The 57671-nt window shown below is 64.2% G+C and carries 50 protein-coding genes and 2 pseudogenes (2 of these 52 cut by a window edge); 42 read left to right on the top strand and 10 right to left on the bottom strand.

The window, feature by feature from the left end; translation table 11 throughout:
* The 9 genes and pseudogenes from ABID59_RS08630 to ABID59_RS08590 all read left to right on the top strand — a co-directional run.
* Nucleotides 1-129: the 3' end of an ABC transporter permease gene (locus tag ABID59_RS08630; protein WP_148753646.1), read on the top strand. It extends 693 nt beyond the left edge of the window; the window shows 129 of its 822 coding nt (coding positions 694-822); the start codon falls outside the window, past its left edge; it ends in the stop codon at nt 127-129.
* Complete coding sequence (locus ABID59_RS08625; RefSeq protein WP_354083075.1) at nt 126-1106, top strand: ABC transporter ATP-binding protein; 981 nt, start codon at nt 126-128, stop codon at nt 1104-1106. Before ABID59_RS08630 ends, ABID59_RS08625 begins: the two co-directional genes overlap by 4 nt.
* The gene (locus ABID59_RS08620; RefSeq protein WP_354083074.1) at nt 1099-2151 is read left to right on the top strand and encodes an ABC transporter ATP-binding protein; all 1053 of its coding nucleotides are present in this window, start codon (nt 1099-1101) and stop codon (nt 2149-2151) included. The genes ABID59_RS08625 and ABID59_RS08620 overlap by 8 nt, the downstream gene beginning before the upstream one ends.
* A gap of 353 nt (nt 2152-2504) precedes the next feature.
* Complete coding sequence (locus ABID59_RS08615) at nt 2505-2714, top strand: hypothetical protein (RefSeq protein WP_148753650.1); 210 nt, start codon at nt 2505-2507, stop codon at nt 2712-2714.
* Between the two features lie 384 nt (nt 2715-3098).
* A pseudogene (locus ABID59_RS08610) lies at nt 3099-3299 on the top strand (rhodanese-like domain-containing protein); the annotation flags it as partial.
* A gap of 50 nt (nt 3300-3349) precedes the next feature.
* Nucleotides 3350-4093 carry a sulfite exporter TauE/SafE family protein gene (locus tag ABID59_RS08605; RefSeq protein WP_354032762.1) on the top strand — a complete coding sequence of 248 codons (744 nt, stop codon included), beginning with the start codon at nt 3350-3352 and terminating at the stop codon, nt 4091-4093.
* A 14-nt stretch (nt 4094-4107) separates the two neighbouring features.
* The gene (locus tag ABID59_RS08600; protein WP_354083073.1) at nt 4108-5004 is read left to right on the top strand and encodes a YncE family protein; all 897 of its coding nucleotides are present in this window, start codon (nt 4108-4110) and stop codon (nt 5002-5004) included.
* A 157-nt stretch (nt 5005-5161) separates the two neighbouring features.
* The gene (locus ABID59_RS08595) at nt 5162-5755 is read left to right on the top strand and encodes a hypothetical protein (protein WP_354083072.1); all 594 of its coding nucleotides are present in this window, start codon (nt 5162-5164) and stop codon (nt 5753-5755) included.
* Nucleotides 5756-5783: 28 nt separating this feature from the next.
* Nucleotides 5784-6284 (top strand): GlcG/HbpS family heme-binding protein, encoded by a 501-nt coding sequence (locus ABID59_RS08590; RefSeq protein ID WP_354083124.1) that lies wholly within the window; start codon nt 5784-5786, stop codon nt 6282-6284.
* Nucleotides 6285-6323: 39 nt separating this feature from the next.
* Here the strand turns inward: ABID59_RS08590 and ABID59_RS08585 are convergent, their stop codons facing one another.
* Entirely contained in the window at nt 6324-6950 is a 627-nt protein-coding gene (locus ABID59_RS08585) for a LysR family transcriptional regulator (protein WP_354083071.1), read from the bottom strand.
* Between the two features lie 128 nt (nt 6951-7078).
* On the opposite strand from ABID59_RS08585, the gene ABID59_RS08580 reads away from it, so the two are divergent.
* Nucleotides 7079-7471: a RidA family protein gene (locus ABID59_RS08580; protein ID WP_354032764.1), complete on the top strand. Its 393-nt coding sequence runs from the start codon at nt 7079-7081 to the stop codon at nt 7469-7471.
* A 47-nt stretch (nt 7472-7518) separates the two neighbouring features.
* Complete coding sequence (locus ABID59_RS08575) at nt 7519-8208, top strand: L-2-amino-thiazoline-4-carboxylic acid hydrolase (RefSeq protein WP_354083070.1); 690 nt, start codon at nt 7519-7521, stop codon at nt 8206-8208.
* Nucleotides 8209-8485: 277 nt separating this feature from the next.
* Here ABID59_RS08575 and ABID59_RS08570 read toward each other — a convergent pair whose 3' ends face one another.
* From ABID59_RS08570 to ABID59_RS08560, 3 genes are read right to left on the bottom strand one after another with little or no spacing between them, the layout of a single operon-like run.
* Nucleotides 8486-9514 carry an ABC transporter permease gene (locus ABID59_RS08570; protein ID WP_354032766.1) on the bottom strand — a complete coding sequence of 343 codons (1029 nt, stop codon included), beginning with the start codon at nt 9512-9514 and terminating at the stop codon, nt 8486-8488.
* 12 nt (nt 9515-9526) lie between these two features.
* Complete coding sequence (locus ABID59_RS08565) at nt 9527-11029, bottom strand: sugar ABC transporter ATP-binding protein (protein WP_354083069.1); 1503 nt, start codon at nt 11027-11029, stop codon at nt 9527-9529.
* A gap of 6 nt (nt 11030-11035) precedes the next feature.
* Entirely contained in the window at nt 11036-12058 is a 1023-nt protein-coding gene (locus ABID59_RS08560) for a sugar ABC transporter substrate-binding protein (protein WP_148753658.1), read from the bottom strand.
* Between the two features lie 704 nt (nt 12059-12762).
* On the opposite strand from ABID59_RS08560, the gene ABID59_RS08550 reads away from it, so the two are divergent.
* The 8 genes and pseudogenes from ABID59_RS08550 (at nt 12763) to ABID59_RS08515 (ending at nt 21880) form a co-directional block, all read left to right on the top strand.
* Nucleotides 12763-13134, top strand: a complete 372-nt coding sequence (locus ABID59_RS08550; protein WP_354083068.1) for a DUF2946 family protein — start codon at nt 12763-12765, stop codon at nt 13132-13134.
* Between the two features lie 87 nt (nt 13135-13221).
* Complete coding sequence (locus ABID59_RS08545; protein ID WP_354083067.1) at nt 13222-15675, top strand: TonB-dependent receptor; 2454 nt, start codon at nt 13222-13224, stop codon at nt 15673-15675.
* Nucleotides 15676-15716: 41 nt separating this feature from the next.
* Complete coding sequence (locus ABID59_RS08540) at nt 15717-16241, top strand: copper chaperone PCu(A)C (RefSeq protein ID WP_148753664.1); 525 nt, start codon at nt 15717-15719, stop codon at nt 16239-16241.
* Between the two features lie 31 nt (nt 16242-16272).
* Nucleotides 16273-16791, top strand: coding sequence for a YcnI family copper-binding membrane protein (locus ABID59_RS08535; RefSeq protein ID WP_354032770.1), 519 nt, complete (start codon nt 16273-16275; stop codon nt 16789-16791).
* Nucleotides 16791-18351: pseudogene (locus ABID59_RS08530) on the top strand (copper resistance CopC/CopD family protein). The gene ABID59_RS08535 and the pseudogene ABID59_RS08530 overlap by 1 nt, the downstream one beginning before the upstream one ends.
* Nucleotides 18352-18497: 146 nt before the next feature.
* Entirely contained in the window at nt 18498-19817 is a 1320-nt protein-coding gene (proS, locus tag ABID59_RS08525) for a proline--tRNA ligase (protein ID WP_354083066.1), read from the top strand.
* 73 nt (nt 19818-19890) lie between these two features.
* Nucleotides 19891-21171 (top strand): lipoprotein-releasing ABC transporter permease subunit, encoded by a 1281-nt coding sequence (locus ABID59_RS08520; protein ID WP_148753668.1) that lies wholly within the window; start codon nt 19891-19893, stop codon nt 21169-21171.
* Between the two features lie 7 nt (nt 21172-21178).
* Nucleotides 21179-21880 carry an ABC transporter ATP-binding protein gene (locus ABID59_RS08515; RefSeq protein WP_187435133.1) on the top strand — a complete coding sequence of 234 codons (702 nt, stop codon included), beginning with the start codon at nt 21179-21181 and terminating at the stop codon, nt 21878-21880.
* A 130-nt stretch (nt 21881-22010) separates the two neighbouring features.
* Here the strand turns inward: ABID59_RS08515 and ABID59_RS08510 are convergent, their stop codons facing one another.
* Nucleotides 22011-23090, bottom strand: a complete 1080-nt coding sequence (locus ABID59_RS08510; RefSeq protein ID WP_354083065.1) for a zinc-binding dehydrogenase — start codon at nt 23088-23090, stop codon at nt 22011-22013.
* Nucleotides 23091-23198: 108 nt separating this feature from the next.
* Here ABID59_RS08510 and ABID59_RS08505 point away from each other — a divergent pair, with 108 nt between their 5' ends.
* The 4 genes from ABID59_RS08505 to ABID59_RS08490 all read left to right on the top strand — a co-directional run bounded on the left by ABID59_RS08505 (nt 23199) and on the right by ABID59_RS08490 (nt 29886).
* Entirely contained in the window at nt 23199-23972 is a 774-nt protein-coding gene (locus ABID59_RS08505) for a helix-turn-helix transcriptional regulator (RefSeq protein ID WP_354083064.1), read from the top strand.
* Between the two features lie 166 nt (nt 23973-24138).
* Entirely contained in the window at nt 24139-25263 is a 1125-nt protein-coding gene (locus ABID59_RS08500) for a serine hydrolase domain-containing protein (protein WP_354032778.1), read from the top strand.
* A 58-nt stretch (nt 25264-25321) separates the two neighbouring features.
* Nucleotides 25322-26254, top strand: a complete 933-nt coding sequence (locus ABID59_RS08495; RefSeq protein WP_354032779.1) for a dihydrodipicolinate synthase family protein — start codon at nt 25322-25324, stop codon at nt 26252-26254.
* A 587-nt stretch (nt 26255-26841) separates the two neighbouring features.
* Nucleotides 26842-29886 carry an autotransporter family protein gene (locus ABID59_RS08490; RefSeq protein WP_354083063.1) on the top strand — a complete coding sequence of 1015 codons (3045 nt, stop codon included), beginning with the start codon at nt 26842-26844 and terminating at the stop codon, nt 29884-29886.
* Nucleotides 29887-30122: 236 nt separating this feature from the next.
* Here the strand turns inward: ABID59_RS08490 and ABID59_RS08485 are convergent, their stop codons facing one another.
* Entirely contained in the window at nt 30123-31358 is a 1236-nt protein-coding gene (locus ABID59_RS08485; protein ID WP_354032781.1) for a hypothetical protein, read from the bottom strand.
* A gap of 121 nt (nt 31359-31479) precedes the next feature.
* A complete protein-coding gene (locus ABID59_RS08480; protein WP_354032782.1) occupies nt 31480-31674 on the bottom strand; it encodes a DUF3551 domain-containing protein in 195 nt (64 codons plus the stop codon).
* Between the two features lie 35 nt (nt 31675-31709).
* Between ABID59_RS08480 and ABID59_RS08475 the strand changes: the two genes are divergently transcribed.
* The 19 genes from ABID59_RS08475 to lpxB all read left to right on the top strand — a co-directional run bounded on the left by ABID59_RS08475 (nt 31710) and on the right by lpxB (nt 55568).
* Nucleotides 31710-31940, top strand: a complete 231-nt coding sequence (locus ABID59_RS08475) for a hypothetical protein (protein ID WP_148753675.1) — start codon at nt 31710-31712, stop codon at nt 31938-31940.
* Between the two features lie 93 nt (nt 31941-32033).
* Nucleotides 32034-32753: an outer membrane protein gene (locus tag ABID59_RS08470; protein ID WP_148753676.1), complete on the top strand. Its 720-nt coding sequence runs from the start codon at nt 32034-32036 to the stop codon at nt 32751-32753.
* A 512-nt stretch (nt 32754-33265) separates the two neighbouring features.
* Nucleotides 33266-36769, top strand: a complete 3504-nt coding sequence (dnaE, locus tag ABID59_RS08465; protein WP_354083062.1) for a DNA polymerase III subunit alpha — start codon at nt 33266-33268, stop codon at nt 36767-36769.
* A 119-nt stretch (nt 36770-36888) separates the two neighbouring features.
* Nucleotides 36889-37629 carry a carbonic anhydrase gene (locus ABID59_RS08460; protein ID WP_354083061.1) on the top strand — a complete coding sequence of 247 codons (741 nt, stop codon included), beginning with the start codon at nt 36889-36891 and terminating at the stop codon, nt 37627-37629.
* Nucleotides 37630-37803: 174 nt separating this feature from the next.
* On the top strand, nt 37804-40371 hold the full coding sequence (locus tag ABID59_RS08455) for a caspase family protein (protein WP_354083060.1): 2568 nt from the start codon (nt 37804-37806) through the stop codon (nt 40369-40371).
* A 207-nt stretch (nt 40372-40578) separates the two neighbouring features.
* The gene (locus ABID59_RS08450; protein ID WP_354032786.1) at nt 40579-41568 is read left to right on the top strand and encodes a 30S ribosomal protein S2; all 990 of its coding nucleotides are present in this window, start codon (nt 40579-40581) and stop codon (nt 41566-41568) included.
* A gap of 136 nt (nt 41569-41704) precedes the next feature.
* Nucleotides 41705-42628 (top strand): translation elongation factor Ts, encoded by a 924-nt coding sequence (tsf, locus tag ABID59_RS08445; protein WP_148753681.1) that lies wholly within the window; start codon nt 41705-41707, stop codon nt 42626-42628.
* Nucleotides 42629-42688: 60 nt separating this feature from the next.
* A complete protein-coding gene (gene pyrH / locus ABID59_RS08440; protein ID WP_354032787.1) occupies nt 42689-43405 on the top strand; it encodes a UMP kinase in 717 nt (238 codons plus the stop codon).
* A gap of 61 nt (nt 43406-43466) precedes the next feature.
* Nucleotides 43467-44030, top strand: coding sequence for a ribosome recycling factor (gene frr, locus ABID59_RS08435; protein ID WP_148753683.1), 564 nt, complete (start codon nt 43467-43469; stop codon nt 44028-44030).
* 150 nt (nt 44031-44180) lie between these two features.
* Nucleotides 44181-44939: an isoprenyl transferase gene (locus ABID59_RS08430; RefSeq protein ID WP_148753684.1), complete on the top strand. Its 759-nt coding sequence runs from the start codon at nt 44181-44183 to the stop codon at nt 44937-44939.
* Between the two features lie 53 nt (nt 44940-44992).
* On the top strand, nt 44993-45778 hold the full coding sequence (locus ABID59_RS08425; RefSeq protein ID WP_502916779.1) for a phosphatidate cytidylyltransferase: 786 nt from the start codon (nt 44993-44995) through the stop codon (nt 45776-45778).
* A gap of 4 nt (nt 45779-45782) precedes the next feature.
* Nucleotides 45783-47006, top strand: a complete 1224-nt coding sequence (dxr, locus tag ABID59_RS08420; RefSeq protein ID WP_354032789.1) for a 1-deoxy-D-xylulose-5-phosphate reductoisomerase — start codon at nt 45783-45785, stop codon at nt 47004-47006.
* Between the two features lie 44 nt (nt 47007-47050).
* On the top strand, nt 47051-48202 hold the full coding sequence (gene rseP / locus ABID59_RS08415) for an RIP metalloprotease RseP (protein WP_148753687.1): 1152 nt from the start codon (nt 47051-47053) through the stop codon (nt 48200-48202).
* A gap of 176 nt (nt 48203-48378) precedes the next feature.
* The gene (gene bamA, locus ABID59_RS08410) at nt 48379-50916 is read left to right on the top strand and encodes an outer membrane protein assembly factor BamA (protein ID WP_354083058.1); all 2538 of its coding nucleotides are present in this window, start codon (nt 48379-48381) and stop codon (nt 50914-50916) included.
* 162 nt (nt 50917-51078) lie between these two features.
* A complete protein-coding gene (lpxD, locus tag ABID59_RS08405; protein WP_354083057.1) occupies nt 51079-52146 on the top strand; it encodes a UDP-3-O-(3-hydroxymyristoyl)glucosamine N-acyltransferase in 1068 nt (355 codons plus the stop codon).
* Nucleotides 52143-52604: a 3-hydroxyacyl-ACP dehydratase FabZ gene (gene fabZ, locus ABID59_RS08400; protein WP_148753690.1), complete on the top strand. Its 462-nt coding sequence runs from the start codon at nt 52143-52145 to the stop codon at nt 52602-52604. Before lpxD ends, fabZ begins: the two co-directional genes overlap by 4 nt.
* A gap of 117 nt (nt 52605-52721) precedes the next feature.
* Complete coding sequence (gene lpxA / locus ABID59_RS08395) at nt 52722-53513, top strand: acyl-ACP--UDP-N-acetylglucosamine O-acyltransferase (protein WP_354083056.1); 792 nt, start codon at nt 52722-52724, stop codon at nt 53511-53513.
* A 19-nt stretch (nt 53514-53532) separates the two neighbouring features.
* Nucleotides 53533-54390, top strand: a complete 858-nt coding sequence (locus ABID59_RS08390; protein ID WP_354083055.1) for an LpxI family protein — start codon at nt 53533-53535, stop codon at nt 54388-54390.
* A complete protein-coding gene (gene lpxB, locus ABID59_RS08385) occupies nt 54387-55568 on the top strand; it encodes a lipid-A-disaccharide synthase (RefSeq protein WP_354083054.1) in 1182 nt (393 codons plus the stop codon). Before ABID59_RS08390 ends, lpxB begins: the two co-directional genes overlap by 4 nt.
* On the opposite strand, the gene ABID59_RS08380 is transcribed toward lpxB, so the two are convergent.
* The 3 genes in view from ABID59_RS08380 to ABID59_RS08370 are tightly spaced (at most 10 nt apart) and all read right to left on the bottom strand, a layout consistent with a single transcriptional unit that may run on beyond the window.
* Nucleotides 55565-56332 (bottom strand): SDR family NAD(P)-dependent oxidoreductase, encoded by a 768-nt coding sequence (locus ABID59_RS08380; RefSeq protein WP_354083053.1) that lies wholly within the window; start codon nt 56330-56332, stop codon nt 55565-55567. The two genes, lpxB and ABID59_RS08380, sit on opposite strands and share 4 nt — an antisense overlap.
* A complete protein-coding gene (locus ABID59_RS08375) occupies nt 56329-57444 on the bottom strand; it encodes an ABC transporter ATP-binding protein (protein WP_354083052.1) in 1116 nt (371 codons plus the stop codon). Before ABID59_RS08375 ends, ABID59_RS08380 begins: the two co-directional genes overlap by 4 nt.
* Nucleotides 57445-57454: 10 nt before the next feature.
* Nucleotides 57455-57671, bottom strand: partial view of a carbohydrate ABC transporter permease gene (locus ABID59_RS08370; protein ID WP_354083051.1) — the 3' end only. It continues 641 nt past the right edge of the window; 217 of the gene's 858 nt are visible here — the last part of the coding sequence; the start codon falls outside the window, past its right edge; it ends in the stop codon at nt 57455-57457.

The following is a 57671-nucleotide window of genomic DNA, read 5'->3' as shown; positions in this document are numbered from 1 at the left end:
ATCACGACGGCGCCGTGGCTCTCGGTATTTCCGGGCCTCGCCATCTTCCTGACGGTGCTCGGGCTCAATCTGCTCGGCGACGGCCTGCGCGACATTCTCGATCCCCAATCGCGGAGCCGGCGGACATGACCGGCGCGCCGCTGATCGAGGTCCAGGATCTGCGCATCGATCTCGACAATGGATCGCGGCGCGTTGCGGCCGCCGAGGGCGTTTCATTCCGCATCGATCGTGGCGAGACGTTTGGTCTTGTCGGCGAATCCGGCTGCGGCAAGAGCATCACGGCGCTCGCCCTGATCGGCCTGCTGCGGCAGCCGCTGTCGATCGGCGGCGGCGTCATCCGGTTTGACGGACAGGAGATCCAGCACCTTTCAGCCGCCCGGCAACGGGATCTGCGCGGCAATCGCATCGCGATGATCTTCCAGGAGCCGATGACGGCGCTGAACCCGGTCTCGCCGGTGGGGCGGCAGATTGCCGAGATGTTCGTGCTGCACAAGGGCAAGAGCTGGCGCGAGGCCAATAAGCTTGCGGTCGAGGCGCTGGCGAGCGTCCGCGTTCCCGCGCCGGAGCGGCGCGTCAATGATTACCCGCGCCAGCTCTCCGGCGGCATGCGCCAGCGCGTCATGATCGCCATTGCGCTCGCCTGCAGTCCGGATCTCCTGATCGCCGACGAGCCGACAACCGCGCTCGACGTGACCGTGCAGGCCGAGATCATCGAGCTGATGCGCAATCTCTGCGCCGAACGCGGCACGGCGATCCTGATGATCAGCCACGACCTCGGCCTGGTCGCCAATGTCTGCCGCCGCGTCGCCGTCATGTATGCCGGCCGCATCGTCGAGGAGCGCGGCTCCGCCGACATCTTCCGCGCGCCCTCGCATCCCTATACGCAAGGCCTGGTCGCCTCGCTGCCGCGGCTCGGCAGCCGTGCTGCGCTCGGCCGCAGCAGGCTGAAGGAGATCGCGGGCGTCGTCCCGGCGATCACGAGTTTTCCGGAGGGCTGCCGGTTCAATCCGCGCTGCGCAAATGCGACGGACATTTGCAGGACCGTCGTGCCGATGGCGGATGCTCTTGAAGCCGGCGGCCTGGTGAGGTGTCATCACCATGCATGAGCCCAAAAACAGATCGGGTGAGGGGAGGCCGGACGACGATCTCATTCTCAGCGTCGAGGATCTCGCGGTTCATTTTCCGCTGGGCGGCGGCTTGTTCGGCCGCGGCCAGCGGTTACTTCGTGCCGTCGACGGTGTCGATCTCAAGCTGAAGCGCGGTGAATGCCTCGGCCTCGTCGGCGAGTCCGGTTCTGGCAAGTCGACGGTGGCGTTGTCGATCCTGGGTCTGCTGACGCCGACGCGCGGCCGCATCGTGCTGGACGGGCAGGTCGTGACCGGCCGGCCGTCCGGCGATCGCAAGGCGCTGGCCCGGACTGTCCAAATCGTCTTTCAGGATCCCTACGCCTCGCTCAATCCGCGCCAGACCGTGCGTCGCACGCTGGAGGATCCCCTTCGTGTGCATGGCGTGACCGCAAGGAGCGAGATCGAGGATCGCGTCGCGACCATGCTGCGGCATGTCGGCCTGCGGCCCGAACAGGCCGACCGCTACCCGCATGAATTCTCCGGCGGCCAGCGCCAGCGTATCGGCATTGCGCGTGCCCTGATCCTCAACCCCAAGATCGTCATCTGCGACGAGCCCGTCTCGGCGCTCGACGTCTCGATCCGCGCCCAGATCATCAACCTGCTGCTGGAATTGAAGGACACGCTCGGTCTGTCCTACATCATGATCAGCCACGACCTCGGCGTGGTCGAGCACATGAGCGATAGGGTTGCCGTGATGTATCTCGGCCGCACCGTCGAGAACGGCGACTGGCGCGAAATCTTCGAACGCCCGGCGCACCCCTATACCCAAGCCTTGATTGCCGCCATCCCCGATCCCTTGCGCCATGCCCCGCTGGCGACGACAGGGGGAGACCAGCCCAATCCGCTCAATCCGCCGAACGGATGCGCGTTCAGCCCGCGGTGTCGTTATGCGGAGGCGGTTTGTCGGAGGGAGCCGGGACCGGTGCTGGAGACGCGCGCGGATGGTCATGCGGTGCGCTGCTGGCGAGCGGATGAGATTGCGGGGCAGGTGGCGTTGGCTTCGAACGAAAGCGAGCACCTCTAGGATGGTGGGTCCGTCTTGGCGTGCTATCTCCCCATCGTCATTGCGAGCGCAGCGAAGCAATCCAGAATTCTTCCGCGGCGACAGCCTGGATTGCTTCGCTGCGCTCGCAATGACGAGCTCGGTTGAGCGAGCTTCGCTCTATCCCCGTCACCCTCTGAGGTGGCCGCTTCTTCAGCGGCCCGCGAAGGGCGACGGCCACGCTGGAACAGGATATTCGCCCTCGCTGTGGTAACCTCTAAGGGGTTGCACGAAACATAGTTGGAACGACGTCTCTCGTCGTCCGTTGACGCGGCGTCGCGCCGGACGCTTTTTCCGAGTCCGGCGGAGCCATATGAGCAGCGAGGAGACTGGTTATGGCAAGTGCGGCAGGCCGCGATCCGCGACACCATACTCAGAAGATGCAGAAGGCCCTCCGGGATATCCGGAACCATTTGCGCGAAGACATCCAGAAGGTCGACGAGCCACAGTTGAAGGCGATGTTCGAGACGTCCGCCGAGGTTTTGGGTGGTCTCGAGAAGGCCTTCAAGGACTATGAGCAGAAGAACGAACCGGCCTGGCGCTGACTGACAGGTCCCGGCGCCGCTACGGCCCCGCGCATCCACAGGAGCGCCGTGATGGAAGTCGTTGTGCCAAGCAAGCGCCGTCTCCTCTTGCTCGAGGCCGGGATCTCGGCCATGCGGTCCACCGGAGCGACAAGCCTATGCGCCGTGGTACCTCGCCGCCTTGGGCGCGACCCACGCCCCGATCGAACGGCTTGACGATGCGCCGGCGGGGCGGACGGCGGTGACGGGTTCCCCCCGCGTTCCCCCCGATGACTTCTTTGCAGCTTTCAACGCAGGCGGGTTGACAGTCCGGCCATCAGGGCATTTATTCGCGCCACGGGGAATTGCGATCTCCCCGCGAGGCGACATGCCCAAGAATCGCGTCCTGGTCACCAAGGGCGCAGCATGTCAACATCATACGCCTCTATCTCACCCGACAAATTATCCCGACTGATCGGCACGACCACTTCGCCGACGCTGATCGATGTGCGTATCGACGCGGACTTCGCGGCAGATCCGCGCTTGATACCTGGCGCGACAAGACGCTCTCACCTCGACGTTCGGGACTGGGGCTCGCGCTTGACGGGGCAGTCTGGCGTCGTCGTCCCAATAAGATGCATCCAAGTGCTCGCACCTCGCCAGGGGAGCACGACCTAATGGATGGACTTGTCTTTGTTGTTTTTGCTCTTGCCGCCCTTGTGGGCGGCTTCGTCAGCGGCTTTTCGGGCTTCGCGATGGGGCTGGTCGTGTCCGGTGTCTGGTTGCACATCATCTCGCCGATGCAGACTGCTTCTCTGATCGCCGGCTACGGCCTGCTCACACAGGGCTACGGCATCTTCAAGCTGCGCAAGTCGCTGGATTTGCGCAGGGCGTGGCCCCTCGCGCTCGGGACCGTTATCGGGATTCCGATCGGAGTTGGGATTCTCTCGTATCTCAACCCGGCCTACCTTCGGCTCGGCGTCGGTGTATTATTGATGGTCTACTCGATATACGGCCTCGCACGACCGGTGTTCGCTCCGATCAAGATCGGCACCCGAGCCGACATCGCCATCGGCATTTCGAATGGTCTGCTTGGCGGTTTGACGGGGCTGGGCGGCGTGATCTCCACGATCTCATGCCAATGGCGGGGCTGGCCCAAGGATGTGCAACGGGCCGTGTTCCAGCCGGTGTTGTTCGTGGCCTTCGTTGTGATTTCGCTCTCTCAAATCGCCGCCGGAACCATCACGGAAGACACGGCGAAGCTGTACGCCTTGGGCGTCCCTTTCATGGTCGTCGGCCTGTGGTCTGGCTTCCGGCTGTTCGGAAAGATTGACGACGAGACCTTCCGCAAGACGGTGCTTGCGCTGCTGCTGTTCGCGGGAGTGTCGCTGATCGCATCGACGCTTCCTTCCCTTCGCTGATTGATGAGGGCACCATGCCGCTGAAGACTGTTGGCACGATCGCCATCCCCAACGGACAGGACAGCGATTTCGATCACGCCGCCTTCGATCCGAAGACCCGTCGCGTTTTCATCGCGCATACGGCACGTGGCTGCATTGAGGTGATCGATCACGATGCGCAGAAGCATATCGCAACTCTCCCTGGTTTTCCGGCCGTAGCCGGCGCGGTCGCCGATGACGGGGAGATACTCACAACCAACCGTGGCGCGGCGACGATCACGTGGATGGACGCTGCAACATACGAGATCAAGGGCGTGTTCCCGTCGGGGCAGCGTCCGAACGGCGCGGTCATTGTCAAAAACAGGCAGATTGGCATTGCCGCCTGCATCGGCGACGCAAATCAAGGACCGACGCTTCAGCTCATTGATTTGAAGCAGATGACGCAGCGTTGCATTGAGCTCCCGGGCAGGCCGCGCTGGTGCGTTACTGACGCCAATGGCGAGCGCGTGTTTCTCTGCATCCGCGAACCGTCGATGATCCTGTCGGCGCGACTGCCTGATCTCTCGGAGATTGCTTATTGGCCGTTGCCGTCGGGCGGCGCGCACGGCCTCGATATCGATCACGCGCGCAATCGTCTCTACGCTGCCTGCGACGACGGTGATCTCGTGGAGATCGACAGCACATCCGGGAAGGTCACCAACGTCTGGCCGATTGCCGGGCCGCCTGACGTGACATTCTTCAATCCGGCGACCGGTCGCGTGCATGTGGCGATTGGGAACCCAGGCGTCATCGAGACGATCGATCCTCGGTCGGGCGATCGCATCACTACTGTGACGGGCGCCGGCGCGCATACGACCGCTCTGGTGGGACCGGATCGGCTCTACGTGATCTCGCCGAGCCACGGCGGCGTGCTGGTGCTCTCCGATGGGTGATAACTGGAGCGGCGGCATGTCGCAAACGACTTCGATGGCCCGAATCTCTATGGCAGGACGATTGATGATGTGCACCATTGCAGGCTTTCCGTCGCGATCTTCTTTACGCGCGAGGCTCGTGGCGACTGTGCTGATTTTTTCAGTGGGAGGAAACGCCGTGGCCGAGACCCTGAATTTTGACAATGCTCCTGTCGGAATGCCGCCCGAGGGATGGACCTTGACGATGACCGGCAAGGGAGAACCGAAATGGACCGTCGAGGCCGAACCCTCCGCGCCAAGCAAGCCGAACGTTCTCAAGCAATCCGGACGAGCGACATTTCCGGTGGCGATCAGACGCGACACTGCCATCCGCAACGGCTTCGTTGAGGTCAAATTCAAGGCCGTCTCCGGGTCGGAAGATCGCGCCGCGGGCATCATCTGGCGGGCGAGGGATGCCGACAATTACTACGTCGTCCGGGCCAACGCGCTGGAGGACAATGTCGTGCTCTACAAGACGATCAAGGGCATTCGGACATCGCTGGGGATCGTCGGCCGCAAGGGCGGATACGGCGTCAGCGCACCCGTGACATCAGGGCAATGGCACGTGCTGCGTTGCGATTTCGCTGGAGGTCGATTCAAGGTGAGCTATGACGGAAAGCCAATATTCGAAGTGGAGGACGCCACCATCGTGGATGCCGGCATGATCGGCCTCTGGACCAAGGCGGATAGCGTGACCCTGTTCGACGATCTGACATATGGCAAGATCAAATAGAGGTTCGTCCACCTTGCCGGAGACCACCATGAATGTCAGATGTTTATCGGTCGCGACGGCCCTGCTGATCGCGTCGATCTGCCCAATGCGGGCGGAAGATGCGTTGGTCGCCTATAAGTCACTCACTCCGGAGCTGGCGCTCGATCTCGCGACCGCTGCGTTGGGCAGCTGCCGTGATCATGGTTACCAGGTTGCCGTCGCCGTTGTCGATCGCTTCGGCGTGACGCAAGTGATGTTGCGTGATCGCTTTGCAGGCGCCCATACGCTGTCAACGGCATCCGGCAAGGCCTGGACAGCTGCGTCGTTCAAGACCAGCACGACAGAGCTGAATGCGGTCAGCCAGTCGGGCATGATGCAGTCGGGCATTCGGAGTCTTCCCGGGGTGGTCATCATAGGAGGAGGACTGATCGTCGAGGCAGGCGGCGCTCTGGTCGGAGCGGTCGGCGTGTCCGGAGCGCCGGGCGGCGATGCGGATGAAGCCTGCGCGAGAGCCGGGATCACGGCCATACGTGACAAGCTCGAGTTCTGAGGGCGTATGTGGCGATATCGGATCGAGGGTTCGTGCTTCTCAACTTCCAGCACCGCCGACAAGACGAGGGCGCCGGTTTGCGAGTGCGTTCCCGGCCGGGAGGGCGCGCAACCATTCGCGAAAACTGACGATCTCAGGGCAATCCGCGGTGCCTTCAGGCGCAACCAGCCAATCGCCCAAGCCCGACCTCTCATTGACCCGCTCGCAGCGATAGCCCGGATGGTGGCCGAGACCGCGGGCGATCAGCAGGTCGACCTTGCCCTCGACCAATTCGTGCAGGCCGGCCGGGTGCAGCACCCGCAAGCCGATCTCCGCATGCGCGCTGCGAAACCTCGCCAATTCGAGGCGGCGCAGGTCGACGCTGCCATGGACTCCCAATTGCAGCAGCGCCGCGCCTGCCGGCTTCAATTGCAAGGTCGCCTCCGCAATGTAGCGAAAGCCTTCGGAGACCCCGGGCAAGTAGGCCTGACCGGCCGCGGTGAGGATGAGCTGCTTATGCAGCCGATCGAACAGTTGCACGCCGAGACGGGCCTCCAGCGCTTTCACCTGCTGCCCCACGGCGGCGGGTGTCACGTGCAGCTCGTGCGCGGCAAGCTTGAAGCTGAGATGCCGGGCGGCGGCCTCAAAAGCGCGAAGCGCGTTGAGGGGTGGAAGGGTGTAGGTCATCGCGCACCAGTTTGACACCGACGGGCCGTGACCTTGCAATAGATTTTCTTGCGCCGAGCTGCAGGAATGATGCTTTGCGCGACGCCGATGCCGCCGGATACGGTCGGCCCGCAATCCGGAGAAAGCCCATGCCCCCAGCTCACATCGTCAGCCACAATCCCGCAACTGTCCATGCTCCCGCCGGCGGCTACAGCATGGGACTCGAATTGAAGCAGCATCGCCGCCTGCTGTTCATCAGCGGCCAGGTCCCCGAGAAATCCGACGGCACCGTGCCCGAGGGTTTCGAGGCGCAATGCGAGCAGGCCTGGCGCAACGTGATCGAGGTGCTCGCCGCGGCCGGCCTTGGCGTCGAGCACCTGGTCAAGGTCACCACGTTCCTGACCGATCGCGATCAGGTCGTGACCAACCGCACCATTCGCGGCAGGGTGCTCGGGGAACACCAGCCCGCGCTGACGGTCGTGATCGTCGAGACCGTCGACAGCAAATGGCTGCTGGAGATCGAGGCGATCGCCGCCGACTGAAGCCGAGTTTGCTGATCGTGCAATGAGCTAATCCTATCAGGTGTCCAATGGCTGAGAACATCCATCCCTTCTACGGGACGCATCGCGACGCCATGGAGGCCGCCATGCGCCATCGACTCGACCTTGCCGATGCGATGTTGCGCGAACGCGCGCATCTCACCGGGATCGACGGGATCAGACGAGAGGTGATGGACGAATTCGAGATCGTGCTCACCCAGATGCCCTATGTCGGCGGTGCGGCAAGCCGCATGAGCGATTTCTTCATGCGTCTGATGGGTTTTATGGCCATCAGTCGGGTCCTGCGACGGCATGGTGTGCCGGTGCCCGTGATCGGCGAGATCGAGCGGGAGACCTACGAGGCGCAATTGCTCGCCGTGTCAGAAGCGGAACGTCTCGCCTCGGGGCGTCAATTCATGTCGTCGGAGAACCAGGCTCTGCTGCGCGAGCAGGCGGCAACAAGCGCGACTGAGAGCCATCAAAAGGATTTTCCGGAAGATTTCGTCTACGACTTCGTCGAGCCGGGTCCGGAAGACACCTTTGAATTCGGTATCAACTACAAGGCTTGCGGCTTCTGCAAACTCGCGGCGCGCCATGGCGACAAGGAAATCCTGCCGAACATCTGCGGGCTCGATTTCGTCGCCTACGCAGCGCGAGGCATTCGCCTGGAAAGAGCACAAACGCTAGCGGGCGGCGCGAGCCATTGCAATTTCCGCTTCTCGCGGCTGTCGTCGGACTAAATGGCTCTCCTGTCTCCACATCGTCATTGCGAGCGCAGCGAAGCAATCCAGAATCTTTCCGCGGCGGCAGTCTGGATTGCTTCGCTCCGCTCGCAATGACGGTGGTCGGGGCACGGTCCTGAGCCCATCGGCACACACCGCGATGATGACATCGTGCTCCTGTTTTGCCCGACGTGTCAAACGCCGTCGCGGCGGGCATTCAAACCGCTCCGCGCCAAATTCCCTAGCAATTTCTACTGTGCATGGGGTTGTTTTTGCGGCTTTGTTTTGGGGCGGTCTAGTCCGCCGCTTTTTCTCGTAAGCGCTGCGCATAGACGTTGATGATCAGCGCCGCCAGCAGGATCACGCCCCGGATCAGGATCTTCAGGAAGCTGTCGATGTTGACGTGGTCGAGGCCGTTGTTGAGAACACCGAGGACGAAAAGCCCAACGATGGTGTTGCCGATGCCGCCGCGGCCGCCGAACAGGCTGGTGCCGCCGACCACGACGGCGGCGATGGAATCGAGCAGGTAGGTGTCGAACTCGTTCTGCTGCGCGCTGCCGAAATGGGCGACGCCGAGCATGCCGCCGATGCCGGAGCAGACCGCGGAGATCACCATGACCGCGCCGAGGATGAGCTTGACGTTGAGGCCGGAATATTCGGCCGCCTCGCGATTGCCCCCGACCATGTAGATGTAGCGGCCAAAGCGCGTGTAGGTCAGCACCAGATGGCCGCCGAGCAGCATGATGGCCGCGACGATCACGATCCAGGGGATGCCGCCGATCGCGCCTGACCCGAGCGTCGTGATCAGGTCCGGCACCTTGTAGGCGATCTGGCCGCGCACCAGCAGCGCCGAGATGCCGGCCGCGATTTGCATCATGGCGAGCGTCATGATGAAGGAGGGGATGCCGATCACGGTCAGCCCCAGCGCGTTGACGAGACCGAGCGCCGCGCAGAGCAGGATCGCGAGCAGGATCGCGGCGGCGCCGGGAAGGGGGATGTTTGGAATGTTGACGTAGGATTCCTGCAGCGTGAAGTAGGCGACTGCGATGCCGGTGACGTTGGCGATGCCGGCGATCGACAGATCGATCTCGGCGCAGAGGATCACGAAGGTGAGACCGACGGCGATGATGCCGGTGACCGACACCTGCGTCAGGATGTTGCCGAGATTGTCGATGGTCGCAAAGGAGGGGCTGGCAAGCGCGAAGAAGCCGGACAGGAAGATCAGCGTCAGGAACGGCGCGATGTTGCGCATCTGCGAGCGCAGGAAGGGCGCAAGGCCTCGTGCGCGCTGTCCCGTCGCTGGAGCCGTCTCACTGCTCACCATGGTGCTTCTCCGTCACGCCGCTTCCAGCAGGCGGTCCTTGCTGACCGGCTCGTTCCTGAATTCCCGCACCACGGCGCCGCGCTTGAGCACGAGGATGCGGTCGGCCAGCGACAGCACCGTCTCCGGCTCGGTCGACAGCACGATGATCGCGAGTCCCCTGGCGCGGAGGTCGCGGACGATGTTGATGACGTCGTTCTTGGCGCCGACATCCATGCCGCGGGTCGGCTCGCACAGCACCAGCAGCTTGGGCGGATAGGTCAGCCATTTTGCCAGCGCGACCTTCTGCTGGTTGCCGCCCGAGAGCATGCCGAGATCGAGGCCGACCACCGGCGGCCTGATCTGCAACTGATCAATCTGGTGCTTCGCGATGTCGCGCTCCTGCGCCGGCTTGAGCAGCAGCGACGAGATGCGGTCCAGAATGCTGATCGAGATGTTCTTGTAGACCGGCTCCTGGTGAAACAGCATGGCGCGCCGGCTTTCGGGCACCAGCGCCACGCCGGCGCGCCGCGCCGCCGCCGTGCTGGTAAATCGCTTTGGCGTGCCGTCGACGGCGAGGGTGCCGGCGTCCGGTTTCAGCTTGCCGAACAGGATGCGGGACAATTCCTGCTGCCCGCAGCCCATGAAGCCGTAGATGCCGAGCACTTCGCCGGCGCGCGCCTCGAACGAGACGTCCTGCAGGCTGCGCGCCAGCGACAGCTTGTCGACCTTCAGCACGACCGAGCTGTCGCTCGGCCGCGGCAGCATCAAATCGTCAGTATAGCTGTGCTCGAGCGCTTCGCCACCGCGGCCGATCATGGCCTCGATCAGCGCGCCCTTGGAGGTCGCGGCGCTCGCGGTCTCCGCGACCTTCCGCCCGTTGCGGAACACGGTCACTGTGTCGGACACGCGAAGAATGTCCTCGATGAAATGCGAGATGAAGACGATGGCCGTGCCTTCTTCCCGCAGCCGCTTGAGCGTTGCGAACAGTCGCTCGACTTCGGGTGGAGAGAGGGCGGAGGTCGGCTCGTCCAGGATGACGATGCGGGCACCGGAGAACAGCACGCGGGCGATCTCGATCAGCTGCTGCAGCCCGATCGGCAGGTCGCCGAGCCGCGACATCGGATCGACGTCGATGCCGAATCGAGCAAGCTGCTCGCCGGCCTCGCGCGCCATGCGCCGCCATTGCACCAGGCCAAGGCGGTTGGTCGGCTGGTTGCCGAGGAAGACGTTCTCCGCGACGGTGAGATCGGGCGCGACGGAGAGCTCCTGATGCACCATGGCGATGCCGGCCGCGTGCGCATCGCGCGCCGAGCGGAAGTGGGTCGCCTGGCCGTCGATCAGGACGCGGCCCGAGAATTCGGTGTGCACGCCGGCGATGATCTTCATCAGCGTGCTTTTTCCAGCGCCGTTCTCGCCGACGAGACCGTGAATCTCGCCGGGAAGAAGCGCGAAGTCGACACCACGAAGCGCTTCGACGCCGCCGAAGCTCTTCGTGATACCCTGGAGTTCCAGGATGGGCGAACGACCCTCAGGCATGGAAGTTCAGATCAGGAAGTGATCCTGCATCCACTGCATGCCGGCGGCATTGGCCTTGGTCACGACCGGGCCGTCGGTGACGACGTTCTTGGGGATGCCCTGGCCGCTCTTCTCGCCACCGGCGACTGCCGCGACACCGGCGATGATCGCGCCGCCATGGATGCGGCAGGACGGATTGCGGACGGTCGCGAACATGCGGCCCTCGCTCACCGCCTGGATCGCCGGCGGCATGGCGTCGACGCCGCCGATCAGGATGTTGGTGCGGTTGTGCGCCTTCATGATGTTGGCGGCAGCGAGCGCCATGTCGTCATTGTGGAAGAACGCCGCGTCTATCTGCGGGTATTTGGTCAGATAGGTTTCCCAGAGCCGCGCGGTCTTGGAGACGTCCCAGTCGGCCGGCTGGGTGTCGAGCACCTCGATGCCAGGGAATTGCTTGACGACGTTGTTGAACCCCTTGGCGCGGCCTTGTGCGCCTGTATGTCCGAGCGCGCCCTGGGTCATGATGATCTTGCCCTTGCCGCCCATCGCATTGCACAGCGCCTGCGTCACCGAGGCGCCCATGAACTCGTTGTCGGGAGCGAGGAAGGAATGGACGTTGATCTGGTCGAGCGGCGCAATCAGCGTGTCCATGTCGATCACCGGCGTGCCGGCGTCGATCATCTTCTGCACCGGCTGGGTGAGGGTGCCGATGCCGAAGGCCTGGATCGCAACAAAGTCCCATTTCTGCGAGGCCATGTTGTCGATCGCCGCGCGCTGTTTCACGGCGTCGAGCTGGCCATCGAACCAGGTGACCTCGACGTTGAACAGCTTGCCCCAGAATTCCGCGGCCTGCTTGCCCTGTGCGCACCACGTCGCCTGAAGGCCGGCGTTGGAGAATGCCGCCTTCAGCGGCTTCTCGGATCGTCCGACTTCGGCTGCCAATGCTGGATTTATGCCCATGCTGCCGAGGATGGCAGTTGCGGCGCCGGCGGTCGCAGCCGCCTGAAGAAGATCGCGCCTCGTCGTCGAGAAATCTTTCGTCCCGGACATCGCTCGCTCCCATATATTTTTGTCGGCGCGTCATTGATTGCGCGACCGATGTTGGAAAGTCTCTCACAATCGAAGAGCTCACGCCACCCAATCCGCTATCGCGCGGATTTCGCCCCAGTCTCGGGATGCTCGCGGAGCAGACGTTGATAGACCAGCGGCGTGAGATCCGGGCCGCGCGATGCCGCGATCTCAAAGCTCTGTTCGATTGGATGAGGCGTTCATCGGCGTGTCGGCCGCTCAAGGCAAAAAAAGAGCGGGGCCCTAGCCCCGCTCAAAAATTGTGTCGACCCTATTATCCCCGATTCTAAGATTTGATCTTGATTGGCGGGGCGACGCTGCATTTTGCGCGCCAGGGGCTCCTCCCGAGACTTGGACCACCAGACTTTGACCTCGCGGCTAGCCTGAGCAAGAGGGATGCTAGATCAACTTTTCTCACTTGTCATCATTTTCGGCAACGATTGTTCAAAATTCGAGCATTTGACGAAATGATCGGGTTATTTGACCCCATAAGTATATGACAAACATAAGAATTCTGTGGACGGACAGGCCGGCGCGGCTGCCTCAAATGCCGGACGTGGCCTCGGAGCGAGGCCGTCCGAGCACATTTTTCGAGAGATCTGCGCCACCCCAACAAGGCGGCCGAAGTGACCTCGACTCGGAGCGGGGGTGGTGTTTAGTTAGCAGACGAATGAATGGTTCGGCGGATGCGCGCTCGGCTGCAAAAATTCCTACCGGTTGTCCTGCTCGCTTTGGTGATGCAGGTGCTGGCGCCGATTGCCGCCTGTTGGGCGGCCGGCCAGGCCGTTGGCGATCCGCTTGGCACCGGCGTTATCTGCCACAGCGTCAGCGAGCAGGGTACTCCGAACGACCAGAACGCGCCGACCGCGCATGCCGGCGCCTGCGCGCTGTGCTGTCTGGCGCAGGCTAACGCATCGTTCGATTCGCCGCTGCACGCGGTGCTCTCCGTCCCCTTCCGCCACGCCGAGCGCGTGGTGTGGCACGAGGCGGATGCGTCCGCTGTCGCTGCCCATAAGGGCTCAAGCGCCCAGGCGCGGGGACCTCCCCACTTTTCCTGACGACCCCTCGTGATCGCCGCGGTTCATCCGTTGGCGATTGATGCTGTCGAATGGCCGGAAGAGAAAGCCGGCGTCAGGAATCCCGAGATGTTACCTCGTCATGCCCGCTGCGGCGTGAGTGTCGTTGCCATTCAGGCTGCGCTGCTCGCCTCATCGAGTGACGTTTTCGCCCAGAGCAGCCCAAAGGAGCTGCCCGCGGTGACCGTCGATGCACCCGCGGCGGTAAAACCCAAGCCGCGCAAGCCGCCGGTGCAAACCGCTGGCGCCAGGAGAAATTTGGCAAAGCCTGCGGTCGAGCGACCGGCCTCGGTCGCGGCTGACCAGGGCACGGGCGGCGTCCGGGCGTCGCTGGATCAGCCGGCGGCGGTAGCCCGCTATCAACTGCCGCAGCGGTCCTTCAGCATCACGGCAAAGCAGGTCGACGAGACCATCAACCTCAAGGACCCCGAAGACGCCGTCAAATACATGCCGAGCCTGTTCGTGCGGAAGCGCAATGACGGTGACAATCAGGCAGTGCTCGCGACGCGAAGTTGGGGCCTGAACTCGAGTGCGCGGACGCTGATCTATTACGATGACCTCCTGATCTCGGCGCTGATCGGCAACAACAACTCCGGCGCCTCGCCGAAATGGAACTTGATCTCTCCCGAGGCGATCGGGCGGGTCGATTTCCTCAACGGTCCGTTCGCGGCCGCCTATCCCGGCAATTCCATCGGCGGTGTTCTGCTGATCACCTCCAAGATGCCGGAAAAGCCGTTTGCGGTGGCCAAGGAAACCGTCTCGGTGATGCCGTGGAATCAATACGGCACCAAAGACACCTATTTAACCAGCCAGACCAGCGCCGCCGCAGGCAATCGCGACGGCAAGCTGTCCTCGCTTGTCAGCGCGAACTATCTCGATAGCTACCAGCAGCCGCTGACATATACGACCAACGCCTCGTTCCCGGCCGGCACGACCGGTGGTTTTGCCGCACTCAACAAGACCGGTGGCGTTGCCAACGTCGTTGGCACCGGCACGCTGGCGCATTCGCAGCAGACTTCCGGCAATCTGCGGCTCGCCTACGACATCACGCCACTGGTGCAGGCGACGTATTCGCTCGGCATCTGGAACAATCACCAAACCTCCGATCCGCAGACCTATCTCAGATCGACCGCAACGGACTTGCCGACGTTCGGCAGCATCAGCAGCTTTGCGAGCAGCAAGTACACCTGGGATCAGCTCCATATGAGCAACGCCGTCTCGCTCAAAAGCGATACCAAGGGCGTATTCGATTTCGACCTTGCCGCGTCGAGCTACAATTATCTCCAGGATACCCTCATCAATCCCTTTACTGTGGTGCCGTCGCCGGGCCTTGGCTATTCGTTGAACGGCAAGGTGACGCGGATGGACGGCACCAACTGGCAGAACGCCGAAGCTAAGGGCATCTGGCGTCCGTTCGGAATCGATGGTCCGCACGAGATCAGCTTCGGCGCGCACGGCGACCGCTACCGGCTCGAGAACCCCGTTTATGCCTCGACCGTCTGGTTCAATGCGCCCTCAGCGGGCAACGGCCAGCTGTATTCGACCGGTGTCGGCGAGACGCGCACTGAAGCTCTCTGGGTACAGGATGCCTGGAAGATCACTCCGATCGTCAAGCTGACGCTCGGTGGACGGCTGGAGAGCTGGCAGGCGGTCGAGGGTTTCAATCTCAACACCACGACGACCAGCGCCGGTGTCGTCACGTCGGCAGTGCCGACGTGGCAGCCGGGCCTGTCCTCGACGAATTTCTCGCCGAAGGCGTCATTGTCGTTCGATCCCAACAAGGACTGGAATGTTACTGCGAATTTCGGTGAAGCCTACCGCTATCCGACGGTGACCGAGCTCTACCAGAACATCAGCGTGGGCGGCGTCACCTATCTCGCCAATCCGCTGCTGTCACCAGAGCAGGACTTCACCGGCGAGCTCAATCTCGAGCGGCGCTGGGCCGATGGGCGGGTGCGGCTCACTGTGTTCGGCGAGCGGACCAACAATGCGCTGATCTCGCAATCGACTACGGTAACGGACGCAAAGGGGGCGCAAACGGTGCAGACAGCGGTCAGCAACGTCGCTGCAATCCGCATGCAGGGAGTCGAATTGTCGGCTGACAAGGACAATGTGGTGGTGAACGGCCTGCAAGTCTTCGGCAGCGTCACTTACGTCGATTCCAGAATCATCTCCGATCCGAACTGGAAGGGACCGACCAGTGTCGTCGGCAAGCGCGTACCTTTCGTGCCTGACTGGCGCGCCAAGTTCGGCGTGACCTATCGGCCGAACGACAGTTGGGCCTATACGGTTGCGGCGCGCTACAGCGGCAAGCAGTATTCGACGCTGGACAACTCGGATATCATCCCGCACGTCTACGGCGCCTTCGATAACTTTTTTGTTGTGGACTTGAAGATCCACTACAACGCGACGAAGAATTTCGCGTTCGACTTCGGCATCGATAATCTCTTCAACGCGCAATACTTCCTGTTCCATCCATTCCCGGGACGAACTTTCGTTCTCGCCGGCAAGTACACGTTCTGACGGGTGGTACCCCCTCAATGGCGACAAGAAAGGCAATCAACATGAACACACTCTCACGCATTTTCGCGCTCGCAGTGCTCTCGGCGGTCGTGATCGCGGTGCCGGTCCGCGCCGAGGACGTCAAGGCGGGCGATCTCGTCATCACCCAGGGCTGGAGCCGGGCGACCCCGAGCGGCGCGAAAGTCGCCGGCGGTTTCCTGACCATCGAGAACAAGGGCACGGCGCCCGACAAGCTCGTCAAAGTGACCGCCGAGATCGCGGGCAAGGCCGAGGTCCACGAAATGACGATGGACAATGGCGTGATGAAGATGCGCCCGCTCGACAAGGGGCTCGTTATCGGGCCGGGCAAGACCGTGAAGCTCGCTCCGGGCGGCTATCATCTGATGCTCCAGGAGCTCAAGGGCCCCTTCAAGGAGGGCGAGAAGGTGGCGGTGACGCTCGAATTCGAGAAGGCCGGTAAGGTCGCCGTCGCGCTCGACGTCCAGGGCGTCGGCGCGCAGGCGCCCGGCGGCGGCGGAAGCATGATGATGAAGAAAATGCCCGACCATTCGGGAATGAAAATGTGACGCGTGTGATCTAAACCCCGGGAGATCGAGCATGTCGAAGACACCCTGGCTGATCCTGATGGCTGCGCTGGCCGCATCGCCTGCGGCGGCACATGTCTATCTGGAAGGCAAGCAGGCCACGGTCGGTGCGTCCTATAAGGCCGTCTTCGCCGTGCCGCACGGCTGCTCCGGCTCGCCGACGGTCAAGATCCGCGTGCAGATCCCCGAAGGAGTCATCGCGGTGAAGCCGATGCCGAAGGCTGGTTGGAACGTTGATGTCGTCGAGGGCCAGTATGCCAGTGCGTACGACTATCACGGCAACAAGCTGACCTCTGGCGTGAAGGAAGTGGTCTGGTCCGGCGGCAAGCTGCCGGACCACAATTACGACGAGTTCGTCGTCAGCAGCTTCCTCACCGACAGCCTGAAGCCCAACACCACGCTGTATTTTCCGGTGGTGCAGGAATGCGAGAAGGGTGTCAGCCGCTGGATCGAAATCCCGGCGGAGGGGGCAGCCTATTCGCATGAGGAAAAGTCGCCGGCGCCCGGCGTGAAGCTGCTGCCCAAGCCGTAATGCGTCGTCTCGCTGCGCTCGCGATGTTGCTCGTCGTCGCCGGCACTTCGACCGGCGCGTCGGCGCATGCGGCGCTGATCTCGGTTGAGCCGGCGAGCGGTAGCATCCTGACGAGCGCGCCAAAGGCGGTGGAATTGCGCTTCAACGAAGCGGTGACGCCGGGCGCGATCCAGTTGATCGATGGCGCGGGCAGGGCGCGCGACGATGCGCGCGTCACGACATCCGGCGAGAGCATTTCGATTGCGATGCCGCCGGACCTGCCGCAGGGCACGGCGGTCGTGAGTTACCGGGTGATCTCGCAGGACGGCCATCCTGTCGCGGGATCGGTGATCTTTTCGGTCGGCGTGCCGACGGCCACGCAGCCTCCGGCCAATGCGGATGGCCGGCTGAACGCGCTGATCTGGCTGTCGCGGATCGGTCTCTATCTCGGGCTGTTTGTCGGTGTCGGCGGCGTATTCTTTGCCCGCTGGATTTCGCGGTCAATGGCGGGGATGGGCGCGCCGCGCGCCGCGCTGCTTGTCGGTCTCCCAAGCGCAATTGTCTCGCTGGGCGTGTTGGGTCTCGATCTCCTTGGCCTGCCGCCGGCAGCACTCGTGACGGCGGCTCCCTGGACCGTCGCATTCGTCACCAGCGCCGGCCCAGCCTTGCTCGTCGCCATTGCGGCGATGCTGCTCGCGCTGATGGCGCTGGGCCGCGCGTGGCATGCGCGCGCTCTTGCGGCGGTCGCGTTCGCTGGCGTCGGCCTGTCGCTCGCCATGACCGGGCACGCCGCAACGGCGCCGCCGGAGGTGCTGACGCGGCCGGCGATCTTCCTCCATGGCCTTGCGGTTGCATTTTGGATCGGCGCGCTGGCGCCGCTAGCAGCGCTGCTGTCGAAGCCGACGCCGGCGGTGCTGCCGCTACTGAACCGCTTCTCGCGCATCGCCATGCCGGTGGTCGCCGCGCTGGCGTTGACCGGGCTCACGCTTGCAATCATCCAGCTCGAAAAGCCGTCAGCGCTGGTCGAGACGAGCTACGGACTCATTCTGTCAGTCAAATTGGCTCTGGTTTTATCCCTGCTTGGGCTCGCCGCGCTCAATCGCACTCGGCTGACGCCGGCGCTGGAAGGACCAAAGGGCCGCGCCCGCGCTCAGGCGCTCGATCCTGTTCGAATGCGGCGTCGCGCTCGGCATCTTTGCCGTCGTCGCCGGTTGGCGCTTCACGCCGCCGCCGCGGACCATCCTCCCGGAGACGCCGCTGGCGATCCACATCCATACCGACAAGGCGATGTTCCAGGTGCTGGTGTCCCCCGGCAAGGCCGGCGTGGACGATTTCGTGCTTCAGCTCATGACCGGCGAGGCGACGCCGCTGAAGGTCAAGGAGGCGACGCTGACGCTCAGCCTGCCCGAGCGCGGTATCGAGCCGATGGAACGCGACGCCGAGCTGGGACCAGACGGCTATTGGCACGTGCGCAAAGTCGAGCTGCCCTTCGCCGGCCGCTGGCATGTGCGGATCGATGCGCTGGTGACCGATTTCGAGAAAGTCACTCTCGAGGACGAGCTCGAGGTCGCGCCGCGTTAAGTCGGCAGGGTTCAACTCGAACCTGAAGTCGACGGAAAAATGACAGGAATTCCGCCGCGTTAGCGGCTTTTCCTCATTCCCGGTCTTGTGTTTTCGCTTCCAATCCGGTTTCACTGCGGGCCACCACTGATTCCCAGAGTCTTGCCATGCGGTTGTCGCGGTTCTTTCTGCCCATCCTGAAGGAAAATCCGAAAGAAGCGGAGATCGTCTCGCATCGGTTGATGCTGCGCGCCGGCATGATCCGGCAGGAGGCGGCCGGCATCTATGCCTGGCTGCCGTTGGGCTTCCGGGTGCTGAAGAAGATCGAACAGATCGTGCGGGAGGAGCAGGATCGCTCCGGCGCGCTGGAACTGTTGATGCCGACGCTCCAGCTCGCCGACCTCTGGCGCGAGAGCGGCCGCTACGACGCCTACGGCCCGGAGATGCTGCGCATCGCCGACCGCCACAAGCGCGAGCTGCTATACGGGCCGACCAACGAGGAAATGGTCACCGAGATTTTTCGCGCTTACGTGAAGTCCTACAAGAACCTGCCGCTGAATCTCTATCATATCCAATGGAAATTCCGCGACGAGCAGCGGCCGCGCTTCGGCGTGATGCGCGGCCGCGAGTTCCTGATGAAGGATGCCTATTCCTTCGACCTCAACGAGGCGGCGGCGCGTATCTCCTACAACAAGATGTTCGTCGCCTATTTGCGCACCTTTGCGCGGATGGGGCTGAAGGCGATCCCGATGCGCGCCGAAACCGGCCCGATCGGCGGCGACCTCAGCCACGAGTTCATCGTGCTCGCCGAAACCGGCGAATCCGGTGTTTTCATCAATCGCGACGTGCTGGACCTGCCGGTGCCGGGCGAGGACGTCGACTATGAGAGCGATCTGACCCCGATCATCAAGCAGTGGACCTCGGTCTATGCCGCGACGGAGGACGTCCACGACGCCGCGCGGTTCGAGCAGGAAGTGCCTGCGGACAAGCGCGTGAACACCCGCGGCATCGAGGTCGGCCAGATCTTCTACTTCGGCACCAAATATTCCGAACCGATGAAGGCGACGGTGGCGGGCCCGGACGGCGTGGACGCGCCGATCCATGGCGGCTCCTACGGCGTCGGCGTCTCGCGCCTGCTCGGTGCCATCATCGAGGCCTGCCATGACGATGCCGGCATCAAATGGCCGGAGGCGGTGGCCCCGTTCCGCGTCTCGATCCTCAATCTCAAGCAGGGCGATGCGGCGGTCGATACGGCCTGCGAGAAGCTCTATGCCGAGCTCCAGGCCAAGGGCGTCGATGTGCTCTATGACGACACCGACCAGCGCGCCGGCGCCAAATTCGCCGCCGCCGACCTGATCGGCATCCCCTGGCAGATCATGATCGGGCCGAAGGGGCTGGCCGACGGCAAGGTCGAGATCAAGAAGCGCAGTGACGGCTCCCGCGAGACGATGTCGCCAGCGGACGCGGTCGCCCGCCTGGTCGGCTGAATATTGTTCATCGCCTGATATCGCGGCCGCCAATCCGGCCACAATTGACCCCGAATCATGGGATTATCGAGCGATGGATGAGACCATGACTGAAACCGTTCAAACCGCGCCGTTCGCGCCCTTCGAGTGGATGCTGTCGGCGCGCTATTTGCGGGCGCGGCGCAAGGAGGGATTCATCTCGGTCATCGCCGGGTTCTCCTTCCTTGGCATCATGCTTGGCGTCGCCACGCTGATCATCGTGATGGCCGTCATGAACGGCTTCCGCAAAGAGCTGCTCGACAAGATCCTGGGGCTGAACGGCCATATCCTGGTCCAGCCGCTGGAATCGCCGCTGACCGACTGGAAGGACGTCGCCGAGCGCATCAGCCAGGTCCAGGGCATCCGGCTGGCTGCCCCCGTGGTCGACGGCCAGGCGCTGGCGTCCTCGCCCTGGAACGCCTCGGGCGTGCTGGTGCGCGGCATCCGCTCCGACGACCTGAATAACCTCACCTCGATCGCCAAGAACATCAAGCAGGGATCGCTCGAGGGGTTTGACGACGGCCAGGGCGTCGCAATCGGCCGGCGGCTCGCCGACCAGCTGTCGCTGCATGCCGGCGACAGCGTGACCTTGGTGGCGCCGAAGGGCGCGGTGACGCCGATGGGCACCACGCCGCGCATAAAACCGTACAAGATCGTGGCCGTGTTCGAGATCGGCATGTCCGAGTACGACCTCGGCTTCGTCTTCATGCCGCTCGCCGAGGCGCAGGCCTATTTCAACCGCAGCAGCGACGTCACCTCGATCGAGGTGTTCACCACCAATCCCGACAAGATCGATTCATTCCGCAAATCGGTGACGGAGGCCGCGGGCCGGCCGGTGTTCCTGGTCGACTGGCGCCAGCGCAACTCGACTTTCTTCAACGCGCTCCAGGTCGAGCGCAACGTGATGTTCCTGATCCTGACCATGATCGTGCTGGTCGCGGCGCTCAACATCGTCTCCGGCCTGATCATGCTGGTGAAGGACAAGGGCAGCGACATTGCGATCCTGCGCACGATGGGGGCCTCGCAAGGCTCGATCATGCGGATCTTCCTGATCACGGGCGCATCCATCGGCGTGGTCGGCACGCTGGTGGGGTTCTTCGTCGGGCTGGTGATCTGCCTCAACATCGAATCCATCCGGCAATTCCTGTCCTGGCTGACCAGCACCGAGCTGTTCTCGCCGGAACTCTACTTCCTGTCGAAGCTGCCCGCCGAGATCGACGTCGGCGAGACCACGGCCGTCGTCGTCATGGCGCTGACGCTGTCGTTCCTGGCGACGCTCTACCCGTCGTGGCGCGCCGCGCGCCTCGATCCGGTCGAAGCGTTGCGGTACGAGTGAGGGCCTGATGGAGCAGCAGGGGGCGGAAGATGTACCGGTCATCTATCTCCACGAGATAAGACGGCAGTACCTGCAGGGCGAGGCGGCGCTGACGATTCTCGACAATGCCAAGCTCGCGCTGTGGGCGGGCCAGTCGGTCGCGCTGGTCGCGCCGTCGGGCTCGGGCAAGTCGACGCTGCTGCACATCGCGGGCCTGCTCGAAGCTCCCGATTCCGGCGAGGTCTATGTCAATGGCGCGCCGACCTCGCAACTGCCCGACATTGAGCGCACCCAGCTGCGCCGCACCGATATCGGCTTCGTCTACCAGTCGCACCGGCTGCTGCCGGAATTCTCGGCGCTGGAGAACGTGATGATGCCGCAGATGATCCGCGGCCTGAAGAAGTCCGAGAGCGTCAAGCGCGCCAAGGAGATCCTTGGCTATCTCGGCCTCGGCGACCGCATCACCCATCGTCCGGCGGAGCTGTCGGGCGGCGAGCAGCAGCGCGTCGCAATTGCGCGCGCCGTCGCCAACGCACCGCGGGTGCTGTTCGCGGACGAGCCGACCGGCAACCTCGATCCGCACACCGCCGACCACGTGTTCCAGGCCCTGATGCAGCTGGTCAAGGCAACCAAGGTCTCGATGCTGATCGCGACCCACAACATGGAGCTCGCCGGCCGCATGGACCGGCGCGTGTCGCTGGCCGACGGCCAGGTCGTCGAGCTCGAATAAAGAAAACGTGAAAACAACCCCATGCACAGTAGACGGCCGCGGCCGGCCACGATCGGGGTGACGTGTTCCAGTTGCTTGATCGATCAGGCAAACCCGCCGCAGCAGCGCATTGCCGCAGTGGGCAGGCAATTTACGGCCTGATCACCGTCAATTTGAACGGTCCGCCATTGGCGGCGGCGTGGGCCACGGCCTCATTGACGTGGTCGAGGTCGAAATCCGTCGTCACATATTCGTCGAGCCGCAGCAGCCCGGCGCGCACCAACCCGATCAGACGCGTTGCCGCATCCGGCGGATACATCCAGACGCCATGAATGGAGATGCAGTTGCGCATGAGCCAGGGGTAGGGCAGCTCGAGGCCCGGCCCCCCCGCCATGCCGACGCCGCCCATCAGCACGACGCGGCCATAGGCGCGCACCGTCATGACCGCCGCCCGCACCACGCGCGTGCTGACCGAGGGCGGCATGATGTCGAGCACGCAGTCGATCGGCCCGGGCGCGGCGCGCTTCATCGCCTCGCGGTCGTCGTCCTCGTTGCCGGTGAGCCTGACCGGCTTCACCCGCGCGCCGAAGCGGCGGACAAGGTCGGCCAGGATTTTCTCGTTGCGGCCGGGCGTCACCACGCAGGCCGCGCCCATCGCGAGCGCGACGGAGACGGCGGCGCTGCCGAAATTGCCGGTGGCCCCGCTCACCAGCACGGTCTCGCCTGCTTGCAGGTTTGCGGCAAGAAAGCCGCCATAGGGCACCAGCGCCGTTCCGAGCGCGCACCATTGCGAGGCTTCTTCGGACGTGATCGCGCCAAGGCGCTTCACGTTCTCGGTCGGCACCCGCATCTGCTCGGCATACGAGCCGTGGCGAAAATGCTGCTGCAGGCGCATGCCGCCGGGGCCGGCTGCCGTGAGTCCCTGCAGGGCAATATCGGGCGCCACGACATCGTCGCGCGACCGCACCGTCGGGTCGCAGAACACCCAGTCGCCAATGCTGAGCCTGGTTGCGTCCGGACCGATCGCGCGTACCCGGCCGATGCCGCCGGGGCCGGGGATGATCGGCAGCTCGAGCGCATAATTGCGCTCACCGCTGAAGACCTCGTTCATGTAGGACAGGACGCGCGTGGCGACGACGTCGACGATGACCTCGCCGGTGCCGAGCACCGGGTCCGGAGCAGTCTCGATCACCAGCGGCGATCCGAAGGATTTGAGTACGGCAGCTTTCATGTCTTCACCTCAAGGTCGGGTGACACCCGTATGCGACGCCCTTGAAGGGATAGGAAGGCCTGGTATTATCCTAGTATTCCCAAAGCCCTCCATTCCCGGGAGCATGCCATGGCCGATCCACGTCGCGTCGAATTCGGCGATTTCCTCCGCTCCCGCCGCGAGAAGCTGACGCCGAAGGCCGTCGGTCTTCCCGCAGGCCAGCGGCGGCGCACCGCGGGGCTCCGCCGCGAGGAGGTCGCCCAGCTCGCCGGCATCGGCGTCGACTGGTACATCCGCCTCGAGCAGGGCCGCACCGTCAGCCCGTCGGTCACCACCGTTGACGCGCTGGCGCGTGCACTGCGCCTCAGCAAGACCGAGCATGCGCACCTCAAGGACCTCGCGCGCGACGGCGCGAGGGGTGCATTCACCCGCGAGATGGTGCCGCCGCCGATTCTGCGCCTGGTTGAGAGCCTGCCGCATCCGGCCTACATCACCGGGCGACGCTGGGATGTGTTGGCCTGGAACGAAGCCGCCGAGGAGATCTTTGCGTTCGGCCGGTTGCCGGAGCAGGATCGCAACACGCTGCTGCTGATGATGACCAACAAGCGCACGCGAAAATCCTACGGCGCGGGCTGGGCCGAAGTCGCCAAGCGCATGGTCGCGATGTTTCGCGCCACCCACGACGTCTGGGCCGGCGATCCCGCGTTTGCGGAATTGCTGACGCGGTTGCGCCAAGGCAGTCCCGAATTCGTCAAATGGTGGGGCGCGCACGAGGTGCACGGCACCTTGTCGGGCCGCAAGACCATGACCCATCCGACCAAGGGCGTGCTGCACTTCGAGCACACGAGCTTTCAGGCCAATGACGATCCCGCGCTGAAGCTCGTGATTTACACGCCGGTGTGAGGACGAATGTCGCAAAGTGCCTGCAGGCAGCGGAGATCGCGCACCATCATTGCGGCCAACGCAAATTAATGTTACAATTCGTAGCATTGGCTCGCGGTGGAAAGCGAGGTCGGCGAGGGATCGGATGAGGCGTCGGCAATTCATTTCGCTTCTCGGCGGAGCTGCCTTGGCGCCAATCGCCGGGCCTTCGGTCTGCGCTGACCCACCGGCCAATTGTGCCGCTCCGGCGAAGCGTGATGACGGCTGGTCTGTTCCGTCCGCCAATGGAGACAATGACGTCGACCAGGCCGCGCTGTGCAGGATGACCGATCGACTCGAAAGCTCCGGCTCTAACATCCATGCCGTGCTGGTCGCTCGCCACGGTCGACTGGCGTTCGAGCGATACTTCAAAGGATCTGATGAGGTCCCCAGTCGCATCTTCGGCGTCCGGGTCAGGGACATCAGCTTCGACGCCGATACACTGCATAATCTGAAATCGTGCTCAAAGAGCGTCGCGTCGCTGGTCGTCGGGATCGCGATCGACCAGGGCCTCATCCGAAGCCTCGACGAACCGGTCTTCAGCTTCTTCCCCGAATTGTTCGACCTGCGGTCCCCGGACAAGGATCGCATCCTGCTCTCACACGTGCTCACCATGTCGATGGGCCTGAAGTGGGTGGAGGCAACTCCGGCGACAGGTGACGACAACGACGAAGTGCGCATGCACATGGCGCAGGATGCCTGTCGCTACGTCCTTGGCCTTCCCGCAACTGCACCGGCCGGGCAGGGGTTCTTCTACAACACCGGCGCGCTTGCGCTGCTCTCGGCGATCGTCCGCAAGGCCACCGGCCGTCCGCTTGATGAATTTGCGCGCACCATGCTGTTCGATCCTCTCGGCATCACCGAATTCGAGTGGGGCCGGTTCAAAGGCGACAGCGACGCCGGCGGGGGATTGCGCCTGCGACCGCGCGACATGGCGAAGATCGGCCAACTCGTCCTCGCGGGCGGTCGCTGGAACGATCGGCAAGTCGTTTCCAAGGCATGGATCGAGGCGTCGACCACAATGAAGCTCAAGGCGACCGACGGTCAGTCCTATGGATATTTATGGTGGCTGCGGAGCTCCCGGCTCAATGGGCGTGTTGTCCAATCGATCGCCGCGCAGGGCCGAGGTGGCCAGTCGATCCGCATCGTCCCGGAGCTCGATCTCGTCGTCGCGGTGACCGCGGGATACTATCAAGACTATAGCCCTGAAACTTTCAAATTGCAGTACGGCGTGTTCAGGGAGGTCTTGCAGGCGATCTCGCCTCCGGTGTAAGGCCCCGCGAACCGGCAGCGGAATCGCTGCCTCATTCGCCACTGTCTGGAGCTTGCTTGTGACAATCGCGCTGAAGGGCATCATTCCCGTGATGCTGACGCCATTCACCGAGGCGAACACGATCGACTATTCCGGCCTCGAAAGGCTGATCGAGTGGTATATCGCCAACGGTGCCGACGCATTGTTCGCGGTCGCTCAGTCCAGCGAGATGCAGTTCCTGACGCTGGACGAACGTGTCGAGCTGGCGCGATTTGTCGCCCGGACGGCTGCCGGCCGGCTTCCCGTCATCGCATCCGGCCATATCAGCGAATCCAGGGAAGACCAGCTCACCGAGCTGACATCGATCGCGAAGACGGGCGTCGACGGATTGGTTCTGGTGACCAACCGTCTCGCGTCCCTCGATCCGACGCGGACGATCTTCACCGACAATTTGACCTGGCTGCTCGACCGGCTGCCCAGGGAAATGACCCTCGGTCTTTATGAATGCCCGGCGCCATTTCGCCGGCTTCTCTCCGACGATGAGCTGGCCTTTTGTGCCGACAGCGGCCGTTTCGCGATTCTCAAGGACGTCTCGTGTGATCTCGCGACCGTGCAGCGCCGGGTCAAGCTGACGAACGGCTCGCCGCTGACGATCGTCAACGCCAATGCCGCGATCGCCTTCGACGCGATGAAATCGGGGGCGCCGGGGTTTACCGGTGTGTTCACGAATTTCCATCCCGATCTCTACAAGTGGTTGCTGACCCGGCACACGAAGCATCCGTCGCTGGCGAACGAGCTGTCGGTCTATCTCGCGCTTGCCGCGATGGCTGAGCCGATGGGCTATCCAAAACTGGCCAAGCTCTATCATCAGCGGCTCGGCACCTTTTCCCGTATCGAGAGCCGGGCGGTCGATTTCGACATTCGCGAGCGCTTCTGGGCGCTCGATGCGCTGATCGACAAGATCGTCGAGGGACAGGAGTCGTTCCGCGCGAAGATAGCAGCGGCAGGCTGAGCACGACGCATATGACGATCCGGGCGGCGCCAAAACAGCGGCGCCGGGGGGCTTGCGGCGGCCAATGACGATCCCGCGCTGAAGCTCGTGATCTACACGCCGGTGTAGCCGCAGAAGCGGTTCCCGCGTGGCAGCGCAAGAGGAGGCAGCAACTCTTCCTGCAGAACACAGGGTGCGCGACAGGTGCGAACATGCTCGCGCGTGGAATGCCCATTATTCGTGCTGGAGGCACGGTGAGGCCAATCGCTGCTCCGCCGCACATGGAACCGTATGCGGCTGGCGTGCATGCGCTAAAAACTTCCAATGCAACCGTGGCCTGTCGTGGTGCCGATGATCGATGGACGAGAGCGCAACGGTGCATGACCCCGATCGAGTTCGACGATTGATCTGTGACTCTCTCGCCACGCTCGGCATCAAAGTCTCAACCAAGCCATTTCGGTCACAATCGCGGCGCGATCCGGCGGAAGAGTGAGCATCATGATTTGCAAGGTTAAATTGCATTAAAATCTAGCGTTCCTCGCCAGAACGGCGGCCCCGCTTTTTCAATTTGTCGCTTAGCGACTGTTGGATAGGGAAGGGATTGCCCGATGAAGCATCTGACTGGCTCGGCATTGCGCACGAGCTCCACCGATTGCGTCGTTTCGCCACAGCGTGCAAACGGGTTCGCAAGGGTTTTACCGACAGCCTCCGTCAACGACACGCGTAAGAGGACCGAGTCTCAGAATATCCCGGGCAACATCCGCAGGTTCGGTCTGGCTGCCATCGCCATGATCGCCTCGGGGGTGGTGGTTGATACGGCTTCGGCTCAATCTTGTACCGTGGCACCCGATTCGACCGTCACGCTTACATCCGGAAATTGCGCAATCGACGCGAACACCACGCTGACCGGGACGCCGGACGTTCACGCCAGCACAAGCGCGTCCATCACCACCAACAACGTGACCATAAACCCGTTCAATGGCGGGAGCGTTGGCGGGCTTGCCGATACGAATGGCACGATCATCTTCAGCCCAGGATCCAGCATCAATGGCAATTGGAGCATCGGGGCTTCAGCGCAGAGCGGCGGGCAAATCATTTTTTTACCGGGGTCGGCGATCAATCCCGCCTTCGGGGGAGGTGGCACTGCACTCCTGGCCGATGGCACCGGCACAAGGATCAGCTCGACGGGGCTGAGCGTGAGCCTGAACAGTGGCGGCAATAACGTGGCGGCCAGAGCCACGAACGGCGCCTCCATCGATCTCGCGAACGATACGATCAGCTATGCCGCCGGCGGCGGTGGCAATACCGGATTGTGGGCGACCGGTACGGGTAGCCTGATCGCTTCGACCGGAACCAGCATTTCGATGCCTGGCGGAGGGGGAGGCGACATCGGTGTTCGAGCGGATGGCGGCGCGGCGGTCTCGCTGAACCAGACCACCGTCACCTTAGAAGGCAATGGCGGCGGCGAGACCGGCTTGCTGGCGCAGTCGGCGGGAAGCACGATCACCGCGACCAACAGTGCAATCACCGTGTCCGGAGGCGGTGGCGATGTCGGCGCGAAAGCATTGGACGGTGGAGCGATTTCGCTGACTGGAGGCAGCGTCGCAGCAACCGGTAGCGGCGGCGGCGAAATCGGCATGCAGTCCAGCGGCGCCGGCAGCACACTCACTGCGTCCGGCGCGGTCGTGACTGTTCCAACCAGCGAAAACGGACGTGGTGTTCAGGCCGACAATTCGGGAAGCATGGCGCTCACCGGTGGTACCACCGTGACCACATCCGGCGCGGGCACCCACGCCGCCGGCGTCACGACGGGCGGCGTCTTGAGCATGAGCGGCGGTTCGCTGACGGCGAATGGGAGCGGGGCCAACGCACTCAACGTGAGTGGTGGCGATGTGACGCTCTCCGGCGTGGTCATGACGAGCCCGAACGGCGCCTCGATCGCAGCGCCTGGTGGCACGAACAATCTGAGTTTCACCGGTGTGACGGCGACAGTCAACAACGGTCAATGGCTGACCGTGAGCGGCGGCGCGGCATTCAACCTCGTTGCCGACAGTTCGAGTTTTCAGGGGACCGCGACCACCGACGGCGGCAGCACTTCAACCGTCACGCTTCAGAACAATTCACTCTGGACGATGACGGGGAATTCCAATCTCACCAACCTGACCAATGCCTCGAGCTTGATCCAGTTCACACCTCCGGGCAGCGACCCGACGCAACTATCCAGCTACAAGACGCTCACCGTAGTGAACTATGTCGGCCAGGGCGGCAGGCTCGGTCTGAACACATATCTAGGAACGGATGGTTCACCGTCGGACAGGCTCGTCATCGATGGCGGTAACGCGAGCGGCCACTCCTTCTTGCGGATATCGAACACCACCGGCGCCGGCGCGCTCACCAGCGGGAATGGCATCCTTGTCGTCGACGCGATCAACGGTGGGACCACAGACCCTGGATCGTTCAATTTGTCGCGTCCGGTTTTGGCCGGGCCCTATCGATACTCATTGTTCAGATCGAGCGTGGACGCCAGCAATCCGCAGGCCTGGTATTTGCGCTCGGCGCTCGATTGCACTGCTCATCCGAACTTGCGCATCTGTGGCGGCGGCGGCGGCGGCGGTGGCGGTGGCGGTGGCGGCGGCGGTGGTGGTGGTGGTGGCGGCGGCGTTCTTCCGGATTATCGGGAAGAGACGTCGCTCTATGCGGCAATCCCGTCGATGACGCTGCTGTATGGGCGCAGTCTGCTCGACTCGCTTCACGAGCGCGTCGGCGACGAAGAAGACGAGCGCGCCCGTGTCAATCCCGAGAACGCGAAGGTTGGTTGGGCTCGCATGATCGGGGTCAATGGCGTGCACCAAGGCGATAGTCTCGGCGTGCTTGGCGGCTCGGCCGGCCCACATTTCTCGTACAATTTCCAGGCGGTGCAGGGCGGCATGGATTTCTACCGGCATGACCGTCCCGATGGTTCGCGCGATCAGGCGGGGGCCTATTTTGCGATTGGCGGTGCCCAGGGGCGGGTTGCTCACTTCGATGGTGAAATGGGCAGCAGCGACTTCGCGGCCTACACGCTCGGCGGCTACTGGACGCATTTCGGGTCGACCGGCTGGTACACTGACGCAATCGTGCAAGGCACCTTCTACGACATTCGCAGCGTGGGTGATTACTCGGGGATTCCGGCGCTCAAGACCGGTGCCCAGGGCGGAGCGGTGTCGTTCGAGGGCGGATATCCGTTCAAGCTTGGAAATGGATATTTCATCGAACCGCAAGCGCAACTGGTCTATCAGAACATCCATATCAACGACGCGAGCGACATCGCTGCCCAAGTCCGCTTTACGGACGTCAATTCGCTCGCCGCCCGCGTCGGCGCCCGGTTTGGCCGGACTTGGGCGATCGATGATAGTGCGCGCACTGTCACAGCCTGGATACGTCCAAATCTCTGGAACGAGTTTCTCGGCAATCCGACAACCCTGTTCTCCTCCGAGACGGGCTTCGTCCCATTTCACGCAGACCTCGGCGGTCTTTGGGGAGAGATCAACGCCGGCATAAGCGGGCAGATCGATACGACGACGACACTCTACGCCAATGCGTCATACCAGAGCCGCTTTGACGGAGGTGAGTTTGCCTACAACGGAAAGGTTGGACTCCGGATCAACTGGTGACCGTAGGCCGGAATTCGCCCGAAGCCTCAGACGACGTTTGGGACGGTCAATTTCGACTACTTCGAAGATCACGATCCCACTTTGCGCAAGCCGAACGCGTGTACACGCGTTCGGAACAGGCCTTGGTATAGCTGAGCGGCCGGACGTCAGTTTGCGAAAATGGCGGTTGCGAATGCCAACTTGAAATGTCGAGGGTGAAGGGGAGCAATCCTCGCGTCAGCGCGACGGGCCCATGGCTAACTGCCGCGCCTCGGTGGCGGAATGGCTGGCCAGGGGTTGACCGGGCCGGTCGTTGCCGGCGGGCACGATGCCACCAACAGCGTCCACACCGGCGCCAGGCCCGTCACGTCGATGTCGAACTTTGCCATCTCCGCCTTTCCGTCCGGCATCGGCTTGCTCTCGCGGACTTGCAGGGTGCGGGATGTCAGCATCGTCTTGACCATGTCGGGATCGACGGCGCCGCTCCACATCTCGTACTTCGTGGCTCGCACGAGAGGCCCGCCGGTCTCCCTGGTCGCATCGGCGCCGACCGTCATCGTGATCGTACTCTTGCCGGTCGCCGCGTCGTCGATTTCGGCCGCGAACATCAGCGGCACGCGATTCTTGCTTTCGCAGAACAGGCGCCATTCCATCGTCCGGAATGAAGGATCGTTCTCCGTTTTCAGCACCGCGAACTTGCTGACGTAGGGCCACGTTCCCTTCTCCAGCCGCCACATTGTCTCGGCAAGCGGTCGTGTGTCGATCCCGAACCGATACAGTTCGGCGCGCGTCAGCAGATGCAGATTTTCGAACTTCACGGTGTGGATCAGATCATCAAGCTCGCGGCTGATCCCCATGGCGGCAATGTAGGCGGTGCGATCGCGGTCGGCGGTTGCCGTGCGCTGCTGCCTGAGCTCGGCGAGCAGTCCCGGAGGCGGATGGCCGTGTATGGCGAGGACGAGCCTGGAGTTATGGACCGCCAGCGCGGCGTCGGGTGCCACCTCGCGCGACGTCGCGCCGAGAAACAGGTAACCGCAGGCCGAGTTGCACATCGCATGGTAGGTGGTGAGCTCGGCCTCGATCTCGCCACCTGCGTTCTTCGTCTTCAGGCATGCAGCGTCCACCTGCGTGCCCGCGGCACATGCCGTCGCGATGGTCTGGCCGACCCGCGCCACCGCCTTGCGGCTGCGCAACAGCCGCCCGATGACGTAGGACTGCTCCACATTGCCGCCGGGCGAATGAAGGTAGATCGGACGTTGCGCGTCCTTGACGCCGGCGAGGAAGCGGCGGACGCGGGACGCAGCGTCATTATCGACCTGGCCCTCGATCGCGATCCAGCGGTTGCAGCCCGGCCCGCACGCGTCTGCGGGCCCTTTGGCAAGGTAGATCGTCAGCCTGGCGGCAAATCCAGCCTTCTCGGCCGGTGTCTGTTCTGCACGCAATGCGCCGGGAATCGTCAGCGAGGCTACGAGAAGCAGAATACGGGCAAGCATCTAATGAGCAGACCGGACGGGAAAGGACACGCGCCAACGCTACAGGATGATCGGAGTGGTCACAACTTTTAGTGGCACTCCCGCGTGCGGAGGTGGGTCCGCCGCAAGCGGCATTGATCCCTCAATCGACGCGTCGCGAGCGGCGAGGGCCGCCGGGCTTCTTCTGTGCGAAATACGGATTTGCGACCCAGCTTGCGGAGCGGCCGACGGCGAGAAATTGGCATTGCTCCAGCGAGGCGTAGCAGCAATCGAAATAGCTGACGCTGCCGTAGATCTGCATGCAGGCAGGACAGTCGGGATCAATAATGGGGATCATAGGTTTGCCCGCGCACGGGAGAGTTCACGCCCGACATGAACGCAATTGTGGCGATCGCGCGTGAGAATGTGGCGACAATGGGGAGAGAAAACGATGCGCGCATTCTTCGATTCTCGGATCACAGGATCGTGCGTGCGACGTTGTTTCGCGCGGTCGCGATGCATGTCGCGTCGATGACGTTGGAACTGCTGAAGACTCTTGTTTCAAAGGGTTTCCGCGCGCGCGTCGCTAAACTTTCATTAATGTTGCGAGGCCCTTTGGAGTGAACTGTTGCGTCGAGGTTACAGCAATTCCGTCGATGGCTGATATGACGTCGCCATGGCCCGGGGGCCTAACGACGAAACTGGAACGGGATTCAAATGAACAAGAATATGTTGCTTGCAGCTGTGAGCCTCGTCGCGATCAGCGCGACTGCACCGGCGCTCGCTGCTGACCTCGCTGCACGTCCTTACACCAAGGCGCCGGCGATGATCGCAACCGTCTATGACTGGAGCGGCTTCTACATCGGTATCAACGGTGGTGGCGCTTCGGCTCACACGACCTGGGATCAGCGCGCTCCGCTGGTTGGCGGCGAAGGCTCGCACAACGCGACCGGCGGTACGGTCGGCGGTCAGGTTGGTTATCGCTGGCAGTCGGCGCAGTGGGTGTTCGGCCTGGAAGGCCAGGGCAACTGGGCTGACTTCTCCGGCGACAATCTCAGCGCGTTGACCGGCTTCACCAATCGCTCGAAGATCGATTCGTTCGGTCTGATCACCGGCCAGGTCGGCTACGCCTGGAACAACGTCCTGCTCTATATCAAGGGCGGTGCGGCTGTGGTTGGCACCAAGAACGAGCTTCGTCTTGCCGGTGCGACCGTTGCTTCCGTCAGCGACAGCCGTTGGGGCGGCACCGTCGGTGCGGGCCTCGAGTTCGGCTTCGCTCCGAATTGGTCGGTTGGTGTCGAGTACAACCACATCTTCCTGTCGGACAAGGACATCACCTTTACTGGCATTCAGACCGATCGCGTTCGCCAGGACGTCGACATGGGTCTCGTCCGCCTGAACTACAAGTTCGGTGGTCCGATCCTCGCCAAGTACTGAGCAAGATACTGAGACGATCGCTTCGCAAGAGGCGGTCGTCGAAAAGCCCCGGCCTTGCGCCGGGGCTTTTTTATTATGTAATTCAGCGAGTTAACCATTTCATTTTGAAGCGGCTGAGTCTGCTTGACTCCTGAGAACGAAATGAGAACAATGTTCTTCATACGTTCTGGTGATGGAGCAAGCCATGTTCAGGATCTTCGTGGAAGAAGCCGCTGCACTAACGTCGATCGCACTGTTCGTCGGGATGATCGCGATCTGGGCCCAGGTCATCCCGCAGCTCTGATCCCGCAGCTTTAGACCAGCGGTTTTGTAAACCGTTGGTCGGGAACCTGACGGCGGCCGCTGGGCGGCCCCTTGGGGAAAAGCGGGATGAGGCGGCCGATCGGCTGCTCTGGCGTGGACTCCGGCGCGGCGAGCCCCCACCATTGTGAGGCGAGTCGGCCGGGCGAGTGCAGGATGCCTCCACTGCCGGCAACCGCTCCAACCCATCTGCAAGAGGCCGTCACGCGACCATGCCGAGCGCCGGATTTGTCCACCTTCACGTTCACTCGGCCTATTCGCTGCTCAAGGGCTCGATCAAGATCGCCAAGCTCGCCGAGCTGGCGAAGAAGGACCACCAGCCGGCGCTGGCGCTGACCGACACCGACAATCTGTTCGGTGCGCTGGAATTCTCGGACAAGATGGCGGGTTCCGGAATCCAGCCGATCGTCGGCTGCGAGCTTGCGATCGATTTCGGCGATCAGGACCCCAATGCGCGCAACGCGCTGCCGCCTTCGCGCGTGGTGCTGCTGGCAGCCCAGGAGCGCGGCTATCGCAGCTTGATGCGGCTAAATTCGCGCGCGTTCCTCGAATCGCCCGACAGCCACGCGCCGTTCATCAAGTTCGACTGGTTCGATGGCGAGACCGAGGGCCTGATCGCGCTGACCGGCGGCCCCGACGGGCCGATCTCGCTCGCGCTTGCGAGCGGCCAGGCTGAAATTGCGGCCTCGCGCTGCGAGCGTCTCGCCGGCCTGTTCGGCGACCGCCTCTATGTCGAATTGCAGCGCCACAACATCGACAAGGAACGGCGCATCGAGAGCGGGCTGATCGACATGGCCTATGCCAAAGGCCTGCCGCTGGTCGCAACCAACGAGCCGTATTTCGCTACGACCGACGACTACGAGGCCCATGACGCGCTGCTCTGCATCGCCGGCGGGCGGCTGATCGCGGAGACCGAGCGCGAGCAGCTCACGCCCGATCACCGCTTCAAGACCCGCGCCGAAATGGCGGTGCTGTTCGCCGATATTCCGGAGGCGCTGGCCTCCACAGTGGAGATCGCCGAGCGGTGCTCGTTCCGCCCGATGACGCGCAAGCCGATCCTGCCGTTATTCACGGTCGGCGCCGCTGCGAGCTCCGATGCCGCTGCGGTCGAGTCGACCGAACTGAAGCGGCAGGCGGAGGAGGGGCTTGCCAATCGTCTGCGCGTGCACGGCCTGTCGCAGGGCACGACGGACGAGGATTACTCCAAGCGGCTGGCGTTCGAGCTCGACGTCATCATGCGCATGAAATACGCGGGCTACTTCCTGATCGTGTCCGACTTCATCAAATGGGCAAAGAGCCAGGGCATTCCGGTCGGACCGGGCCGTGGCTCCGGCGCGGGCTCGCTGGTGGCGTGGGCGCTGACCATCACCGACCTCGACCCGATCAAGTTCGGCCTGCTGTTCGAGCGCTTCCTCAATCCCGAGCGCGTCTCGATGCCGGACTTCGACATCGACTTCTGCCAGGACCGCCGCGGCGAGGTGATCAAGTACGTCCAGGAGCGCTACGGTCGTGACCAGGTCGCGCAGATCATCACCTTCGGTACGCTGCAGGCGCGCGGCGTGCTGCGCGACGTCGGCCGCGTGCTGCAGATGCCTTACGGCCAGGTCGACAAGCTGACGAAATTGGTGCCGCAGAATCCGGCCGCGCCGGTGACGCTGGCGGCTGCGATCGAGAGCGAGCCAAAGCTTCAGGCCTTCCGCGACGAAGACCCGGTGGTGGCGCGCGCCTTCGACATCGCGCAACGTCTCGAAGGCCTGACCCGCCATGCCTCGACACACGCCGCCGGCATCGTGATCGGCGATCGCCCCCTAAGCGAGCTCGTGCCGATGTACCGCGATCCGAAGTCGGACATGCCGGTGACCCAGTTCAACATGAAATGGGTCGAGCCGGCCGGTCTCGTCAAGTTCGACTTCCTCGGCCTGAAGACGCTGACCGTGCTCGACGTCGCGTGCAAGCTGCTCAAGCCGCGCGACATCCATGTCGATCTCGCGACGCTGCCGATCGACGATGCCGAGAGCTACCAGATGCTGGCGCGCGGCGAGGTGGTCGGCGTGTTCCAGGTTGAAAGCCAGGGCATGCGGCGCGCGCTGGTCGACATGCGTCCCGACCGTTTCGAGGACATCATCGCGCTGGTCGCGCTCTATCGCCCGGGCCCGATGGCGAACATCCCGACCTATTGCGCGCGCAAGCATGGCGACGAGGAGCCGGAATATCTCCATCCGGTGCTCGAGCCGATCCTCAAGGAAACCTTCGGCGTCATCATCTACCAGGAACAGGTGATGCAGATCGCGCAGGTGATGTCGGGCTATTCGCTCGGCGACGCCGACCTGTTGCGCCGCGCCATGGGCAAGAAGATCCGCGCCGAGATGGAGAAGCAGCGCGAGATATTCGTCGCCGGCGCGGTCAAGAACGGCGTGCCGAAGGGGCAGGCCGAGACCATCTTCGAGCTGCTCGCGAAGTTCGCCGACTACGGCTTCAACAAGAGCCACGCGGCGGCCTATGCGCTGGTGTCCTACCACACCGCCTACATGAAGGCGCATTATCCGGTGGAGTTCATCGCAGCGTCGATGACGCTCGATCTCAACAACACGGACAAGCTTTCCGAATTCCGCTCCGAGGCGCAGCGCCTCGGCATCAAGGTCGAGCCGCCGAACATTAATCGCTCGGGCGCGACCTTCGAGGTCGGCGACAAGGTCATCTACTACGCGCTCGCAGCACTCAAGGGCGTCGGCATCCAGGCCATCGATCAGATCATCGAGGAGCGGACCAGGCGGGGCCTGTTCACCTCGCTCGCCGACTTCGCCGCGCGGGTCAATCCGCGGGCGATCAACAAGCGCATTATCGAGAGTTTGGCTGCCGCCGGCGCCTTCGACACGCTGGAGCCGAACCGCGCCCGCGTCTTCGCCGGCGCGGACTCGATTCTGGCCGCCTGCCAGCGCGCGCATCAGGCCGAGACGATCGGCCAGAACGACATGTTCGGCATGTCGGCGGACGCGCCCACCATCATGCTGCCGCAGATCGAGCCGTGGCTGCCGGCCGAGCGGCTGCGCCGCGAATATGACGCGATCGGCTTCTTCCTGTCGGGCCATCCGCTCGACGATTACGCCACCGTGCTGAAGCGGCTGCGGGTGCAGAGCTGGGCCGAATTTTCGCGCGCAGTGAAGACCGGCGCCACCGCCGGCAAGGTCGCGGCCACCGTGGTGTCGCGCATGGAGCGGCGCACCAAGACCGGCAACAAGATGGGCATCATGGGGCTGTCTGATCCCACCGGTCATTTCGAGGCGGTGCTGTTCTCCGAAGGCCTTGCGCAATATCGCGACGTGCTGGAGCCGGGCGCCGCGGTGCTGCTCCAGCTCGGCGCCGAATTGCAGGGCGAGGACGTCCGCGCCCGCGTCCTGCATGCCGAGCCGCTCGATGACGCCGCCGCCAAGACGCAGAAGGGCCTGCGCATCTTCGTGCGTGACACCAAGCCACTGGACTCGATCGCCAAGCGCCTGGCGGGACCTGAGGCCGCAGGCGCCAACGGCGCCGCGCCAAAGATCGGCAGCCCCGGCATCGCACCGCGCGGGGGCGGCGACGGCGAGGTCTCGCTTGTGATGATGCTCGACCTCGAGACCGAGGTCGAGATGAAGCTGCCCGGCCGCTTCAAGGTCTCGCCGCAGATTGCAGGTGCGATCAAGGCGGTCGCGGGCGTGGTGGACGTGCAGCAGATCTAGCCTGCTGCCGCGAAGGCGCGTTGCGGATGTAGTGGTTTCGTCACGTGATCGCGGCTATGATCGGCCGCGACGGTGCTCGTCCATGAGGGCGCGTCCGTCGCGCCGGGAGGGATCGGGACATGTGCGATCAGTGCTCTGGAACCATGCGTGACAGATCAACGCCGTCGCGGCGCTCCGCGATGCTGCTGACCGCTTCGGCGCTGAGCGTCGCTTTCGCCGGCCGAGCCTTCGCCAAGGAGAACAAGAGGCCGCCCAAACCGCAGAACGTGCTGTCGCCGGATGCGGCGCTGAAACGGCTGATGGACGGCAATGCGCGCTACGTCGACGGCGTGACGCGGCGCCACGATTTCAAGCATGAGCGCGAGGTCTTGGCCGGCGGGCAGAATCCGTTCGCAGCCGTGCTGAGCTGCGCAGACTCGCGCATCGCGCCGGAATACGCCTTCGACACCGGCCGCGGCGATCTCTTCGTCTGCCGCGTTGCCGGCAATTTTGCCGGCACCGAGACCATCGCCAGCATGGAATACGCGGTCGCCGTGCTCAACACGCCGCTGATCCTCGTGCTCGGCCATGATGCCTGCGGCGCGATCGGTGCGACGCTGAAGGCGATCAAGGACAACACGTCGCCGCCGGGACACATTCCCTCGCTGGTCGATGCGATCGCGCCGGCCGCGAAAGCTGCAATGCAGCAGGGCGGGGACGTGCTCGACAAGGCGACCCGGCAGAACGTGGTCGACAACATCGCCAAGCTGAAGTCGGCCGCGCCGATCCTCAGTGCAGCCGTGGAACAGGGCAAGCTGAAGATCGTCGGCGGCATCTACCGGCTCACCACGGGAACCGTGGATCCGATCGCGCAAGGCTGAAGCACAAGGCTGATGCTCGCGCAAAAAGACTGAGGCTTACGCGGAGCTTACGCAGGACATCGCGCTCGGCTGGCGCCATGCCGCTGCCTCAATCCGGGACTTTCGTTCAAGTGCCGTTCAGCCGGCCGCGCGTCTCATGCGTGCTGGCATCTCAACAACAATAACGAGCAAGCCATGCGCGGGACACACAAGGCCTTCATCTGCCTCCTTCTGCCGATCCTCTTCGTTGCGGGCGCGCTGACACCGGCTCGCGCGCAGCAGCAGGAAAAGCGTATCGCGCTCGTGGTCGGCAACGGCGCCTATGCCAAGTCGCCGCTGGCAACCACCGCGAACGATGCCGGCCTGATCGCGCAGACGCTGCAGGCGGCGGGCTTCGACGTGGTCGGCGCACGCGATCTCGACGGCGACACGCTGCGCAAGAGCTTTCGCGATTTCATCCAGAAGGCGCAGGCCTCAGGCCCCGGGACCGTCGCGATGATCTATCTGGCCGGCTATGGCGTGCAGCTCGCCGGCGAAAACTATTTCATCCCGGTCGATTCCAACATCAGCCGCGATACCGACGTTCCGACCGAGGCACTGCGCATCAGCGACTATACCCGCCAGCTCGCCGCGATTCCGCTCAAGGCCAATATCGTCGTGCTCGACGCGGCGCGCGCGCAGCCCTTCATCGAGGGCGGGCAGCAGCCGATCGCGAGCGGCCTGGCGCTGGTCGAGCCCGATCCGAACATGCTGATCGCCTTCAACGCCGCGCCCGGCACGGTGGCGCCGGAAGAGCCGGGGCCGTACGGCATCTATGCGCAATCGCTCGCCGAGATGATCCGCACCGGCGGCCTGTCGTTGCCGGAGGTGTTCGACCGCGTTCGCTTGCGCGTCAACGAGGCCTCCAAGGGCGCGCAAGTGCCGTGGGACGACCAGAAGATCACCGCGCAATTCGCCTTCTTCGAGCGCGCCCCCGACGCGCCGCCGCCGCAGGCTGCGCCCGACCAGGTCGCTGCGATCCGCAACAAGCCGATCCGCGATCTCGGCGTGCAGGACGCCTATGCGGCCGCGCTCGAGCGCGACACGCTGCCGGCCTATGAGGAATTTCTCGCCGCCTATCCCGGCGATCCCATGGCGAAGCGCGTGATGGCGATCGTGGCGGCGCGCCGCGAGGCGATCACCTGGCGGCGATCCTATCGCGCCGACACGGCGGACGCCTATTGGTCGTATCTGCGCCGCTATCCGCACGGACCGCATGCGGGCGATGCGCGTCGGCGTCTGGCGATCCTGACGGCGCCGCTCGAGCCGCCGCCGACCTTCGCGATGATGGACTATGACGTGCCGCCGCCGCCGCCGGCCGAGGTGGTCTATGTCGATCGTCCCGTGCTGTATTTCAGCGACCCTGATTTTGGCTTCGCGCCGCCGCCGCCGCCGCCGGAATATTTCTGTCCGCCGCCGCCGCCGGATTTCGTGGTGCTGGCACCGCCGCTCGCCGTCGTCGGCCTGTTCGTGCTGCCGCAGCCGATGTTCGTGCCGATCCCGGCGTTCTACAGTCCGCCGGTCTATGTCGCGCCGCCGCCGAACAACATCATCTTCAACAACATCCATAACACCACGGTGATCAACACCGTGATCAACCAGCAAGCACCGGCACCAGCAGCGGCAGCGGGTGATCCAGCCATCACCGCGACCGTGGCAGCATCCGGAAAGCCTGTCGGGGCAACGACGGCTGTGCCGCCGACCGTGGTTCAAAAGGCGGCCTTGATTCGGGACAACAAGGCTCCTGTCCCCAAGACAGCCTTGGTCGATCCGACAACGAAGGCCGGCGCGGCAGCCTTGAAGACAAGGAGCCAAGTCACGACGCAGACCGGCAACGCTGCTGCGGGGAGTCCGGCGGGCGCGCCCGGAACCGGCAATGCCACGACGAAGACGGGAGCGCCCGGCGCTCCGGTCACCGGCAACGCAACCGCACCCACGGCCGGAGGCAAGGCCAATCCGGCGACAGCTACCGCGCCGAGCACGGCGGATACGAAGGCCGGTGCGCCGGCCGGCCACTCCTTGCCCGTGCCCGGCCAGACCGCGCCCGCGATCAAGGGCGGGCCGCAGACAGGAACTGCTGCCACGGGCACGTCTTCGTCGACGTCCTCGACGAACCCCGTCGGTCGCCCTGGCGCAACCACCAAACCCAGCAGCAGCTCGCAGCCTGCCAACGCCAAACTTACACCGCAGACGACGCCGTCAAATGCGCCGCCTACCGGGGGAGCGCGTCCGAACGTCCAGGAGCATGCCAATACGGCCAATCCCGCCAATACGGCCATTGCGCCGGTAAGGCCCGGCGAGACCAAGCTGACCCCGGCAGGCAAGCCGGGCGTGACCACGACCAATGTGACCAATGGAAAGCCGACGCAGCCCTCGCCGCCCGTCGCCGCGCGCGAGCCGATCAAGCCGCAGGGCCAGCGGCCTGCAACGCCATCGCCCGCGCAGGTCACAAGGCCGCCGCCGCCAGCGCCGCACCCGCAGGCGCTCGCAAGGCCGACGCCTCCACCTCCGCCACACGTGGCGCCGCCCCCGCCACCGCGCCCGCCGGTTGCAGCCGCACGGCCCGCTCCGCCACCGCCGCCCGTCGCCAGGCCGGCGCCCCCACCGCCGCCGCCGCGAATGGCGGTCGCGCCACCGCCGCCGCGTCCGGCCGCCCCTCCGCCACGACCGCCTGCGCCGCCGCCAGCGGCGAAAAAATGCCCGCCCAACCAGCCCAGGTGCTAGCGGGTAGGGCGGAAACCCCGAAAAGGGCCTTTCGCGGGCGGTAAAGCCCGGAAAGGCCCTTATTTCCTTGCTTCTGGCCGAAATGGCGCTATACAGCGCGCCATCTCACACGGAAGCATGGCTCACAAGGCCGTCCGGTGGCAGCCGGGGCGAAACGCTCCGTCTTGCTCACACGCTTCCGGAGGAACCAACCGGAGAACTAGAACGATGGCACTACCCGATTTCACTATGCGTCAGCTGCTCGAAGCTGGCGTGCACTTTGGTCACCAGTCTCACCGCTGGAATCCGAAAATGGCTCCGTTCATTTTCGGCGCCCGCAACAACATCCACATCGTCGACCTCGCCCAGACCGTGCCGTTGCTGCACACGGCCCTCCAGGCCGTCAGCGACACGGTTGCCAAGGGCGGCCGCATCCTGTTCGTCGGCACCAAGCGCCAGGCGCAGGACGGCGTCGCGGACGCGGCCAAGCGCTGCGCGCAGTATTTCGTCAATTCGCGCTGGCTCGGCGGAACGCTGACCAATTGGAAGACGATCTCGGCCTCGATCAAGCGCCTGCGTCACCTCGATGAGGTGCTGGCCGGCGGCGAAGCCAGCTCCTACACCAAGAAGGAGCGCCTGACGCTCCAGCGCGAGCGCGACAAGCTCGATCGCTCGCTCGGCGGCATCAAGGACATGGGCGGTCTGCCCGACCTGATCTTCGTAATCGACACCAACAAGGAAGACATCGCGATCCAGGAAGCCCAGCGGCTCAACATTCCGGTCGCCGCGATCGTCGACACCAACTCCGATCCGAAGGGCATCACCTATGTGGTGCCGGGCAATGACGACGCCGGTCGCGCTATTTCGTTGTACTGCGATCTCATTGCGCGCGCCGCGATCGACGGCATCTCGCGCGCCCAGGGCGATTCCGGCATCGACATCGGGGCCTCGGCCCGTCCAGTCGCCGAAGAGCTGCCCACGACCGCCGGCTTCCAGGGCCTTGCCGGCCCGCGCGGCACCGCCGACGACCTCAAGAAGCTTCCGGGCGTGTCGGGCGCGATCGAGAAGAAGTTCAACGACCTCGGCATCTTCCACTTCTGGCAGCTCGCCGAGCTCGATCACGACACCGCGCACAAGATCGGCGAAGAAGTCGGTCTGCCGAGCCGTGCGGATGCGTGGGTGGCCAAGGCCAAGGCGCTGACCGCGGAAGCGGAATAGTCAAAAAGAGCGATCGGTTGGCCGGATAGGATCCGGCCACCATTTCATTCAGTTGACGCGAATACCTGAGATGGACCGCGGCGGGGCAATTGGAGCCGCGCCGCGGCGAACCGGCAGGCAAGAAGGATTTTCAACGATGGCAACGATCACTGCTGCGATGGTCAAGGATCTGCGCGAGTCCACCGGCGCAGGCATGATGGACTGCAAGGCCGCGCTGACCGAGAACGACGGCAACATGGAAGCGGCGCAGGATTGGCTGCGCAAGAAGGGCTTGTCCAAGGCCGCCAAGAAGTCGGGCCGGGTCGCGGCCGAGGGCCTGATCGGCGCGCTCACCAAGGGCACCAAGGGCGTCGTGGTCGAGGTCAACTCCGAGACCGACTTCGTCGCGCGTAACGGCCAGTTCCAGGGCCTGGTCAAGATGGTCGCCCAGGTCGCTTTCGACGTTGGCGCTGACGTCGAGAAGATCAAGGCCGCCAAGATCGGTGACGTCACGGTGGAAGCTGCGATCAACGACGCGATCGCCACCATCGGCGAGAACATGACGCTGCGTCGTGCCGCTTCGCTCGAAGTGAGCCAGGGCGTGGTGTCGAGCTACATCCACGGCGCGGTCGTCGACGGCGCCGGCAAGATGGGCGTGATCGTGGCGCTGGAATCGCCCGGCAAGGCCGACGAGCTCGCAGCGCTCGGCCGCCAGATCGCGATGCATGTCGCCGCCACCAACCCGCTCGCGCTCGATCCGTCCGGTCTCGATCCGGCTGTCGTCAAGCGTGAGAAGGACGTGCTCGCCGACAAATATCGCCAGCAGGGCAAGCCGGAGAACGTGATCGAGAAGATCGTCGAGTCCGGCCTGAAGACCTACTACAAGGAAGTCTGCCTGCTCGAGCAGGCCTTCATCCACGACACCGGCAAGTCGGTGGCACAGGCGGTGAAGGAAGCCGAAGGCAAGGTCGGCGGCGCCGTGAAGATCGCGGGGTTCGTGCGCTATGCTCTCGGCGAGGGAATCGAGAAGCAGGAATCGGACTTCGCGGCTGAGGTCGCGGCGGCCAGCGGCAAGAAGTAAGCGCCGGAACGTTCCTTCCGGCGTGCCGCCGGAAGCGGCGCCCGGACGAGGAAAGTGCTCATGACTGATCCGGTCTATCGTCGCGTCGTGATCAAGCTGTCCGGCGAGTATCTCGCGGGACAGCAAGGCTTTGGCATCGATCAGCCGACCATGGACCGGGTTGCGGACGATCTGATCGCCGCCCGCGAGCTTGGCACCGAGATTGCGGTCGTGATCGGCGGCGGCAATATCTTTCGCGGCGTCGAGGTGTCCTCCCGCGGCGTGTCGCGCCCGACCGGCGACACCATGGGCATGCTTGCCACCATGATGAACTGCCTCGCGCTCGAAGCCACGATCGAGCGCAAGGGCACGCCGGCGAGGGCGCTGTCGGCGTTCGTCATGCCCGAGGTTTCCGAGCTTTTCACCCGCACCGCGGCGCACAAATACCTCGCTGAGGGCCGGATCCTGTTGCTCGGCGGCGGAACCGGCAATCCGTTCTTCACCACGGACACGACGGCGGTGCTGCGCGCCGCCGAGATCGGTGCCGAGGTGGTGCTGAAGGCGACCAACGTCGACGGCGTCTACTCGGCCGATCCGAAGAAGGACCCGTCCGCTACGCGATTCGACCGGCTGACGCATTCGCAGGCCATCGAGGGCGGCTACAAGGTGATGGATGCGACCGCCTTCGCACTTGCCCGCGAGACATCGCTGCCTATCATCGTGTTTTCGATCGCGGAGCCCGGCTCGATCGGCGCGATTCTATGCGGCGCCGGCCACGGGACGATCGTCGCCGGCTGACGGCTCATCTGGCGCGCCCGAGGGCGCGGTGAGGTCGCCGGGATATTGAAGGAGAAACGTGATGGCCACGGATAATTTCGACCTCAACGAAGTGAAGCGCCGCATGCAGGGCGCGGTCCAGTCGCTCAAGCACGAGCTTGGCGGCCTGCGTACGGGCCGCGCGTCGGCCTCGATGCTCGATCCGGTGCAGGTCGAGGCTTATGGCAGTCACATGCCGCTCAATCAGCTCGCCACCGTCAGCGTGCCCGAGCCGCGCCTGATCTCGGTGCAGGTCTGGGACAAGTCGATGGTGAAGCCGGTCGAGAAGGCGATCGTCGATTCCAATCTCGGCCTGTCGCCGGCAACCGAAGGCCAGGTGCTGCGCCTGCGCATTCCCGAGCTGAACGAGGAGCGCCGCAAGGAGCTGGTCAAGGTCGCGCACAAATACGCCGAAGCCGCCAAGGTGGCCGCGCGTCATGTCCGTCGCGACGGTCTCGATGTTCTGAAGAAGCTGGAGAAGAATCACGAGATGTCGGAGGACGATCAGAAGCGTCACGCCGACGAGGTGCAGAAGGTGACCGACGGCACCATCACCGAGATCGACCAGCTGCTGGCCGCCAAGGAAAAAGAAATCCTCACCGTCTAAAGTTCGATGAGCATGATCGTCACGCTCTGGAGTATTGTTCGTACATGATCTCCGCGCAAACGCGTTCCGCGTTTGTCGCGAGGGAACACCGCTTCGCACCTTGCGCTCACGCGGCCCTTCGGGTCCGGATCATGTTTTAAGGCTGCCGTCATGTCCAACGCCGCCGCGCCCGCCACGGAAGGACCAGACCGGTCCGACGCGCCTGCGCATGTCGCCATCATCATGGATGGCAACGGGCGGTGGGCGGCTGCGCGCGGTCTGCCGCGGGCGGAGGGGCATCGCCGCGGCGTCGAGGCGCTGCGCCGCGTGGTGCGTGCCTCGCACGAGCTCGGCATCCGCTATCTCACCATCTTCTCGTTCTCCTCGGAGAACTGGTCGCGCCCGGCGAGCGAGATCGGCGATCTCTTCGGTCTGCTCAAGCGCTTCATCCGCAACGATCTCGCGACCCTGCATCGCGACGGCGTCAAGGTTCGGATCATCGGCGAGCGCGACGGGCTCGAGGGCGACATCTGCGCGCTGCTGAACGAGGCCGAGGAATTGACGCGCGACAACACGCGCCTCACGCTCATTGTCGCCTTCAACTACGGCTCGCGGCAGGAGATTGCGAAAGCGGCCCAGAAGCTTGCGCGCGAAGTCGCAGACGGCAGGCGCGATCCTGCCTCGATCGACGCCGATGCTCTCGGCGCCCATCTCGACGCGCCCGACATTCCCGATCCCGATCTCATCATCCGCACCAGCGGTGAGCAGCGCCTGTCCAATTTCCTGATGTGGCAGGCTGCCTATAGCGAGCTCGTGTTCGTGCCGGTCCATTGGCCCGATTTCGACAAGGCGGCGCTTGAAAGCGCGATCGCCGAATTCGCCAGGCGCGAGCGCCGTTTCGGCGGCCTGGTCGCGAAAACCGCCTCGTGAGCGAACACGACGCCGCACCGGCGGGCTCTGCGCCCGCTTCCAGCAATCTAGTGATGCGAGTCCTCGCAGCGCTGGTGCTGGCGCCGCTCGCGATTGCGCTCGCCTATGCCGGCGGCTGGCTGTGGGCGCTCCTCGTTACCCTGGTGTCGATCGGGCTGTTCGCGGAATGGCTGATGGTGGTGGGGGCGGGGTCTGCCGCGCTGACCGCTTCCGGGACAATCGTTCTCGCCATCATGGGCTTCTGCGTCGCGTTCGGTGCCCTCAAGACCGGCGTCATCGCCGGCTGTGTCGGCGGCGCGATCGTGACGCTGATCGCGCGGGGCAAGTTCGTCTGGGCCGCAACCGGATTCGCCTATGCTTCCGCGGCCCTGCTGGCCTCGATCCTGGTGCGGCAGGATCTCGCGCACGGCTTCGCCGCGCTGATGTTCGTGCTGCTGGTGGTGTGGGCGACCGATATTGGCGGTTATTTCGCTGGCCGCAGCATTGGCGGACCGAAGCTATGGCCGCGCGTCAGCCCCAAGAAGACCTGGGCCGGCGCGTTCGGCAGCTTTGCGGCGAGCCTTGCGGTCGCGGCCGGCTTTGCCGCCTGCGGGACCGGAAAGGCGGTTCCGCTGCTGCTCGTGAGCGCCGTCCTGACCGTGGTTTCGCAGCTCGGGGATCTCTTCGAATCCGCGGTGAAAAGACGCTTCGGCGTCAAGGATTCCAGTCACTTAATTCCCGGCCATGGCGGACTTCTGGACCGCCTCGACGGCTTTGTCGCCGCCATCCTGGTGGCATGGATTATCGGCTTCCTCCGCCATGGTGTGCATAGCGCCGGAAGCGGTCTTATGGTTTGGTGAGGATATGAGCGCTGTCCCTTTGCGTAACAACAAGCCTGTTGCGGCCGACATCCGCAGCGTCACGGTGCTCGGTGCCACCGGCTCGATCGGCGATAGCACGATGGATCTGCTGCGCGCCTCGCCCGAGCGCTATCGCGTCGAGGCCCTGACCGCGAACGGCAATGTCGAGGCGCTGGCGAAGCTTGCGAAGGAATTCTCCGCGCGCTTCGTAGCGATCGCAGACGCCTCCAAGCTTGCCGAGCTCAAGTCCGCACTTGCAGGCACGAGCACCGAATGCGGCGCCGGCGAAAGCGCGGTGATCGAGGCGGGCGCGCGTCCGGCCGATTGGGTGATGGCGGCGGTGAGCGGCGCGGCCGGACTGAAGCCGGCTCTGGCTGCGGTCGATCGCGGCGCGCATGTCGCGCTCGCCAACAAGGAATGCCTGGTTTGCGCCGGCGATTTCTTCATGCAGCGCGCGGCGAAGGCGGGCGCCTGTATCTTGCCGGCCGATTCCGAGCACAACGCACTGTTCCAGGCGCTGGCATCAGGCAATCGCGACGAGCTGGTTCGTGTCATCATCACCGCTTCGGGCGGCCCGTTCCGCACCTGGAAGCCGGCCGACATCGAGCAGGCGACCCTCGAACAGGCCCTGAAGCATCCGAACTGGACCATGGGCCAGAAGATCACGATCGATTCCGCCTCGATGATGAACAAGGGGCTCGAGGTGATCGAGGCGTCCTATCTGTTCGCGCTGAGCCCGGACGAGATCGACGTTCTGGTGCATCCGCAGTCGATCATTCACGGCATGGTCGAGTTCTCCGACCGCTCGGTCATGGCCCAGCTCGGCTCCCCGGACATGCGCACGCCGATCGCCCATTGCCTCGGCTGGCCCGACCGGATCAAGGGACCGGCAGCCAAGCTCGATCTGGCCAAGATTGGCCAGTTGACCTTCGAGGCACCGGATTTCGAGCGGTTCCCCGGGCTTCGCCTGGCCTTCGATGCGCTCCGGCACGGGAAGGGGGCAACCACCGTCTACAACGCCGCCAACGAGGTCGCGGTCGCGGCCTTCATCGCCGGCAAGATCCGGTTCGGCGCCATTGCCCGGCTGGTCGAGGCGACGTTGGAGGACTGGATCCGGGGCGGGAACCACGGCCCCATGACCTCAGCGGACGATGCAATATCCGTTGACCATGTTTCGCGAAATAAAGCTGCCGCCCTATTGCCTCAAATTGCCTTAAAGGCATCCTAGGTAGTTCGGGGCCAGGGCCTTGCGGCGCTGGATGAGGGAATTCGATGATCGACTTTTTCGTCCATAGTTTCAATACGTTGAGCCATGGGCTCCTCGGTTACGCGGTTCCCTTCCTGTTCGTCCTGACCATCGTCGTGTTCTTCCACGAGCTTGGCCATTTTCTGGTCGCGCGGTGGGCCGGCGTTCGGGTGTTAACCTTTTCGCTCGGTTTCGGACCTGAGCTGGTTGGTTTCAACGACCGCCACGGCACCCGCTGGAAGATCTCGGCGATCCCGCTCGGCGGCTACGTCAAGTTCTTCGGCGACGAGAGCGAGGCTTCGACCCCGTCAGCCGAAGCGCTGGCGGCCATGACGGCCGAGGAGCGCGCCGGCAGCTTCCACCACAAGAAGGTCGGCCCGCGCGCCGCCATCGTCGCGGCCGGTCCGATTGCCAATTTTATCCTCGGTGCCCTGATTTTCGCAGGCATGGCCCTGTATTACGGCAAGCCGAGCACGATCGCGCGCGTCGACGGCGTCGTCGCCGAAGGCGCTGCGGCCGCCGCCGGCTTCAAGATCGGCGACGTCGTCGTGCAGATCGACGGCAAGCCGATCGAAAGCTTTGCCGACATGCAGCGGATCGTCGCGACGAGCGCCGGTTCAGCGCTGGCTTTCCAGGTGAAGCGGGATGGCGCGATCGTGTCGCTGACCGCGACGCCGGCGCTGCTCGAGCGCAAGGATCCGTTCGGCAACAGCCACCACGTCGGCGTGCTCGGCGTCGAGCACAAGTCGCAGACCGGTGAGGCCTCGACCGCCCCGGTCGGTGTCGGCGAGGCGCTCAAGATCGGGGGCGAGCAGGTCTGGTTCATCATCACCAGCACCTTCAAGTTCCTGGGCTCCTTGTTCATCGGCCAAGGCAATCCGAATGAGGTCAGCGGCGTGCTTGGCATTGCCAAGATGTCGGGGCAGGCGGCCAGCGCCGGGTTCCAGTTCGTGATCAATCTGTGCGCCGTGCTGTCGGTCTCGATCGGGCTTCTGAACCTGTTCCCGATCCCGCTGCTCGATGGCGGCCACCTTCTGTTCTACACGGCCGAGGTGGTCCGGGGCCGTCCGCTGTCCGAGCGGACCCAGGAGATGGGATTCCGAATCGGGCTCGGCCTGGTGCTGATGCTGATGGTGTTTGCCACCTACAACGACATCCTGCGAATGGCGGCTTCTTGATAGGGGCTTTTGTGTGGCGTTGCTATTGGGCAACGTCTTGGAATGAAATTGAAATTGCGGCGCGCTCGGCCGTTTGCGGCGTCGGTGAAATTGGCTACAAGCGGCTTCGAACTTGGGGAATCTCCCAGACCGACTTTGGGGTTGGGTCTGGTAAGTTGATAAGGGCGCGTTGCGCAATGAAGTTTGGACTGCGACTCCGGGGGGGCTTGCTCGCAACCCTGATCATGTTCGGCGCGCCGGTGTTTGCCCCGGTTGGGGCTGTTTTGGTGTCTTCGTCTGCGCTCGCTCAGACCGTGCAGTCGATTTCCGTCGAAGGGAATCGCCGCGTCGAGGTGGAGACGATCCGCTCCTATTTCAAGCCCGGCCCCGGTGGTCGCCTCGATCAGGCCGCCATCGATGACGGCCTCAAGGCGCTGATCGAGACCGGCCTGTTCCAGGACGTGAAGATCAACCGCGGCGCCGGCGGCCAGATCGTCGTCTCCGTGGTGGAAAACCCGGTGATCGGGCGCATTGCCTTCGAGGGCAACAAGAAGATCAAGGACGAGCAGCTCACCGCCGAAGTCCAGTCCAAGGCCCGCGGCACGTTCTCGCGCGCCATGGTGCAGTCGGACACGCTGCGAATCGCCGAAATCTATCGCCGTTCCGGCCGCTATGACGTGACCGTCACGCCGGAGATCATCGAGCAGCCGAACAACCGCGTCGATCTCATCTTCACGGTCAACGAAGGTGCCAAGACCTCGGTCAAGTCGATCGAGTTCATCGGCAACACCGCGTTCTCATCCTACCGCCTCAGGGACGTCATCAAGACGCACGAATCGAATCTGCTGAGCTTCCTCAGCAGCGGTGACGTCTACGATCCGGACCGCGTCGAGGCCGACCGCGACCTGATTCGGCGCTTTTACCTGAAGAACGGCTTCGCCGACGTTCAGGTCGTGGCCGCGCTCACTGAATACGATCCGGAGAAGAAGGGCTTCAACGTCACCTTCAAGATCGAGGAAGGCCAGCAGTACCGCGTCGGCACCGTCGATTTCCGCACCAGCATCCAGAACTTCGACCCGAGCACGCTGCGCAGCTTCTCGCGCGTCAATGTCGGCTCGCTCTACAACGTCGAATCGGTCGAGAAATCGGTCGAGGACATGCAGATCGAGGCCTCACGCCGCGGCTATGCCTTCGCAGTGGTGCGTCCAGGCGGCGATCGCAATTTCGATGCGCACACCGTATCCGTAGTGTTCAACATCGACGAAGGTCCGCGCACTTATATCGAGCGCATCAATATCCGCGGTAACACGCGTACCCGTGACTACGTGATCCGTCGCGAGTTCGACCTCTCCGAGGGCGATGCCTACAACCGTGCGCTGGTCGATCGCGCCGAGCGCCGCTTGAAGAATCTCGACTACTTCAAGAGCGTGAAGATCACGACCGAGCCGGGCTCTTCCAGCGACCGTGTGGTCCTGCTCGTCGATCTCGAGGAAAAGTCGACCGGCGACTTCTCGGTCTCCGGTGGTTACTCCACGACCGATGGTGCGCTGGCCGAAGTCTCGGTCTCCGAGCGCAACCTGCTCGGCCGCGGTCTGTTCGCCAAGGCGTCGGTCACCTATGGCCAGTACGCCCGCGGCTATTCGCTGTCGTTCGTCGAGCCTTATCTGCTCGACTACCGCGTCGCGCTGGGCCTCGACCTCTATCAGCGCACACAGCTGTCCAACAGCTACATCTCCTACGGCACCAAGACGCTGGGCTTCAGCCCGCGCCTCGGCTTCGCCCTGCGTGAGGACCTGTCGCTCCAGCTGCGCTACTCGATCTACCAGCAGGAAATCACGCTGCCGTCCTATCTGGCGAACTGTAACAACGTCGTCGGCTCACCGGCATACAACCCGAGCCCGGCCTTTATCAACGCAACAACAGGCGTCGATCCGATCCTGACAGGCAATCTCGGCTGCTACGGCGACGGCGAAGCGTCGCTCCCGGTGCGCAAGGAACTTGCGAACGGCAAGACCCTGACCTCGGCGCTCGGCTATACGCTGACTTACAACACGCTGGACAACAACAAGAACCCGACCGACGGCCTGCTCATCGACTTCAGGCAGGACTTCGCCGGCGTCGGCGGCGACGTCTCCTACCTGAAGACCGTGGCCGATGCGAAGTACTACCAGTCGCTGGTGTCGGACCTTGTCGGTCTCGTCCATCTCCAGGGCGGTATCCTGAACAAGGTCGGCAGCACAGATCTGCGCATGCTGGATCATTTCCAGATGGGCCCGAACCTCGTCCGCGGCTTTGCGCCGAACGGCATCGGTCCGCGCGATTTGAATCCCTTTGGTACGCAGGACGCGCTCGGCGGCACCAAATATTGGGGCGCTTCGCTCGAGTTGCAGATGCCGTTCTGGTTCCTTCCGAAGGAAGTGGGTCTGAAGGGCGCTGTCTATGCCGACGCCGGCGGTCTGTTCGACTATCAGGGCCCGACGACGTGGTCAGTGACCAACGAAATGACCACGACCAGGAACTCGACCTGTACGCCATCGACCGTCAACCCGGCCTCGACTGGAACTTGTACCGGCCTGGTGTATGACAATGGCAATGTGGTGCGATCGTCGGTCGGTGTCGGCCTGATCTGGGCTTCGCCGTTCGGACCGCTGCGCTTCGACTATGCAGTGCCGCTCACCAAGGGCAAGAATGACCGCACGCAGGAATTCCGGTTCGGCGGCGGCACCTCGTTCTAATTCGATCAGCAGGGCATGATCCGCCCGCTCGGGAGTTCCTTGTAGCGATTGCTTCCAGGAACTCCCTGCGGCCGGTCGCCAAAAAGATCGTGCTCAATCCATGAGATAAGGCATGATGCGGCCTTTCCGCTTCATGCCGAAGCCGGACCGCGACGGGGTGGAATGGCGCAGCCGACCTTCTTTAGGAAACCGCCGGCATCAACGCTGGCTGAGATCGCCGCGCTGACCAAGGCGCAACTGGTCGACCCTGCCAGGGGCGGTCATGGCGTCACGGGTCTTGCTTCGCTGGACGAAGCCGGCCCGATGCATCTGGCGTTCTTCGACAACCTCAAATACGCCGATGAGCTCAAGGCGACCAAGGCTGGTGCCTGTCTTGTGAGTCCGCGCTTCGAGGCCCAGGTGCCCGCGCACGTGGCCGTGCTGCGGGTGGCGCAGCCGTTCCGCGCCTTTGTCGGGATCGCCCGGGCATGGCATGGCGATGCGTTGCGCCCGCAGTCCTGGTTCGGCAATGACGGCATTGCGCCATCAGCCATCATCGACCCGTCGGCGCGGCTCGAGGACGACGTCATCGTCGAGCCGCTGACCGTCATCGGTCCGGATGTCGAGATCGGCAGCGGCTCCGTGATCGGTGCCGGTGTGGTTCTTGGTCCGGGCGTCAAGATCGGGCGGGACTGCAATGTCGGCGCCCGCACGGCCATCCAGTGCACACTGATCGGCAACAACGTGCTGATCCACCCCGGCTGCTCGATCGGCCAGGACGGCTACGGCTTCATCTTCTTCGGCCCCGAGGGCCATCTGAAGGTGCCCCAGACCGGCCGTGTGCTGATCCAGAACAATGTGGAGGTCGGCGCCGGCACCACCATCGATCGCGGCTCCTTGCGGGACACGGTGATCGGGGAGGGCACCAAAATCGACAATCAGGTCCAGATCGGCCACAATGTGACGATCGGCCGGAACTGCCTGCTCGCGGCCCAGATCGGGCTCGCGGGCAGCCTGACGATCGGCGACAACGTGGCGCTGGGAGCAAAGGTTGGCATCAACAATCACCTCAAGATCGGTGACGGAGCCCAGGTCACCGCGATGAGCGGGGTCAAGGACGACATCCCGCCGAACGGTCGCTGGGGCGGTTTTTTTGCCAAGCCGACCAAACAATGGTTCAAGGAAATTATCGCGGTGGAGCGCCTGGTACGCGACAGCAAGGCCGATCCGAAGGACGAGGGACGGGAATGACGGCGGAATCACCTGTTAAGTTCGAGCTGGTGGATATCAATGCGATCCTCCAGACCCTGCCGCACCGCTTTCCGATGCTCCTGATCGACCGTGTGATCAACATCCGGGCCGATTACAGCGGCATCGGCATCAAGAACGTCACCTTCAACGAGCCGGCCTTCCAGGGCCATTTCCCCGAACGTCCGGTCTATCCGGGCGTGATGATGATCGAGGCGATGGCGCAGACCGCCGGCGTGATCGGCATCAAGTCGGTCGAGGGCACCGAGAAGCCGCGCGCGGTCTATTTCCTCACCATCGACAAGTGCAAGTTTCGCAAGCCCGTGCTGCCCGGCGATACCATAGAGTATCACATGCGCTCGGTCGGCCGCCGCAAGGCAATGTGGTGGTTTCACGGGGACGCCAAGGTCAACGGCCAGATCGTCGCCGAAGCCGATGTCGGGGCGATGCTGACGGACTGAGGGGGAGTGGCGAGAGCGGCGAAACACGCCGAGATCATACGTCACTGGACAGATCGGGCGCAGTCGCGCTAACCACCGGAAAGCCGAGCAAGTTCAACACATAGTCAGACCTTCTTGATGAGTAAGATCGACCCCACCGCACGGGTGGAAGACGGCGCCGTGATCGGCGAGGGCACCGAGATCGGGCCCTTTTGCATCATTGGTCGCAACGCCCGGATCGGGGCCGATTGCAAGCTGATTGGACAGGTGACCGTCATCGGCCATACCTCGGTCGGGGACAATTGCGTGATCTCGCCGTTTGCGGTGCTCGGCGGCGCACCGCAGGACCTCAGCTACAAGGGCGAGCCGACCACGCTCGACATCGGTTCCGGTTGCATCATCCGCGAAGGCGCGACGATGAACGTCGGCACCGTCAAGGGCGGCGGGAAGACGCGCGTCGGCAACGACGGCTATTTCATGAACAACAGCCATGTCGGCCATGACTGCATGGTCGGCAACAACGCGATCTTCGCGACCTCGGCGACGCTCGGCGGTCATTGCGAGATTGGCGACGCCGTCTATATCGGCGGGCTGTCCGCGGTGCACCAGTTCACGCGCATCGGCTCCTATGTGATGGTCGGCGGCCTCTCGGGCGTGCGCGACGACATCATCCCGTACGGGCTCGCCAACGGTCAATATGCGGTGCTGGAGAGCCTCAATCTCATCGGCATGAAGCGGCGCAAGTTCACCAGACAGCGGCTCGCCACCGTGCGCGCGTTCTACCAAAAACTCTTCCATGGCCCCGGCACCTTCGCCGAGCGGCTGGAGGCGGCGCGGTCCCTTGAGAGCGAAGATCCTGCGATCGCCGAAATCCTCGGCTTCATCGGCAAGGGCAAGCGCCCGCTCTGCCTTCCCGCCATCGAGAAGTGACGCCGGGATGGCCGCGGATATGACATCGGCGGCTCCAGGCGTTTCATCACCGGTCGGTGTGGTCGCGGGCGGTGGTGCGATGCCGTTCGCGGTGGCCGAGTCGCTCGCCGCGCGCGGCATCACGCCGGTGCTGTTTCCGCTGCGAGGCGCCTGCGATCCGGTACAGGTGGAGAAATTCCGCCACCGCTGGATCTCGGTCGGTCAGCTCGGCCGCGCCATGCGGCTGTTCCGCGAGGAGGGCTGCCGCGACCTGATCTTCATCGGCACGCTGGTGCGGCCTTCGCTCACGGAAATCCGCTTCGACGTCACGACGTTGCGGCTGCTCGGCAACGTCATCCGCGCCTTCCGCGGCGGCGACGATCATCTGTTGTCGGGTGTCGGCCGCATTCTCGAGCAAGGCGGCTTTCGCATGGTCGGCATCAAGGACGTCGCGCCCGACCTGCTGATGCCAGAGGGCTGCGTCACCCGTGCCTGGCCGGCCGACAATGCCAAGGCTGACATCGAACGCGGGCGCGCGGTGCTCACCGCGCTCGGGCCGTTCGACATCGGTCAGGCCGCCGTGGTGATCGACGGCCATGTGGTGGCGGTCGAGGACATCGAGGGCACGGATGCGCTGCTCGCGCGCGTGGCGCGGCTGCGCGAGGAGGGCCGCATCCGTGCCGCGACGGGGCGTGGCGTGCTGGTGAAGGCGCCGAAGAGCGGCCAGGATTTGCGCTTCGACCTGCCGACGATCGGCGCGCGCACGATCGAGGGCGTCGCCAAGGCCGGCCTTGCCGGTGTCGCTGTCATCGCCGGCAACACCATCGCCGCCGAGCCGCAGGCGATGATCGGGCTCGCCGACGCCAAATATCTCTTCGTCGTCGGTCTGCCCGCGTGATGCCGACCCGCGATCCCCAACGGAAGATCTTTCTGATCGCGACGGAGGAATCCGGCGACCGGCTCGGCTCGGCGCTGATGAAGGTGCTGCGCCAGCGCCTCGGCGACGGCGTGCAGTTCGAGGGCGTCGGCGGCCGCACCATGGCGCGCGAGGGGCTCGAGACGCTGTTTCCGATCGAGGAGCTGTCGATCGTCGGCTTTGCCGCGGTGGTGCAGCAATTGCCGAAGATCCTGGGGCTGATCCGCGAGACGGCGGATGCCGTGACCGAGTCCGCGCCCGACGCGCTGGTCATCATCGACAGTCCCGATTTCACCCATCGCGTCGCGCGCCGCGTCCGCGCGAAGAATCCGGCGATCCCCGTCGTCGACTACGTCTCGCCCTCGGTCTGGGCCTGGCGGCCCGGCCGCGCGCGCGCGATGCTCGGTTATGTCGATCACGTGCTGGGTCTGCTGCCGTTCGAGCCGGAGGAGTACCGCAAGCTGAAAGGGCCGCCATGCAGCTATGTCGGCCATCCCCTGATCGAGCAATTGCCGTCGCTGCGCCCGAACCTTGACGAGCAAAAGCGCCGCGACAGCGAGCCGCCGGTGCTGCTGGTGCTGCCGGGCAGCCGCCGCAGCGAGATCCGGCATCATCTCGGCCTGTTCGGCGCCGCGCTCGGGCGATTGCAGGACGAGGGCCGCGCGTTCGAGTTGATGCTGCCGACGATGCCGCACCTCGAGGCCACCGTCCGCGCGGGCGTGGCGACCTGGCCGGTCAAGCCGCAGATCGTGGTCGGCGAAACCGAGAGGCGCGCCGCATTCCGGATCGCGCGCGCGGCGCTGGCGAAATCCGGCACCGTGACGCTGGAGCTCGCGCTCTCGGGCATTCCGATGGTGACCGCCTATCGCGTCGGCGCGATGGAGGCCTTCATCCTGCGCCGCGCGATCCAGGTCTCTTCGGTGATCCTCGCCAATCTCGTGATCGGCAAGGACGTGATCCCCGAATTTTTGCAGGAGGACTGCACGCCGGAGAAGCTCGCAGCCGCACTGGCCGAGGTGTTGAGCGAGACGCCGATGCGCAAGCAACAGGTCGAGGCGTTTGCCCAGCTCGACACCATCATGTCCACCGGCAACAAATCACCGAGCGTGCTCGCCGCCGACATCGTGCTCGCGACGATGCGGAAGGGACGGCGAAGCTAGGCCAAGCCGCCGTCGACCCGGAAGCACTGGCAGGTGATGCGCCGGCTCGCGTCGGAGGCGAGGTAGAGCGCCATGTCGGCGATATCATCGGGCGTCACCGCATCGGGAATGGCCTGCCGCGTGCGCAGTTCGGTGATGGCCTGCTCGTTGGGAAACCACAGCTTCCGCTGCCGCTCGGTGATCACCATTCCCGGCGCGATCGCGTTGACGCGGATGCGGTCGGCGCCGAACCGGCGGCCCAGTGAGTTGGTGAAGCCGACGATCGCAGCCTTTGCCGCGGCGTAGACCGGGAGCGCCGGTGCGCCGCGGATCCAGGCGACCGACGACATGTTGACGATCGAGCCGCCGCCGCGCGCCTGCATCTGCGGCACCACGGCTTGTGCGGCAAAGAAGACGTGCTTGAGATTGACGCCGATCATCCAGTCGAATTCGGCCGGCGTCACGTCTGCCAGCACCTGGCGCTGGTCATTGGCGGCGTTGTTGACGAGGACCGCGGCATCGCCGAGCGATGCCTGCACCTTCGCCAGCGCCGCGCGCAGGGCGTCGATGTCGAGGAGGTCGCAGGGCACGAATAGCGGAGCGGTGCCGGACGTTTTCGCCACCTCGTGCGCCAGCGCTTCACCCGCCGGCGTGTCGATGTCGAGGAAGGCGACGCGGGAACCTTGGCTCGCAAAAGCGCGCACGAAGGCGGCGCCGATGCCGCTGGCGCCCCCGGTGATCAGCACCACGCGGTCCGCGAGGTCGGGGTAGCTCGTCTTGGTCATGCGATCAGTCGCTCCGTCTCAGGGTCGAACAGGCAAATGCGGCGGGTATCGAGGGCGAAGGAGGCGGTCCCGCCCGGCGTCGGGCGGATGTCCGGCGAGATGCGCGCCTGCGCGGGTTCGCCGCCGAGTCGCAGCAGGACAATGGTCTCCGCGCCGGTAGGCTCGACCAGCTCGACAGGCGCGGTGACGATAACAGGCGCGCCCGTGGCGCCAGAGAACACGCGATCCCCCTCGGCGATGCATTCCGGCCGGATCCCAAGCACCACCTCGCGGCCGACATAGGACGTAGCTGCGTCGTAGTCTTGCAGGTGGATACGGAGCTCGTCCGGCCGGCCGGCTCCGATCACCGCCACAGGCCCGCCGGCATTAGCCTCGAGCCGTGCCGGCATCGTGTTCATCGGCGGCGAGCCCATGAAGCGGGCGACGAACAGATTGGCCGGATAGCGGTAGACCGTGTCGGGGTCGGCGAATTGCTGCACCACGCCGCGATGCATCACGGCGATGCGGGTTGCCATCGTCATCGCCTCGATCTGGTCGTGGGTGACATAGATGATGGTGGCGCCGATGCGCTGGTGCAGCCGCTTGATCTCCATCCGCATCTCGACCCGCAGCTTGGCGTCGAGATTGGAGAGCGGCTCGTCGAACAGGAAGAGCAGGGGATCGCGCACCAGCGCGCGCCCCATCGCCACGCGCTGGCGCTGGCCGCCGGACAGTTGCGACGGCTTGCGGCCGAGCAGCGGCTCGATCTGGAGCAGCTTGGCCACGTTCGCCAACGCCTTCTCTTGCTCCGCCTTGGCGACGTGTCGGCATTCCATGCCGAAGGTGATGTTCTGGCGCACCGTCATCGACGGATAGAGCGCGTAGGACTGGAACACCATGGCGATGTCGCGGTCCTTCGGCGGGACATCGTTGACCACGCGTCCGCCGATCTCGATCGTGCCGTCGCTTGCCCGATCAAGCCCGGCAACGATGTTGAGCAGCGTGGACTTGCCGCAGCCGGACGGCCCGACCAGCACGGTGAATTCACCGCTCTCGATGTCGAGGTCGATGCCCTTCAGCACCTCCAGATTGGCGTAGCGCTTCGACAGCGCGCGAATGCTTAGTGCTGCCATGACACATCCATCATTTCACAGCCCCGGCAGTGAGGCCGCGTACGAAATACCTGCCGCCGAAGAGATAGATCAGCAAAGTGGGGAGCGCCGCGATGATCACCGCGGCGCTCTGCACGCCGTGCTGCGGGATATCCGCGACCGCGGCAGACAGCGCGATGAGCGCGGCCGTCACGGGCTGCTGCTGGCCGGTCGTGAATGTCACGCCATAGAGGAATTCGTTCCAGATA

It is taken from the genome of Bradyrhizobium sp. S3.3.6 (assembly GCF_040546905.1).
Lineage (GTDB): Bacteria > Pseudomonadota > Alphaproteobacteria > Rhizobiales > Xanthobacteraceae > Bradyrhizobium > Bradyrhizobium cytisi.
Note: the sequence above shows the minus strand (reverse complement) of the source record. Positions and strands in the feature narration are given on the sequence as shown.

What these genes read in the sequence shown, in the direction of transcription:
- ABID59_RS08625 (WP_354083075.1), top strand. Translation starts at nt 126, where the DNA reads ATGACCGGCGCGCCGCTGATCGAGGTCCAGGATCTGCGCATCGATCTC.
- ABID59_RS08620 (WP_354083074.1), top strand. Translation starts at nt 1,099, where the DNA reads ATGCATGAGCCCAAAAACAGATCGGGTGAGGGGAGGCCGGACGACGAT.
- ABID59_RS08615 (WP_148753650.1), top strand. Translation starts at nt 2,505, where the DNA reads ATGGCAAGTGCGGCAGGCCGCGATCCGCGACACCATACTCAGAAGATG.
- ABID59_RS08605 (WP_354032762.1), top strand. Translation starts at nt 3,350, where the DNA reads ATGGATGGACTTGTCTTTGTTGTTTTTGCTCTTGCCGCCCTTGTGGGC.
- ABID59_RS08600 (WP_354083073.1), top strand. Translation starts at nt 4,108, where the DNA reads ATGCCGCTGAAGACTGTTGGCACGATCGCCATCCCCAACGGACAGGAC.
- ABID59_RS08590 (WP_354083124.1), top strand. Translation starts at nt 5,784, where the DNA reads ATGAATGTCAGATGTTTATCGGTCGCGACGGCCCTGCTGATCGCGTCG.
- ABID59_RS08585 (WP_354083071.1), bottom strand. Translation starts at nt 6,950, where the DNA reads ATGACCTACACCCTTCCACCCCTCAACGCGCTTCGCGCTTTTGAGGCC.
- ABID59_RS08580 (WP_354032764.1), top strand. Translation starts at nt 7,079, where the DNA reads ATGCCCCCAGCTCACATCGTCAGCCACAATCCCGCAACTGTCCATGCT.
- ABID59_RS08575 (WP_354083070.1), top strand. Translation starts at nt 7,519, where the DNA reads ATGGCTGAGAACATCCATCCCTTCTACGGGACGCATCGCGACGCCATG.
- ABID59_RS08570 (WP_354032766.1), bottom strand. Translation starts at nt 9,514, where the DNA reads ATGGTGAGCAGTGAGACGGCTCCAGCGACGGGACAGCGCGCACGAGGC.
- ABID59_RS08565 (WP_354083069.1), bottom strand. Translation starts at nt 11,029, where the DNA reads ATGCCTGAGGGTCGTTCGCCCATCCTGGAACTCCAGGGTATCACGAAG.
- ABID59_RS08560 (WP_148753658.1), bottom strand. Translation starts at nt 12,058, where the DNA reads ATGTCCGGGACGAAAGATTTCTCGACGACGAGGCGCGATCTTCTTCAG.
- ABID59_RS08550 (WP_354083068.1), top strand. Translation starts at nt 12,763, where the DNA reads ATGCGCGCTCGGCTGCAAAAATTCCTACCGGTTGTCCTGCTCGCTTTG.
- ABID59_RS08545 (WP_354083067.1), top strand. Translation starts at nt 13,222, where the DNA reads ATGTTACCTCGTCATGCCCGCTGCGGCGTGAGTGTCGTTGCCATTCAG.
- ABID59_RS08540 (WP_148753664.1), top strand. Translation starts at nt 15,717, where the DNA reads ATGAACACACTCTCACGCATTTTCGCGCTCGCAGTGCTCTCGGCGGTC.
- ABID59_RS08535 (WP_354032770.1), top strand. Translation starts at nt 16,273, where the DNA reads ATGTCGAAGACACCCTGGCTGATCCTGATGGCTGCGCTGGCCGCATCG.
- proS (WP_354083066.1), top strand. Translation starts at nt 18,498, where the DNA reads ATGCGGTTGTCGCGGTTCTTTCTGCCCATCCTGAAGGAAAATCCGAAA.
- ABID59_RS08520 (WP_148753668.1), top strand. Translation starts at nt 19,891, where the DNA reads ATGGATGAGACCATGACTGAAACCGTTCAAACCGCGCCGTTCGCGCCC.
- ABID59_RS08515 (WP_187435133.1), top strand. Translation starts at nt 21,179, where the DNA reads ATGGAGCAGCAGGGGGCGGAAGATGTACCGGTCATCTATCTCCACGAG.
- ABID59_RS08510 (WP_354083065.1), bottom strand. Translation starts at nt 23,090, where the DNA reads ATGAAAGCTGCCGTACTCAAATCCTTCGGATCGCCGCTGGTGATCGAG.
- ABID59_RS08505 (WP_354083064.1), top strand. Translation starts at nt 23,199, where the DNA reads ATGGCCGATCCACGTCGCGTCGAATTCGGCGATTTCCTCCGCTCCCGC.
- ABID59_RS08490 (WP_354083063.1), top strand. Translation starts at nt 26,842, where the DNA reads ATGAAGCATCTGACTGGCTCGGCATTGCGCACGAGCTCCACCGATTGC.
- ABID59_RS08485 (WP_354032781.1), bottom strand. Translation starts at nt 31,358, where the DNA reads ATGCTTGCCCGTATTCTGCTTCTCGTAGCCTCGCTGACGATTCCCGGC.
- ABID59_RS08480 (WP_354032782.1), bottom strand. Translation starts at nt 31,674, where the DNA reads ATGATCCCCATTATTGATCCCGACTGTCCTGCCTGCATGCAGATCTAC.
- ABID59_RS08475 (WP_148753675.1), top strand. Translation starts at nt 31,710, where the DNA reads ATGAACGCAATTGTGGCGATCGCGCGTGAGAATGTGGCGACAATGGGG.
- ABID59_RS08470 (WP_148753676.1), top strand. Translation starts at nt 32,034, where the DNA reads ATGAACAAGAATATGTTGCTTGCAGCTGTGAGCCTCGTCGCGATCAGC.
- dnaE (WP_354083062.1), top strand. Translation starts at nt 33,266, where the DNA reads ATGCCGAGCGCCGGATTTGTCCACCTTCACGTTCACTCGGCCTATTCG.
- ABID59_RS08460 (WP_354083061.1), top strand. Translation starts at nt 36,889, where the DNA reads ATGTGCGATCAGTGCTCTGGAACCATGCGTGACAGATCAACGCCGTCG.
- ABID59_RS08455 (WP_354083060.1), top strand. Translation starts at nt 37,804, where the DNA reads ATGCGCGGGACACACAAGGCCTTCATCTGCCTCCTTCTGCCGATCCTC.
- ABID59_RS08450 (WP_354032786.1), top strand. Translation starts at nt 40,579, where the DNA reads ATGGCACTACCCGATTTCACTATGCGTCAGCTGCTCGAAGCTGGCGTG.
- tsf (WP_148753681.1), top strand. Translation starts at nt 41,705, where the DNA reads ATGGCAACGATCACTGCTGCGATGGTCAAGGATCTGCGCGAGTCCACC.
- pyrH (WP_354032787.1), top strand. Translation starts at nt 42,689, where the DNA reads ATGACTGATCCGGTCTATCGTCGCGTCGTGATCAAGCTGTCCGGCGAG.
- frr (WP_148753683.1), top strand. Translation starts at nt 43,467, where the DNA reads ATGGCCACGGATAATTTCGACCTCAACGAAGTGAAGCGCCGCATGCAG.
- ABID59_RS08430 (WP_148753684.1), top strand. Translation starts at nt 44,181, where the DNA reads ATGTCCAACGCCGCCGCGCCCGCCACGGAAGGACCAGACCGGTCCGAC.
- ABID59_RS08425 (WP_502916779.1), top strand. Translation starts at nt 44,993, where the DNA reads ATGCGAGTCCTCGCAGCGCTGGTGCTGGCGCCGCTCGCGATTGCGCTC.
- dxr (WP_354032789.1), top strand. Translation starts at nt 45,783, where the DNA reads ATGAGCGCTGTCCCTTTGCGTAACAACAAGCCTGTTGCGGCCGACATC.
- rseP (WP_148753687.1), top strand. Translation starts at nt 47,051, where the DNA reads ATGATCGACTTTTTCGTCCATAGTTTCAATACGTTGAGCCATGGGCTC.
- bamA (WP_354083058.1), top strand. Translation starts at nt 48,379, where the DNA reads ATGAAGTTTGGACTGCGACTCCGGGGGGGCTTGCTCGCAACCCTGATC.
- lpxD (WP_354083057.1), top strand. Translation starts at nt 51,079, where the DNA reads ATGGCGCAGCCGACCTTCTTTAGGAAACCGCCGGCATCAACGCTGGCT.
- fabZ (WP_148753690.1), top strand. Translation starts at nt 52,143, where the DNA reads ATGACGGCGGAATCACCTGTTAAGTTCGAGCTGGTGGATATCAATGCG.
- lpxA (WP_354083056.1), top strand. Translation starts at nt 52,722, where the DNA reads ATGAGTAAGATCGACCCCACCGCACGGGTGGAAGACGGCGCCGTGATC.
- ABID59_RS08390 (WP_354083055.1), top strand. Translation starts at nt 53,533, where the DNA reads ATGACATCGGCGGCTCCAGGCGTTTCATCACCGGTCGGTGTGGTCGCG.
- ABID59_RS08380 (WP_354083053.1), bottom strand. Translation starts at nt 56,332, where the DNA reads ATGACCAAGACGAGCTACCCCGACCTCGCGGACCGCGTGGTGCTGATC.
- ABID59_RS08375 (WP_354083052.1), bottom strand. Translation starts at nt 57,444, where the DNA reads ATGGCAGCACTAAGCATTCGCGCGCTGTCGAAGCGCTACGCCAATCTG.